The following is a 57,671-nucleotide window of genomic DNA, read 5'->3' as shown; positions in this document are numbered from 1 at the left end:
CCGCCCCAGATGATGACGGCGAGCGGTTGGATGAGTTCCCTTCCGACCACGCCGCCGAGGAGCACGAGCGGCAACAGCGCCAGCCCCGTCATTAGGGCCGACATCAGAACGGGAATCAACCGGTCCCGCGCGCCTCGGACCACGAGCGCGGATCCGTATGTCTCCCTGCCCTCAGACCCCAAGCTTCGGGCGTGCCATATCAGGAGGATGGAACCACGCACAGCGATGCCCAGGACGGCGGAGAAGGCAGGAAGCGAGATCAAGGAGTTGATTCCGCCCGTCATTTGGGCGGCGAGCACCCCGCCCGAGAGCGCCGCAATCAGGCCCAGGAAGACCGCGGCACCTAGCCGCCAGCTTCCCAGCGCCGTCTGGAGAAGCACGAGGATTCCGGCCGCAGCGACCGCCGCCAGCAGCCACAGCCACCGGGCGCTATTTTGTTGCTCTGCGTACTGGGTGAGGATTTCCGCATGGTACGAGAGCGGGAACTGCAGTTGCTGCAGGCCCTTCTCGATGTCCTGCTGCACGTCGTTGAGCGCGCGCCCCTGAATCTCAGCCTTCACATCGATCCGGCGCGAGGTGTCATCGTGCAGAATGACCGCCTCGTTCCCGACCATGTTGACTCGGGCAACGTCGCCGAGGCGTACGTGCCCGCCACTTGGGGTGTCGATCAGGAGCTCGCGGACGCTGGTGAGGCTGTTCCTGGTGGACGGGGTGCCTTTGACGATCACCGAGAAGACTTTTTGTTGCTGGTAGATGTTGCCGACTTCGATTCCCTGCAGCAGGGCAGCGGCCGCGCGCCTGACATCGCCTGGGATAACGCCCGCCTTCTGGGCCGCGGCAAGGTCAACCTGGACCTCGACGATTGGTTGTTGGGCGGGCGCATCGACATGGGGATTGACGACGCCGCCGGTCCGAGCCAGGATTTGCCGCACCTCCTCTGCCTTCTGGCGGAGCGTGGCCATATCCAGGCCGTAAACCCGGACCGTGAACCCGGGGTCGGCGGCCTCATGGATCTGGTCGATCTTCTCCTGCGGGTACGTGGATACTTTGCCGGTCAACCCTGGGTACCCAGCTACAACGCGCTGGACAGCGGCTGCCGTGTCGCGGTAGGAGGCCTCCGCGGAAACGGTCACCCAGAGCTCTCCCGCGCTGATGTCACCCACCTGGTCCGAGGTGATGGCGCGCCCGACATGTCCTCCCACATTGGCCACGCCGGGAAGTGCCCGGAGTTCTTGCGCGGCCGCATCAGTGATCCGGCTCATTTCCTGGTCTGATGTGCCGGCGATCGTACTCCACTGCACCACGAGGGTCTTGTCCGGCAGGACGGGCACCGTCGGATGGCCAGTGGCCAGCTGGGGCGCGAGCGCAAGTCCGGCGAGGGCGATGGCCGCGGCGCCCGCGAAAACCCACCGTGCCTTTCCTTCCACCCGGGACAAGGCACGGCCGTATCGGCTCTGAACCCGCCTTAGCGCGCGGCGGTATCCGCTGTGGACCCGGCCCAGTGGGCGTCCTTCCCTTGCGGTGGTCCGACCGACGGGCAGGACGAAGACCAACGCGGTGGTTATGGTCAGCGCAACGATCATCGCGACAGCCAGGGTGAGCAGGTAGGAAAGGAGTAACGGTCCGAAAAGCGCTCCGTCCTCGCCAGGCACGAAGAACACGGGCAGCACAGACAACGCCATGATCAGCAGAGAGTAGAGAATCGGCGTTCGCACTGCCCGCAGGGACGCCGTCACCAAGGTGTCGCTCGAGTCAGCGACGCCGGACCTGGTGCCAGCCCTGGCAGCGCGGACTGCGCCATAGAGGTCTTCGGCGACGTCACCAACGATGACGGCCAAGGCCAGGATCATTCCGGCCAGGACCATGGTGTTCATCCCGGTGCCTCTCAGATACAGCACCAAGGCTGCCGCCGTCAGGGAGGCCGGAATCGTAACCAGGCTGATGACCGCGGTGCGCCAGGAGCGGAGGAACGCGCCAAACATCGTGACTATCAGCAGCAGCGAGACAAGCAGTGCGACACCAAGCGTGCCGACCTCTTCTTGGATGAACGCTGCTTGTCGGTAGACGGTCGTATCGATCGTGACGCCGGACAGCCCCGGCTGGAGGGCATGGAGCGCATCATCGATGCCCCGGGTCACGTCCCCCGTGTTCGTCTCCGGGAACTTCTCGATGACCAGGAGCAGTTCGGCATCCTTGCCGGACAGTGCATCCCCGATCAGCGGCTGGTGGTCGGTCACGACGTGGGCGACATCGCCCAACACCAGTTTTCCGGCGGGCCCCTCTAGGCTGATTTGGCCCAGATCCTGCGGCGTGGTGATCGGCAGGACGTGCTGCACTCCGAGCCGCTGGTGGTCGGTCTCCAGAAAGCCGCCGGTGCCGGGCGTGGATGCCTCAAGGTAACTCAAGGGCGACACCCACACGGCGTTGCCGGTGGTAGTAATGACCTCGTCCAGTGTCACGCCCTTGGCCTCAAGTTGCTCAGGATCGACCAGGACCTGCAGTTGCTGGTCGCGGAGTCCCCAAATAGCCACGTTCGCGACGCCGGGCACCGCGAGGAGGCCAGGCTTCATGGTCCAGCGGGCCAGAACAGACATGTCAATGGCCGACATCTCTTTGGAGGTCAGTCGAATCATCATGACCCGGCTCGTCGATGAGAGCGGCTGCATCAGGACGGGCGCGGCAGAAACGTTCGGCAACGCGCGTGCCTGGGTCAGACGTTCAGACACAAGCTGGCGGGCCCGAAAAAGGTCGGTCCCCGGCTTGAACACCATCTGGATCGATGACAGGCCCGGGACGGATTTGGAATGAATGGCTTCCACCCAGGCCACACCGTTCAACAGGTCCGCCTCCATCGGGGAAGTGATCAGCTGTTCAACTTCCGCTGCGGAGAGCCCCAGGGCGTCAGTCTGGATTTCAACCTGTGGAGGGGCGAATTCCGGGAAGGCATCAACTGCCATGCCCGGCAGGCTCGTGAAGCCGAAACCAAGGATGCCCACCGCCAATGCCAGGACCAGAAACCGGAACTGGATGACCCACCGGAGGATCATGCTCATCATGGCCGGTAGCCCGGTTCTTGGGGTGTGAGGGAGAAGCCATAGCGGGGAGAAGACACTCCAGAATCAATTTCCGGTAAGTGCCCGTTGGAAATGTAAGATCCCCGGTACCTGTCCACCACGCGGCTCCTTGGAGCAGTGCCAAAGCGCCCCCAGACGTGTACGTCCATCATGATCCCCGGGCAAACCCCGGGTCAACGATCTGTGTAAGGATTCTCAGGATAACAACAGGGGAATTTCCTTCTTTTCACAAGTGATAGTGGTATGCGCGCGCTAGCCGCCGGAGACTGGCGTCGCTATCTCGGCGTGGGGCGTTGTGCCGTAAACACTCGCACTGACCTGGTAGGCGTGCCCGTCCATTTCCAGTGCTTGCTGATTGATCTCACTCAGCTTGGAGCCTGCGAGCGCCTCCGCGGTGATGAGGTCCAACGACTCTTGGTCCGCACCGCCAACCGCTGTCACTTTCACCAAGCCCGTGCCCGCTGAATAGAGTTTTTGCTGGTGGCCCACAGACGGTTCCAGGGGATTGTATTCGTCAATGACCAACACATCGTCGTAGCACGCGGCGGGGACGCACACCCGTTCGTGCTGCTTGAAGACAGTTCCGCAATCCAGGAAGCCTACGTCGGGTGCGTGGGCCTGGACGTACCCGGGGGTACCGGTCACCGGCTGATCCTGCATGGCGATCCCTGCCTGGGCCTTGGAAATGCCGCTAATGAAAGTGCGGGGCGCGCCGGTGAAAGTGCCGTTCTCGTACTCTTCCGGGTACTCCCCGAAGAGCCAGACCGCTCCCTTCTCCGTCTGGGCAAAGAATGCCAGTTCGGATTCCACCAACTGCCCGTCGAAGTAGTCCCGGTCCCACATCACGAGGGTCTTCACGCCGTCTATCACCTTTGTCAGTCCGGTCACGGAGTGGACGACCGTGCGCTCGGAGGTGCCATCGGCGCTCTTGACCGTTCCCTTGGTCGTGTACTGCATGCCGGGCTTCAGCGGAAACCACTTGTTGTCTATCTTGGGCGTCGATTGGAAGGCGGAGCGGTCATAGTGGATGGCGGACCCTGCCCCGCAGAGCTCTGCGGTGTCCGAAGTCACGGTTGGGGTCACAGTTGGCGACCCCGACGCCGGCCCCGGCCCTGTCGGTGTCCCCTTTGACGTAGTCGGGGAGGGCGTATCGACTGGCCCGGAACACGACGCGACGGCGGACATTGCCAGAAACAGCGCGAGTGCGGAACCCAACGCTGTTAGTCGTTTACTTGTCTGGAACATCTCGGTGTCCTTTCACGTGTGGATTTGTTGCTTGGGCTAGTTCCCACGGATGGCGTTTCGAGGTCTGCGCTCTTTCGCGACAGGGAGTTGACGGATGCCCAGTCTGGAGCCTGCATCCCTGCGCATATACCGGGCGATGAGGTATTCATAACAGGCCGAAGAAAGGACGACCGTGGCAAGGGGCCAGAGCTCGCTGCCATGGAGAGTTAGCCGCCCGGCCCGGCTCTCTGCGGCAGACAGGACGTGGAAGCGGACCATGTATTTGCCTCACTGTTTTCATGCCGCACCACCCACGGTCCAACTTTTCTCAATTGTGCTCCGGCAGGCGCAGAAAAAGAACAGACCGCCCGTATCGTCTCATGGGCGGCCGTCGCCTGCCGCGGGTCCAGAGCTCAAGGTTAGCGCCAGCGAGGACTCCTTTTGGCACGCTGGGGGGCCGGCGGCGTCTGGGGTAGAGAGCCCCGAGCCCCGGGCTCCAGGGACCCTCCCGCCGTCGGCCCCGTCAAATGCCGGTCCCGGAGGTCCGGCTGGTCTGTCTCAAGCCGCGGATGTGTTCCTGTGTTAATTCAACAACTTTCTCCGCCCTGAGGCACGAGTGCCGCCTACTCGTTTTCCAGACACCATCGGCCCGACACGCGGGCGGCCTACCCAAGTTAAACATTAGGAGAAGCCATCCCTCGAATGTTATGCGTGGGCCTCATCCGAGGCGCTCAGCGCCAAGGCGTTGTCCAACTCCTTATCCACCCGTGCCAGCTCGGCAAGAAGGCGGGTCAGCAGCTCGGTACTGGATTGGCCACCGTCCTTGCGTCCAAGATCCTCCAGTTCCTGGCACAGAGATGCAACACCGGTGGCCCCGATATTGGCCGCGGCGCCCTTGAGTGTGTGGGCTGCATGTTCGAGTGCGTCTCCGCCGCCATCATCCAACGCATGGCGAAGCGCAGCCATGCTGGCGGGGATGCCGCGCCGGAAGGCGCCCGCAGCTGCGGGCAAGAGCCCACGACCGTCCGCCGGACCCAGTTCGCGAAGAACCGCGAGGCGTCCCGGATCAACAGCCGGGGCTTCAGCTTCGGGACTAACCCCGTGGGGGACCCACCGCTTCAGGGCTTCATCCAGCGCGGCCAGATCGACGGGTTTGCTGAGGTAGTCATCCATGCCTGCCGAGAGGCAGCGCTCACGGTCTTCGTCCTGGGCGCCGGCGGTCATGGCGATGATGGGCAGGCGCGCGGAGCGGTTCCCCTGCGCCCGAATGCTCCTGGTCGCTTCGAAACCGTCCATGACCGGCATATGGCAATCCATGAGCACAGCCGCATAGGAGTGGGCGGCGATGGCGGAGACAGCCTCGGCACCGTTGGCAGCCACCTCGGCTTGGTAGCCCAGTTTGGTAACCATTTCGCAGGCGACGAGCTGGTTCACTTCGTTGTCCTCCACCACCAGGATCCGGCCCAGGGAAGGCCTGTCCGGCGTTGGGGGCCGTGCCGGTGCGGACGCGGGGTCGGTCGCTGCGTTGCCAGCCACCAGCCGCATAAGTCGGTCGTAGAGTTCCGACCCGCGTACGGGTTTCGTGAGCCATTCGCCGATTCCGGCATCAGTCATGTCGGTCTTGGACACCTGGGACGCGGACGTCAGCATCATGAGCCGGATGCCACGCAGCGCGGGGTCGCCGGTGAGCTCGTGGGCAAGCTCGAGGCCATCCATGTCCGGCATGCACATGTCGAGCACGGCAACGTCGAAGGGTTGTCCGGTGGCGGCCGCCGTCCGGGACCGGTCGAGGGCCGTTCGCGCGTCGGCTACCGCATCCGGCCGCAGTCCCCACGTGTTCAATTGCGATTCCAACACGAACCTATTGGTGGCATTGTCGTCGACCACCAGCACACGCAACCCTGCCAACAGGCCCGGGACCGGAGGGGCAGGAACCCGTTCAGGATCCTTAGCCACCGGCAGGCGGATGGCGAACCAGAACCTGCTGCCTTCACCAGGGGTGCTGGTCAATCCAATCTCCCCGCCCATAGCTTCAGTCAGACGCCGGCATATCGCCAGCCCCAGCCCCGTTCCGCCGTATCGGCGCGTGGTGGAGGCATCGGCCTGGGAAAAAGAATCGAACAGGCGCAGATGATCCGTGGCCTCGATACCGATACCGGTATCACTTACCTCGAACCGCACCAGCGCGGTTCCCGCGTCCTGGTCGACGACGTTCACCCGGATGGCGACTTCGCCGGACGCGGTGAATTTTACGGCGTTCGAAGCCAGATTCAGCAGGATCTGCCGGATCCGGCCAGCATCGCCGGCTAGCTGGGCAGGAACATCGGGGTGGCAATACGCGATGAGTTCCAGACCCTTGCCCTGTGCCGCTTCGGCCAGGAGCCCGGCAACTTCCTCCATCAGATACTGCGGGTCAAAGGAGGTGATGTCCAGGTCAATTTTCCCGGCCTCCAGCTTCGAGAAATCCAGGATGTCGTTAATCAGGGTCAGCAAGGCTCCGGCAGCGGTTTGAACCCCTTCGGCGTATTTGCGCTGTGCTTCATCCAGCGGCGTGTCCAGCAACAGCGTCGTCAGGCCTATGACTCCGTTCATGGGGGTACGGATCTCATGGCTCATCGTCGCGAGGAACTCGGACTTCAACCTGCTCGATTCCAGGGCCGCCTCCCGGGCAGCCAGCAGCTCGGCTTCAGCGGCCCGCCGCGCGGTAATGTCCTGCCCGATGGTCGCAATTCCGATGACCCCGTGTTCGCCGCGGATCGGGGAGACCGTCAAGGACACTGGCACGATGGACCCATTCTTGCGGACCCGGTCTGTCTCGAAGCTACGGGCCTGCCCACCATCCAGGACGGCGGCCAGCACCTCGTCCTCGGCCTGGAGGTGGTCCGGAATGAGGAGCCGGACGTCCCGGCCAATCGCTTCAGCGGCGGCGTACCCGTAGAGCTTCTCGGCCCCAGGGTTCCAACTGGTGATAAGGCCCTCCGGAGTCATGCCAATGATCGCGTCAGCCGAGGACTCAACGATGGCGGCCAAGCCCTCCAGTTGGGCGAGCGCCTCCCGGGCCTGGTCCTGTGCGCGTTGGCGGGAAGTGACGTCGCGGAAACTCCAGACCCGTCCGACGATCTCATCTCCGACGAGTTGGGGCCGGGAGTAGCGCTCAAATGTCCGCCCGTCACGGAATTCCAACATATCCAGGCTCTCCGCTCCCGGATCGGCGTACAGCTCCTGGACCTTGCCTATGAAGCCGTCGGGATCCATGAGTTGATCCAGGACGAAAGCCAACAACCGGCCGTCGTCGTGGGACTCCAGAAGATCCGCAGGGATGCCCCACAACTCGGCGAACCGTTCGTTAGAACCAGCAATGGTACCGTCCGCCGCGACGACCAGAATGCCATCCGCGGTGGATTCCAGGGTGGCACTGAGCAGAGAGAGGGCGTCACGGAGTTCCGCGTCAACGCGGATGCGGTCACTTACTTCGCGGATGGAGGCGACGAGATGCATGCCGGGTCCGACCCCGAGGGGAGCGAAGCTGACCTCAATGGGAAACTCGCTGCCGTCACGGTGACGGCCGAACAGTTTCAGGTCTGTCCCCGCCCGGTGTATTCCCGGATCACTGGCAAAGAGGTCCCGGATGGCGCCGCCCTGGCCCTGGAACCGCGCCGGAAGCAGCATCGCATAATGCCTGCCCAGCAGCTCGCTACGCGAATAGCCGAAGAGTTGCTCCGTGTAGGCGTTGCCGAATGTGATCTGTCCGTCCTCGTCGATCACGAGCAAAGCGTCGGGCACTGCCTCAACGAGGCCCCTGTAAGAACCGACGCTTTCCAGCGGCTGCATCTCGTTTGTCATTTCGGCCCCCAGAGCTGAATAGATGACAAGCCCGCCCACATCCGCGGACGCCTGGGTGTGACCGGTGTGGCCCTCCCCACGGACAGGTTATCCGGGAACCGACCCGAAAGCACGACAAAATTGCCATGTACTTCCAACGCCGTCATGAGCCGCCATCGCGTCGCGGTTCGGAGCGTCCGGGGGGGCGGAGGATCCGCTTCGTCGGCGCTCTCTACCCCCATCGCTGCCGCTTCGGGAAGGGGACCCTGTCCAGGTCGTTTGCGGCGACGACGGCGGCCGCGCCGGACCGCGCCCGGGCCTGACCCTCAAGCATGCTGACATCGGTGTAGCGTGAGGAAAAGTGGGTAAGGATGAGCATGCCCGCTTCAGCCGTGGCAGCCACCGCCCCCGCCTGCCCGGCGGTGAGGTGGCGGTACTGCGCGGCGAGGTCGCCGTCGTCGTCGCTGAAAGTGGACTCAGCCACGAGCAGGTCGACCCCCGCGGCGAGTTCCTCCGCACCGGCACATGGGGCCGTGTCCATCACGAAGGCGAAGCTCTGTCCGGGCCTCGGCGCGCTCACGTCCTCCAAGCGCACGCCGCCCAGAATCCCGTCCCGCTGCAGGACGCTGACGTCCGGTCCGGTAATCCCGGCCGCCGCCAGCCTCTCCGGCAGGAGGCTCCGACCGTCGGGCTCGACAACCCTATAGCCGTATGTCTCGATTCGATGAAACAGCGGGCGCACCTCCACCCCGGCGGCGACGGGCCCGGCGCTCCCGTGCGGATGAAGCCGAAGGTCGATTCCGGGAGACGCAACGGCGACAAGCGCGCGGATCATGTCTTCGCCGGACGCGGGGTAGTGCAAGTGGATTGGATGCTCCACGCGGTCCAAAGCCATACGCGAAAGGACGCCGGGCAACCCGAAACAGTGGTCGCCGTGGACGTGTGTAACACAGATGCGCGTGATCTGGCTGGCCGAGACGCCAGCTTGGATCATCTGCCGCTGGGTACCTTCTCCCGGGTCGAAGAGCAGGCCCTCGCCATCCCAATGGAGCACATATCCGTTGTGGTTGCGGGTCCTGGTCGGGACCTGGGAGGCGGTGCCGAGAACCACGAATTCACGCATGGAACTGAGTGTCTCACTACTTGGCGGCTACACCCATCCTCGCGGGCTCCTTGCCGGAAGACAGTCTTGGGAGGAAGATATGCGGCAAACTCAGGAGGCCTTTCGTGACCCAGCTTGGCAAATTTGAGAAGTACCTGGTCGAGGAATTCTTTGACGACTATCGTGCCGGAGACATGTCCCAGGACGCGTTCATTCGTCGGGTGGCCTTCATTACCGGGAGCATGGCCGCCGCTTCGTCAACAATGCTGCAGCTCGGTTGCACACAGGAGGAAGTCCCGCATAGCACCGACCCCATGCCGAACTCCAAGGCTTCGTCGGCCCAGCTGCCAAGGGCCGGGAACCCGGGGGACGCAACGGCCGGCGTGGCCAATGCCGGGCCAGTACCGGGGGCGAAGAGTCCGCTTTCCGTACCTGAGGGCGCGTCCGCCCTGGTGACGGCGACCGTCCGGTTCCCCTCCGATGGTACCGAGATCAGCGCCTACCTCGCCAGACCGGAGGAAGCCGGTGCGGGGCCGGCGGTGCTCGTCTGCCATGAGAACCGCGGACTTACCCCGCATATCCAGGACGTGGCGCGCCGTTTTGCCAAGGCAGGATACGTCGCCTTGGCACCGGATCTCCTGAGCCGGGAGAGAGGCACGCGGAGCGTGGATGCCGATGCCGTCCCTGGAGCGCTGACACGGGCAGGCGTTGGGCGTCATGTTTCCGACTTTTCCGCGGGTTTCGACTACCTCCGATCATGGGTTTCGTGGACGGGGAGCGGATCGCGATGAACGGCTATTGCTTTGGCGGCGGCATCACCTGGCAGGCAGCGACTGACATACCAAGGCTGAAAGCCACAGCGGCCTTCTATGGACCCGCACCTGACCTGGACAAGGTGCCATCGATCAAACCAGCAGTTTTTGGCGTCTATGCCGAACTCGACCAGCGCATCACCGGCGCGATGCCGGCACTTCGGGATGCACTGGCAGCCACTGATGTTCGCCACAAGCTCAGTGTTTATCCCGGCGTCGACCACGCATTCCACAACGACACCAGCGAGCGCTACAACCAAGCCCAGGCCACTGCCGCTTGGCAGGACACGCTTTCGTGGTTTGAAGAGTACGTCTGACCGGACACTATTGCGAAAGAATGTTCGCATGAGTGACGCAGCCAGCTTCATCGACGAAGCTTTACGCCGTGAAGGCTCGTGGATCCGTGCGGAGCAGGCGCAGGCGCGGTTGGGAAACAGGCTAAGTCACTATGGGTCCTCGACCGGGGCGATCCGAGGGACGATTCGCGACACGCTCCGCCGCTACCCGCAACTCGGGCATGACGAGGTCACTGCCTTGAGCTCGGAATTGTGGGAGGTTCCCGTTTTCGAGCGACGGCTTTCGGCAGTTGTCCTGCTGCAGTCCAACGTCCTTCTGCTGACGAATACCGATTTGACGCGCCTTGAGGGCTTTATCCGTGAAGGAAGGATGCGCGATCTGGTCGATCCGCTCGCGGTTGACGTGATTGGACCTTTGATTGCCAGGTTGAAAGGGCAAGCTAAGACCCGGGCCGGAAGCGTGCTGGATCGCTGGGTGCGGGAACGTGACGAGTGGCTCTGCCGCGCCGCCCTCATGTCGCCAATACGGGCCCTATGCGCCGGAGGAGGCGACTGGGACGCGTTTGTGGGCCATGCCCAGCTGGCGCTCGACGCCGCTAGGGAGACCGGCGGTGAAGCGGACATAGTCAGGGAGGCGGTTTCCGCCGTGCTGAGTGAGGTTGCCAAACGCAGGCCTGACCTGCAATTCCCGTCGTCAGTCGCTTGACCCGGCTTGCGGTGTCCGCGCCGATAGCGCCCGCAAGCCCGAACCAACTCGAACCAACCCCGTCAATTCCTTGGGAAGCTGGTGTCGTAGCGATACATGAAGGCCGCCACCGCGTCCCGGTTGACGGGTGTGCCAGGCCGAAAGGTCCTGGTTCCGTTGGTTTCGGTCCAACCTTTGGAGATTCCTGTGGACGAGAGCCACGTGATTTCCTTATAGAACGGGGCCTGGGGCGATACGTCGGCGAAGGGCGAAACGGCCGGGGCTGTGAAGGCAGGACTGTGTGCGAAGCGGTACAAGAAGGCTGCCGTGGCATCACGGTTCACGGCCTGGAGCGGGCGGTAGGTCCTGGTCCCGTTTCCTTCATCCCAACCGGTGGAGATGCCCTGGGCCGCCAGCCATGAGATCTCTTTGTAGAACGCAGTTTGAGGTGTCGTGTCGCTGAAAGGCGAAACGGCTGGGGGAATGAACGCGGGACTGCCGGCGAGTCTGTACATGAAGGCTGCCATGGCGTCCCGGTTCGCGGCCTGCAGCGGGCGGTAGGTCTTAGTCCCGTTTCCTTCGTCCCAGCCGGTGGAGATGCCCTGCGCCGCCATCCAGTTGATCTCAGTAAAGAACGGGTAACCGACGGGAACGTCAATGAACGGACTCGATGCAGGGGGTGGCGGTGGCGGTGGCGGCGGCGTCGATTGTCCCAGCGCCTGGGCCACGGTTTTGACCGACGTGGTTCCGTTGGCGGTCCGGGCGGCCAGCCAAGTAACAAACGTGTCAAAGAGCGTCGGGCTGATGGTCAGCGTGGGATCAGTTCCGATCGCGATGTGGTGGAACGTCAGCTGAAGCCACCCGCCAGTGCTTTCGGCATTGGTGACCAGATCCTGCAGATTCTGAAGGGTCCAGGTGCTGTCGACTTCATCCGGAGCCTTGGTGACCAGGGGGTTTGCCGGAGGAAGGGTCTCGGCGAACGGGCAGCTTGGGCAGCTGGCGGGTGATCGGATGTCGCCCAGACCCCGTCCGCTTGCAAATCCGCAGTTCTTGACCTCAGTCTGGACGGTCGCGTTTTCCGCGGCAAAGGGATAGGCGAAGTTGCTCACCTGGAATCCCCAGCTTTCCAGTGTCGATTTGCCGTTGCAGATTTCCGCGCTTGCGGCCGCGGCGGTGAGAGTGGTCAGATCCGGGTGGGTGACGGTATGGCCGCCGATTTCATTGCCGTCGCCGGCGATGGTTTGCAGATTTGCTTGGGTCAAGTAGCTGGGCGTGCCGATCCAGCTGGTAGTGATGAAGAAGGTTCCCACCAGCCCGTGGGCCTTGAGCACCTGCTCTGCAGCGAGTTGATTGTCGTTGCCGTCGTCGAAGGTCAGGCTCACGATGGTCGGGGCTGCGGCATGGGCGGGAACGGCGATTCCGCCGAGGGTCCCCGCGGTGAGCAACAGGACGCCCATAATGGACATCAACTGCTTGTTCTTGTTTGGGTTGTTCAGGCGGCGGGACTCGCCTGTCCGCAGGCCCTGCTTCTTGTGATACTTCTGTAACCAGCGCATGGCTCCTCCAAGAGACGGAGGACCCCCAGGCGCGTATGAATGTAGGGTACGCCTTCAATCCCGCGGGTTGAACAGAAGAGGCAGGCAAAAGCCGAATTCACAGCTTGCGTTCAGGTTCTAGGGTGCTCGACGGCGGCCGCTGCGTACCAGAGGCGGGTCGCGGCGTCGTCGAGCATCTCAGTCGTCGAGCTTCTCAGGGAGTGCGTTCTGGTGGTACCAGGGCAATGTTGCAAGCGGCGCTAGCAACATTGGGTATCCCACATCGCAAGCTAGATGCCCACCGGCAAGCTGTTCCCACGGCAGCCCAACACTCGTAATCTGATCCTGGGAGGTGGTTCCTGTGGAAGCAGCCCAGGGAGATCGGATCATCATTCATGGCAGGACTGTCGGCGCGTCCGACCGACACGGAGAGATTATCGAAGTCCGCGGTGCCAATGGTGCGCCGCCGTACTTCGTGCGCTTTGACGACGGACACGAGACCATTCTGTACCCGGGGGGAGACTTCACCGTCGACCACACAGGACGGGCGACCTAACCCCGGACCGGCCGCCTTCGCGGGTGAGATAAGGTAAGACTTACCTGCCGAGGAGACCGGGGGAGGGCAACGCGTGGAGCAGATCCTTGACCTGCCCTTCGAGGTGGCCCTCGTGTCGCTTTTCGCTGTGGTGATGGTCCGGGTCAACGCGACGTATTGGATCGGCCGTGGCGCGGCGGCGGGATGGGACCGCGCGCGTTTAGCCGGCGCCTTGCATCGCCCCAAAGCAGCCAAAGCGCAGGTTCTGATACAGCGCTTTGGCCCCTACGCCGTCGTACTGACTTTCCTGACTATCGGACTCCAGACTGCCGTCAACCTGGCCGCGGGGGCCGCGAGGATGCCGCTCAAGAGGTACCTCCCTGCGGCTATGGCGGGTTCCGCGATCTGGGCCTTCGTGTACGCCACCATTGGGCTTGCGGCAATCGAAGCGTGGCTCGCCGTCATGGCGGCCTCACCTTTGGGCGCGGTTCTCCTGGTCCTCGCCCTTGCCGGGGTTGCTGTCTTCCTGGTCATCTGGCGTCGACGTCGGACGCCTGTGGCGCCAGAAGATACAGTGGTCTGAGTTCCACTACCGGACAGGCGAAAGGGCAGGCGTTGAGTATTGAGCTTCCGGACCTCGCGGAAGGCGACTTCTACTACGAATCGCTCGGAGATGGGCGGTTTCGCTCAACTATTCACGCCCAGGGCGCGTGGAATCCGCATGAGCAACACATGGCGCCCGCGTCGGGGATCTTGGCTGATGCCCTGCTCCGCCATGAGCCTCGCGACGACGTCCGGATGGCCCGCCTCAGCTACGAAATCCTGGGACTGATCCCGGGCGGCGAGTTCGAAATCACCACCAGCACGCTCCGCCCCGGCAGAACGATTGAACTGATCCAGGCGGAGCTCTCGGCGGCAGGCCGCGTGGCTATCCGGGCCACCGCCTGGAGGATGGCGACCAGCGACACGAGTGCCGTCGCCGCCATCGAAGACGTCGCAATGCCGGCCCCGGACGAATGCAAGCCATGGGACGGTGCCAGTGTGTGGCCGGGCGGCTACATCCGATCTTTGGAAATGCGGATAGCCGAAGGACACCGGGCAGGCTCCGGCAAAGTCTGGATCCGCACGGAGCATCCGCTCACCGATGCGGCGGATAGCCGCGATCTCGCGAGGCTCGTCGGACTCGTTGACACTGCCAACGGCATTGCCGCCCGCGTTTCGCCCGGGAAGAACAGCTACATCTTCCCGAACCTTGACCTCCAGATCCACATGTACCGGGAGCCTGCGGGGGAATGGCTTGGCTTGGACAACATGGTCTCCTTTGGCAATGACGGCATCGGCCTCACGTCCACGGTGCTCCACGACATCAGCGGCCCCTTCGGCCGCGCCGAACAGATCCTCACACTGAGGAAGGGTTGATGGAGCCCAACGGAGCGCAGCGCACGCTGACTGTGGTGCGACAGGAAGAATCGCTCGGCGTCGCTGATGACCTGGATTTTGGGATCGAGCTCCTGAACCGGGCCCGCAGAGGGCTGCTGGGGCCAACGCTCCGCCTGTACCGGCCCCGCCCCACGGTCGCTTTCGGGCAACGCGACGCCAAACTGCCGGGATTCCAGGCCGCGTCCTCGGCGTGCCGGGACCTGGGGTTCGAACCTCTGATCCGCAAGGCGGGAGGAAGGGCTGCGGCCTACCATCGGGGCACCTTGGTGATCGACCACGTCGAGCCGCACGCCGACGCCATTGCCGGAGCCAAGGCCCGTTTTTCATTCTTTGGCGAGTTGCTGGCGGGTGCTCTCCGTCGCGTAGGGGTGCAGGCCGCCGTCGGGGAGATTCCCGGTGAGTACTGCCCGGGTGAGTTCAGTGTCCACGGCCTGGACCCGGATTTTCCGGCACACCAGATCAAGCTGATCGGCACCGCCCAAAGGGTGGTCTCCGGCGGATGGCTGTTCAGTTCGGTGATCGTGGTCGAGAACTCGGCTCCCATCCGGGAAGTCCTCACGGCCAGCTATGAAGCGCTCGGCCTGGAGTGGGATCCCGGCACCGCGGGGGCTGCCAACGATCTCTTGCCGCAGCTGGACGTCCCCACCGTGGAAGCCGCCGTCGTCGAAGCCTACGCCGACTATGCGGAACTGCTCGACGGCGATTTCCAGGCGCTGCTACCTGCGACGAGCACCAGCCTGCCGTTGTAGACGGATACTGCCAGGACTACGCTTGAGGCCACAACTATGTGGTCCCCGGGCGGTGGCTTCCGACCCGATGTTGAACGTGCCGCCCTCCTGAAGTGAGGTGGTAAGCAATGGACAAGAAACGATCCGTTGTCCACGATTCCGACGCGGACCTCACCGTCGGTCCGCCCAAACGATCGGCCGCGGGTCTGCCCAGCCTGGTTGAATCGTTGCCGCATTCGCTGAGCCAGATGGGCCCGTCCCGCATGTGGAAGTCCCTTCGCGCCATGAACCAGAAGGATGGCTTCGACTGCATGAGCTGCGCCTGGCCCGATCCTCCGGAGCGGAAACTGGCCGAGTTCTGTGAAAACGGTGCGAAGGCAGTCGGGTGGGAGGCGGATCCGCTTAAAGTTCCGGCCACTTTCTGGGACGAGAACGACGTCGAATCCCTCGCCCAGCGCTCGGAGTACTGGCTTGGACAGCAGGGCCGGCTGGTGGAACCCGTCTACAAGCCCGCTGGTTCGAGCCACTACCGCCCCATCAGCTGGGACAACGCGTTCCGGATTGTGGCCCGTGAACTGAACGCGCTTGATTCACCGGACGAAGCGACTTTCTACACGAGCGGACGGACCAGCAACGAAGCCGCGTTTGTCTACCAGCTCTTTGTGCGCGCCTTCGGGACCAACAACCTGCCGGACTGCTCCAACATGTGCCACGAATCCACCGGGCTGGCCCTCGGGGAGACACTCGGCGTCGGCAAGTCCGCAGTCACCTACACGGATTTCGCCAAGGCGGATTTGATCATCATCATGGGCCAGAACCCCGGGACCTGCCACCCCAGGATGCTCACGGCCTTGGAAGAGGCCAAGCTCGCAGGTGCCAGCATTGTCGCCGTGAACCCGCTCCCGGAAGCCGGGCTCATCAACTTCAAGAACCCCCAACGTCCCCGCGGCCTGGCGGGCAAAGGAACGGACCTGGCAGACCAGTTCCTCCAAATCCGCCTCGCAGGGGACATGGCGTTGCTTCAAGCCGTGTCCAAGCGTGTCCTGGAAGCAGAGGAAGCTGCCCCGGGGGCAGTGCTGGACCACGCGTTCATCGAGGAACACTGCCGAGGGCTGGAAGAGTTCAAAGCACACCTTGAATCCTTGGACGAACAGGACGTCCTCGCCGCAACGGGCCTGCGGACCCAGGAAATCGACGAACTCGCGTCCCGCTACCTGCGTGCCGAAAAAGTCATCGTTACCTGGGCCATGGGCCTGACCCAGCACAAGAAGGCCGTGGCAACCATCAAGGAGATCGTCAATCTGCTCTTGCTCCGCGGGAACATCGGCAAACCCGGCGCCGGCCCGTCGCCGATCCGCGGCCACAGCAACGTCCAAGGCGACCGCACCATGGGCATTTGGGAGAAGATGCCCGAACCGTTCCTCAACGCCCTGCAGCAGGAATTCGGATTCGACCCGCCGCGGCACCCGGGCGTCGACTCCGTCGATAGCATCCGCGGAATGCGGGACGGCCGGATCAAGGTGCTGGTCGCCCTCGGTGGAAACCTCGTGCACGCCATGTCGGACACCACCGCGGCTGAGGCCGCTGTCCGGAAGACCAGGTTGTCCGTCCAGATTTCCACGAAACTCAACCGTTCCCACGCCGTGGTGGGCGAACAAGCAATGATTTTGCCGACGATGGGCCGCACGGAAATAGACCGCCAGACGGGCGGCGAGCAGTTCGTCACCGTCGAAGACACCGTCTGCGCGGTTCACCGTTCGGCGGGAAGGCTGGAGCCGATTTCCGATAAGGTCCTGTCCGAAGTGGCGATCGTATGCCGCATGGCACTCGCCGTGCTCGGTGACAAGGTCCCGGTTGACTGGCCAGGTTTTGAGGCGAACTACGATGCCGTGCGCGATCACATCTCCCACGTGGTTCCGGGCTTCGAAAACTTCAACCAGAAGGCCCGGAGCCGCGACGGTTTCGTCCTACCCCACGGTCCCAGGGACGAACGGAAGTTCCCCACCGCCACAGGCAAGGCAATGTTCACCGTCAATGATCTGGAGACCATCCACGTCCCGCCGGGGCGCCTACTTCTTCAGACAGTCCGCTCCCACGACCAATTCAATACGACCACCTACAGCATGAATGACCGCTACCGGGGCGTGAAGAAGGGCCGCCTGGTGCTTTTTGCCCACCACGATGACCTAGCCGATCTGGGCCTCGCCGACGGCGGCTACGTTGACGTTCACAGCGAAGCCGACGACGGCGTGGACAGGGTCCTACGCCAGCTGCGTTTGATCGCGTACCCCACAGCCCGTGGATGCGTGACGGCCTACTACCCGGAAGCCAATGTCCTGGTACCCCTCGATTCGACGGCGGAAGGCAGCAACACTCCCGCGTCCAAGTCCGTGGTGGTGCGCCTGGAACCGGCCGCACCACCGGACTTTGGCTAGTGCCCCCGGGCGATCCATTCCTCCAAGTGGGGCGCCTCGGCGCCAACAGTGGTGGAGTCGCCGTGGCCTGTCAGGACCAGCGTGTCTTCCGGCAGCGTCAGGATCTTAGAGCGGATGGAGCCGATGATCGTAGGGAAATCGCTGTAGGAACGCCCGGTGGCACCCGGTCCGCCCTGGAACAGCGTGTCGCCACTGAACAGTACTCCGGAATGATCGGTTCCTTCGCTCTCCAAGTGGAAGGACACCGAACCGGGGGAGTGACCCGGTGTGTGGATGGCGCTGAGCCGGGTACCGGCGACCTCGAAGATCTCGCCGTCGGTGATGCCGGCGTCGGGATCGGCATCAGGGTAAACCGCCTCCCAGAGCATCCAGTCGTCACGGTGCAAGTGGATCGGCGCACGGACGATGTCCCGGAAAGCTCCAGCGGATCGGATGTGGTCGTCGTGGCCATGCGTGAGGAGGATCGCTTTGACGGTGCGGTCACCGATCGCCTCCGTGATGGCCGCCGGCTGGTGCGCGGGATCGATCACGATGCACTCGGAATCGTCTCCAACGATCCACACGTTGTTGTCCACATCCCAGGTGCCGCCGTCCAGCGAGAACGTGCCGGACGTGACTACGCGCTCAACGCGGACAGTGTTGGTTTCAGGGGCCAGGGTTTCATCCGTCACAGTTCAACCACCGATCGAAGGACGGAACCCGAGTGCATCTTGTCGAATGCGTCCTCGATATCGGCAATGCCGATCCGCTCCGTGACAAAGGCGTCGAGATCGAGCTTGCCCTGACGGTAGAGGCTGACGAGCATGGGGAAATCGCGGGAAGGCAAGCAGTCGCCGTACCACGAGGACTTCAGGGAACCGCCCCGGCCGAAGACGTCCAGCAACGGGAGCTCGAGAGTCATTTCCGGCGTCGGGACACCGACCAGCACTACCGTGCCGGCGAGGTCGCGGGCATAGAAGGCTTGCTTGTACGTTTCGGGGCGGCCGACGGCGTCGATCACCACGTCTGCGCCAAAACCGCCGGTGAGTTCGCGGATCTGCTCAACGGGATCTCCCTGGGAGGAGTCCACTACATGCGTGGCGCCGAGTTCGCGTGCGCGGTCCAGCTTTTTGGCATCAATATCGACGGCGATGATGGTGGTGGCGCCGGCCAGGGCGGCGCCCGCGATGGCGGCTACGCCAACACCCCCGCAGCCGATAACGGCCACGGAGTCGCCACGCTTCACGCCTCCCGTGTTGATCGCCGCACCGAGCCCGGCCATCACACCGCAGCCAAGCAGTCCGACGGCGGCAGCATCGGCGTCGGGGTCAACCTTCGTGCATTGCCCCGCGGCGACGAGCGTCTTCTCCGCGAAGGCGCCGATGCCGAGCGCGGGGGAGAGGACGGTGCCGTCCTCGAGGGTCATCTTTTGTGTGGCGTTGTGCGTGTTGAAACAGTACTGGGCCTGGCCCCGGTTGCAGGCGCGGCAATTGCCGCAGACTGCCCGCCAGTTCAGGATCACGCGGTCTCCGGGAACGATGTCCGTGACGTCCGGGCCGACGGCGCTCACAACTCCGGTTGCTTCATGCCCCAGAAGGAAGGGGAAATCGTCGCTGATTCCGCCCAGCTTGTAATGCAGGTCTGTGTGGCACACGCCGCTGGTCAGGATGTCTACCAAGGCTTCGCCGGGGCCCGGCTCCGGGACGAGGATTGTTTCCAGGGTGACGGGTGCACCCTTCGAGCGGACGATTGCCCCTTTGACTGCGTGGACCATGGATAACTCCCCTTTGAGGTTCGTGGACCGCGGACGTGTTGCCCGGGTCTGATCTCAAACTGTCTATCACATGGGCAGGACCAGTGACTAGGGTTGTTGCGCTTTGAGCGGCATGTTGCGCAATGCGCTACGAAATCCGAAGGACGGCGGAAGGTTACCCTCGCGAACTGGCAGCAGATGACCGTCCCCGTCGATTTTGGGGGAATCTGTTGCCAGTTCGCGCAAATGAAGGGGCGAATCAGGCGGCGAGACGCTTCTCGACTTCGGCTGCCGAGGGGTTGGTGGCAGCAGTGCCATCCGGGAAGAGGACCGTGGGGACCGTCTGGTTGCCGCCGTTCAACTTCTCCACGAGTTCGGCAGTGCCCTCAACCTCTTCGATGTTGACCTCGTTGTAGCCGATGCCCTTGGCATCCAGCTGCTTCTTGAGGCGGTTGCAATAGCCGCACCAAGTGGTCGAGAACATGGTGATGGTGCCGGATTCGGGGGTGAAGTCCACGGATTTCTCCTGTCGTCTGTGTTGGAACTACTCGCGTCAACGGTAACCCGACGGGTCCTGTTCCTCCGTTTGCGTGTGTCACATGACACTCGCGTAGTAGCTGAGGCTTTCGGTTACGGCGTTACGTACTCGAACCTGAGCGGCAGCGAACCCGTTGCAGGCAGCCTTAAGAGACGTCCCATGAATGAGCGGTCAGCGGTGAGGCCTAGACCGGCCTCAGACGGTGACTTTACCGCCGTCGTCGACCGTCCACGTCGGGTTGTAGGCAATTTCCCACCGGAAACCATCAGGGTCCGCGAAGTAGCCTGTGTAGCCGCCCCAGGGTTGTGCCTTCGGGGGAACGACGACGACGGCACCCGCGGCTTGGGCTTCCGACATGGTCCGGTCCACGTCCTCGGGGCTGGAGACGTTGTGGCTCAGCGTGATCGATGGGATGCCCGACGGCGGATCGACGGCAGCTTCCCCCTGCATCTGTTCCACATTCCAGAGGGACAACATCAGTCCATGGTTGACCTGGAGGAAGAGGACGTCGCCGGGAAACTCGGCGTGGACCGGCCAGCCAAGGCCGTCGACATAGAAACGGCGCGACGCATCGACGTCGCGCACGCCCAATGAGATGAAATCGACGCGCGGTTCCATGGGACCGTAAGTGTCCGGTCCTAAAGCGACTCTTCGACGGCGACGCCGGACTGGAACTCGCGGCCGTCAGCTTCGCTGAACGCAGTCATCACATGTCCCTTGCCAAGGCCGTTGATTGCCGAGAGAGGGAAATGGCCCGTGATGGTGTTCCCCGAGTGCTCAACACCCTTGAGGTCGTAGTTCTCTTCGGCGCTTTGGTCGTGGTTAAAGGAGAAGAAGGCAATCGCCTCCCCGTTCATGAACTCGATACCCAGTCTTCGTTGAGAGGAATAGTCCGGAGTCGCCGCGACCAGGCCCACAACAAAGGCGCCGGAACCAGGGATGTTGCCCTCGATCTCGAACTTCGCCACGAGCGTGGCTTCCGTGGCGGTAATGCTGGCCTGCTTCAGAAGTGCCTCATGGATGCTCATGGCTCAATCCTGCTCTGTGCGACTCCCGCCGTCCACCCCTGATTCGGGTTTTGTCAGAGCTTTGCCGTCGGCCGGTTCTGATCTGGCCTACGGCCAAAATCCTCCCTGACCAGCCGGGAGACTTGCTGATTCAGGTACCGGCAGTGCCTCCCTTGCAGGCTGGAAGGCCAGGACCCTATCGATTCAGCCTGACCAGGCGCAGGCCGATGCCTATTGCGAACATGAGGACCCCCAGTCCAGCCGATAGCGGAGGGAGCGTAGCCACCAGAATCACGCAGGCCAAGGCCCCGAACACTTGGAGTGCTTTGGGATAGCGGCGGTCTGCGGCCGGCTGGGTGAACGCGGCAATGTTGGCAACCAAATAGTAGATGAGGACGCCGAACGAGGAGAAGCCGATCGCATTGCGCACATCGGCGACGGCGACAATCAGGCAGATCACTGCGGCCAGCGCGACTTCCGCCCTATGCGGGACGCGATAGCGCGGATGGACGGCGGCGAGCCAATGCGGCAGATCATGGTGCCGGGCCATGGCCAGGGTGGTCCGACCCAATCCGGCGATGAGTGCCAGCAAGGCGCCCAGGGAGGCGACGGCGGCTCCCACGCGGACCACGGGGACGGCCCAAGACAAGGTCCCGTTTCCGACAGCGGCGTCGAGCGGTGTTGGTGTGCCTGCCACGCCGTCCGGACCGAGGGCCGCAAGAAGGGTCATCGCAATGACAGCGTAGAGGATGACTGTGATGCCCAACGCGATCCCGATTGCGCGCGGGATCGAGCGTAGGGGGTCGCGGACTTCCTCCCCCATGGTCGCGATCCTCGCGTAGCCGGCGAACGCGAAGAACAGCAACCCTGCGGATTGGAGGATCCCGTACCAGCCATGTGCCAGCAAACCGTCCCCGGAGATGTTGGCTGGCGAGGGAGCAGAGCCGCCCCAGCAGGCTGCCACGGCAATGGCGAGAGCCGCCAGCACTCCGAGAACCAGGATGCGGGTCAGGACGGCCGTGCGCGTCACCCCGTGATAGTTCACGGCGGCGAGGACGACGACGGCGGCGATCGCCACGGGCCGTTCCCACCCCGCTGGGGCGGCATAGGCAGCGAAGGTCATTGCCATGGCCGCGGCACTGGCGGTTTTACCGATCACGAAGCCCCATCCGGCGAGGTATCCGGACCATGGTCCGAGCCGTTCGCGACCGTAAATGTAGGTTCCGCCCGATGTGGGATATGCGGCGGCGAGCTGGGCGGAAGACGTCGCGTTGCAGAATGCCACGGCGGCCGCGACGACTAGCCCGATCAGCAGTCCTGATCCTGCGGCGGACGCGGCCGGGGTGAAGGCTGCGAACACGCCGGCGCCAATCATGGAGCCCAGCCCGATCACCACCGCGTCAAAGGTACCCAGCCGACGGGCCAGGGCCGGGGTGTTGCTCATGGGGGTTCTCCTTCAGCGCTCAGACCCAGCCTAAGTCCGGGGGGTCCTCTCCGAAGTGCGTGGCGTGTTCGGGGCTGCCTGGAGCGCCTAGGACTTCCCTGTGATTGTCAGGACGATGAGGACACAGTTGAGGCCGACAATGAGTGCCGCGCTGGTCCACCCTGCAATCTTCAATGCCGTTGAATCCGTGTGGATGCCCATGACCTCGCGCTTTCCCGTGAGCCGGATCAACGGAATCAAGGCGAAAGGAATGCCGAAGCTGAGCAGGACCTGGCTCAAGACGAGTGCCAAGGTGGGTTCTATTCCTGCTCCGAGAATGATCAAGGCCGGGATCAATGTGACCACACGGCGGATCAGGAGTGGCACACGGATCTTGAGGAGGCCGCCCATGACCGTTGCTCCTGCGTAGCATCCAACGGACGTTGAGGCCAGGCCCGAGGCCAGCAGGCCGACGCCGAAGGCTACGCCGATAATTGGACCAAGTGCCGAAGTGACTGCGGCATGTGCCCCTGCGATGGTGTCCGTACCTTCGACTCCCCGCAGGCTGGAGGCGGCCAGAAGGAGCATGGCAATGTTCACAACCCCGGCCAGCATCAATGCGCCTGCGACATCCACCCGGGTTGCCCTGATGAGTTTTGTCCGCACCGCCGGATCTTCCGAGAAGCCGTGCCTGTCACGGGCTAGGGCCGAATGCAGGTAGATGGCGTGCGGCATGACGGTGGCGCCGAGCATGCTTGCAGCGAGGAGAACGGTGTCCGTGCCTTCGAAACGCGGCACCAATCCTGCCAAGACGCCTCCGGTCTCCGGCGGACTGACGAAAAGCCCCGAAACGAAACCGACCGCGATGACTGCCAAAAGCATCATGATGGCATATTCGAAGGATTTTTGGCCCCGCGATGATTGCAGCGCCAGGAGCATCATGGATGCCAGCCCGATAATGATCCCGCCCATGAGGAGCGGCAGTCCAAAGAGGAGGTTGAGGGCGACGGCTCCACCGATGACTTCAGCCATGTCTGTGGCCCCGGCAACGACTTCTGCCTGGACCCAATACAGCCTGCGGCGGTGTGTTCCCAATCGCTTTCCGAGAAGTTCGGGAAGGCTGTGGCCCGTGGCGAGGCCGAGTTTCGCCGACTGGTATTGCACCAGGACAGCCATGATGTTTGCCGCAACCAAGACCCAGACGAGCAAATAGCCGTAGTTCGCCCCTGCGGTCAGATTTGCCGCGACGTTTCCCGGATCCACGTAGGCGATCGCCGCGACGAAAGCCGGCCCCAACAAAAGGAGCCGGGACCGCCACCGGGGCTTGCTCTCCGGTTGCACCGCAATAGTGGTAGCCATGGGTTCCTCAACATCGGGGATACGAACATGTTGAGGATACCGTTAAGTTAGGCATACCGAAAAGTAGTTTTTAGGGGTGGCTTGATAAATGCTCTCTGCCCAGCAGGGTGAGTTCAGGTGTGGGTAGGTTCTTCGACCAAAGCGGTGGCGATGCTGTCAGCATCCTCCAGTGCGGCGAGGTACCGCTCGGCATCCAAGGCGGCGGCGCAGCCTGTGCCCGCGGCCGTGATGGCTTGGCGGTAGCGGTGGTCTACTGCGTCACCGCACGCGAAGACTCCGGAGAGATTGGTCACGGTGGTAGGGGACTCAACCTTGATGTAGCCCTCGGCGTCGAGATCTAACTGACCGGCAACAAGGTCCGTCCGTGGGACATGTCCAATGGCGACGAATATGCCCGTTGCTGCATGTTCGCGCGTTTTACCGGTGCGTGTGTCTGTCAGGGTCACGCCCGTGACCTTGGCGTCACCGTGGATGGCGGTGATGGCCGAGTTCCACGCGAAGCGGATTTTCGGATTGTCTTTGGCCCGCTGGGCCATGATCCGTGAGGCTCGGAGCTCCTCCCTGCGGACCACCACCGTGACAGTCTTCGCGAACCGGGTCAGGAACGTTGCTTCTTCCATGGCCGAGTCGCCGCCGCCCACTACGACAATCTCCTGCTCGCGGAAGAAGAAGCCATCGCAGGTGGCACACCAAGAGACGCCGTGCCCGCTGAGCTTCTTCTCCTCCGGTAAGCCGAGTTCCTTGTAGGCGGAGCCGGTCGCGAGGATCACGGCCGGTGCCTTGGGGGTATCGCCTGTCCCGGTGACCACCCGCTTGAGGTGCCCGGCCAGCTCGACTTCAGTGACGTCGTCGAACACTATCTTGGCGCCGAACCGCTCGGCCTGCTCCTGCAGTCCTTCCATCAGTTCGGGGCCTTGGACGCCGGCGGGGAAGCCGGGGAAATTCTCCACCTCGGTCGTGTTCATCAGCGCGCCGCCGGCGGTGACTGATCCGGCCAGCACCAAGGGGTTCAATCCGGCGCGAGCCGCGTAAATTGCCGCGGTGTAACCGGCAGGGCCGGATCCGATGATGATCAGCTGCTCTTTGCTCATAGACAAGTGCAACAAGGACGAGGACTTCAATCAAGGGCTCGCCAATCCAAAGTGCATAATGGGTGAATGTTTAGCGAAGCTGGAGCCGTCCTGGTCCGGCCCATGAGTCCTGAAGATTGGCCCGAGGTCCGTGCGATTTTTGCCGAGGGTATTGAGACCGGGCAGGCCACCTTTGAAGCAGCTGTTCCCGAGTGGGAACAATTCAATGCGAGCCGCCTCCCGGATCACCGCTTCGTTGCCGAAGTCTCCGGTCACGTGTTGGGGTGGACGGCCGTTTCCGCGGTGTCGGCGCGCCAGGCTTATGCCGGCGTCGTCGAACACTCCGTCTATGTGGCCGAGTCTGCGCGCGGACGGGGCGTCGGAAGCCTGCTCTTGCAGGCGCTGGCCGCGTCCACGGAAGAAAATGGTATCTGGACCATCCAATCCAGCATTTTCCCCGAAAACCAGGCGAGCATCCGCCTTCACCAAGCGAACGGCTTCACTATCGTTGGCCGACGCGAACGCATTGCACGCATGAGTGCCGGTCCGCTGGCTGGCCAGTGGCGCGACACCCTTCTGTTGGAGCGCCGCTCACGGAAGGTCTGAAGTGCTTCCTGGCTGACTCTGGCTCGCGCTACCCCAGGCGTTCCTGGTGTGCGCGGGTGACAAAGCGCTCCACCCGTCGGTCGGGAACGAGCCAGATCAGCGCTACCACAGTGTACGCAGCGACTGCCAGCAGGGGCCCAGCGAAGCAGAGGCCAAGACCTGTAAGATAGATGAGGGGGGACGTCTTCCCCTTCCAGTCCCGGCCTACCGCCTGGGCGAGCGCACCTTGCCGCCCTTGCTGACGAATCAATGCCTGCTGCAGGACGTAGTAGGCAATCGCAGCGCAGAGGAGGTTGAACCCGTAGGCCAGCACAGGGACCTCCGCAAAGCCCGATTCATCCATCCAGCGCGTGCTGAACGGGAAGAGCGAGAGCCAGAACAAAAGGTGAAGATTTGCCCATAGGATAGCGCCGTTGACCCGGTTGGCCAGCTGGATCATGTGATGGTGGTTGTTCCAGTAGATCCCCACGTAGACGAAGCTGAGCAGGTAGCTGAGGAATGTCGGGATGACGCTGAGAAGGCCATTCCACGTCGGTTCCGGAGGAACGCGCAGTTCAAGCACCATGATGGTGATGATGATGGCTAGGACGCCGTCGCTGAATGCCTCAAGCCGGTTCTTGTTCATAGTGTTGCCTTCATGGGGACATCATCGTTGGTGCGGAGTCTTGCCGCCAAGGGAGCCACGCCGACAGCAGAACGTCCCCGCGGGACGCAAGCCCGCGGCCGGAGCCACTGTGCAAGCGCCCCGCAGGGACTTTTGGTGGTGTACTCCACTCGTTCCCGTCTAGCCCAGTGTGGACGTATCGATGACGAAGCGGTACCGCACGTCGGACGCGAGCACGCGCTCGTAGGCGTCGTTGATCTTGTCTGCCGGAATGACCTCGATTTCGGCACCAAGTCCATGTTCGGCGCAGAAGTCGAGCATTTCCTGGGTCTCACGGATGCCGCCGATCGCAGATCCGGCGAAGGATCGCCGTCCGGTGATGAGCGAGAACACGTTGACAGGGAGCGGCTCTGCCGGTGCGCCCACGTTTACCAGGGCGCCGTCGAGGCTCAGTAACTGAAGGTAGGAGCTGATGTCGATCGGGGCGCTGACGGTGTTGATGATCAGGTCGAAAGTTCCCGCGAGCTCTTCAAACGTCACAGGGTCGCTCGTGGCGAAGTAGTGGTCTGCGCCCAAGCGCAGGCCGTCTTCCATCTTCTTCAGCGACTGGGACAGCACCGTGACTTCGGCGCCCATGGCGTGCGCCAGCTTGACGGCCATATGGCCTAGCCCGCCGAGTCCGACGACGGCGACCCTCTTACCGGGAGCGGCACCCCAGTGCCGAAGCGGCGAATAGGTGGTGATGCCTGCGCACAGCAGGGGAGCGGCGGCGTCGAGCGCTATTCCTTCGGGGATCCGTACGACGAAGTCCTCGGCCACGACGACGTGGGTGGAGTATCCGCCCTGGGTGATGGTGCCATCGCGGTCGACGGCGCCGTAGGTCCCGGTCATGCCTTTCAGGCAATACTGCTCCTCGCCCTTGCGGCAGTTTTCGCATTCGCCGCAGGAGTTGACCATGCAGCCCACGCCTACCCTGTCGCCGACTTTATGCCGGGTGACTTCGGGGCCGATTTCAGTGACAATTCCGGCGATTTCGTGGCCGGGGGCTAGCGGGTAGGACTGTGGTCCCCAGTCGCCGCGGACTGTGTGGATGTCTGAATGGCAGATGCCTGCGTACTTGATCTCGATCAGCACGTCGTGGGCGCCGACATCGCGGCGCTCAAGGGTGGTCGGGATGAGGGCTTCGCTCGCGGACGGGGCGGCGTAAGCGTTCACGGTAAGCATGTTTCTCCTGTTGGTGGACGGAGGATTGGCACTATCCATCCAACAGGAGATTTCCGAGGTGAGGGAGTCCCTGCTGGTAGGGGTACTGGCAGGGCCTCCCTCACCGGACCAGTTAGCTGGCGCCGAGGAAAATCGGGTTGGTCAACGCTGCCATGGGGCCGAGCGGGAGGTTCGTTCCCATCTCGGTACCGCTGCCCGAGGTGCCGTCGGGTCTTTGGATGCCGGACCTCGACGCGCACGTACGCCGCGAGCTGCGGGGTAGTGAGCCACGTGCTCGTTCCCTGGCCCCCTGCGGGAAGCGTGACCTGCTGGGTTTGCCCTTCATCCGTGATGAAGCGAACGACACCGTTCGGCACGCCGGCGATCTTCGCCGTCACCGTGACGGGAGCGTCTGCCGCGACGTTGAGACGATCACCGACCGTCGCGCTCTTGCCTCCGGATGTCACCGTGAAGTCCACCGAGACGTCAGCCGACTCGGCGATCCAGTTCCGGCCGTTGCGGATGCCGTCCAGCAGGGCATCGCGGGACAAAGACGTGGCGTTGACCACGTTGTGGGGGAAGCCGATGACCTGCGGGAAGCTGTGGGCGTCGCTGTTGCCCATGGCTGGGAGCCAGCGGCCACCTGTCCTCGCGGAGTGGGCAAGCATCGAATCCCACGTGTTGACAGAGGACTCGTCGTCCACGGTCCATGGGCCCGTCCACACTTCAACCGCATCGGCGTCGTCATACCCGAACTTCCAGCGGCAGGCCACGTACGGGCAGTACGGGTGCGCCGGGACAACAATCCCGCCGGAGGCGTGGATCCGCTGGGCTTCCTTCTCGAATCCCTTGTCGCGGGCCCGGTAGCGCCAGTCGATCCACTCGCCGGGTTCCAAGCCGAGCGCGAGGTAGTGGCCGTTGCGCGTGGTGACTTCCTCACCCGTGAGGATGAGCAGGTCGTTGCCCGCGAGCGGTCCCCAGACGCCGTGCGACGCCGGGGTGTTGTGGTCCGTCGAGATCATGAAGTCGAGACGCGCGGCGCGGGCGCCCGCTGCCACCTCTTCGGGGGTGCGCTTTCCATCGGAGTAGACCGTGTGCAGGTGCGCATCGCCGCGGTACCAGGCTGCGCCGCGGCCGGCGATCTGCTGCGGCGGGTACTGGGCTTGAAAGGCGTCCCGTCCGGTCCATACTCGAGCGTGACGTTCACGGTGTAGTCAAGGCCCTGTTCGGCCACCTGGTACGGTCCGAGGACAACGTTCCAGCTTCCCTTTCCTACGGGTCCAGGCAGGTAACCGGGTGTCGTCTCGCCGGCGCTGATGCTGAATTCGGTGCGGAAACCGCCCGACCAGCCGCGGAAGCCCTTGCCGGCGAGGTCAGTTCCCTTCTCATCGAAGATTCCGATGTCGCAGGCGTTCCCGAGAAGTCCAGAGGGCACTTGGGGCTTGCTGTAGGTGTAGGATACGCTGATTTTATTGACGCCCGCGGGCACCTCGATCGGCAAATACACGAAGTCTGCGGCACCCGGGTCCAGATGGCCGGTGATCGTCTTGGTCTTGCTGGTCCCGGTAGCGGCTGCCGCGAACGAAACCGGCGCGAGAGTCAAAGCTGCGCCCGTCAGTGCGGCGGCCAGAAAGCCGCGCCGGGTAGAGGAGAAAGAGACATTGTCGCCCGAGTGGGCTTTGCATGGTGAAGTCACTCCCTCGATGTTGCCGACAGCTACTGAACAGTAAGCGACGGAACCAAGAACGCCGCATGAAACCACCAGTCCGGGCAAGTGGTGTCCAGTCAGTGGGCTGGTCCTGATTTGGCCCTTGCCACGCACGATGCCCGGGCTTACTGTTCTTGGCATGCACCTACGGCTGGGGCGACGGCGCGGACCTTTCCTACGGACCGAAAAGGACGGTGTTTTAGATGTGCGATATTCCGGGTTTGATCAGTCGCCTGGAGGCCCAGGACCTCGCTAGATTGCGGGAGCTCGGCAGCGAACAGCCTTTGGAACCACAGCTGATAGCTGCCATAGACTCCGCGGCTGGCGGCCCAGGGGAAGGCCGTGGTTATTACGTGGTCAATGGTTCCCTGTACCCGGTCGAAGCCAGGGACTACCACCTCCGGGAAGACGTGGCGGAAGCTGTCTTCGCAGCGGACGACTCTTCCGTAGACGTTACGGCCTGACCAGCACGGATACTGTTACTCCAGCCGAGGGCACCGGTCCACGCCGGGAAGCCCAGGTGGACCGGTGCACTTGACTAGAGGGTTCCCAGGAGTTCGTTCATTTCCTTGATCTCGGCCTCCTGTGCCGAGACGATGTCCTTGCCCAGTTTCAGTGCGTCAGTGTTCTTGCCGTCATTGCTTTCCTTCTGTGCCATGACCACGGCCCCCTGGTGATGGGCGATCATCTGGGTCAGGAACAGTCTGGCTGCTTCGAGGCCTTGGGAAGCCATGAGCGTCTTCATGTCATCGTCACCCATCATTCCGTCCATCATGTGTTCGCCGGACATCTCAGCGGGCTCGTTCCAGTCTTTGAGCCAGCCCCTCATCTTCTCGATCTCCGGTCCTTGGGCTGCTTTGATCCTCCCAGCGAGTGCATTCACCGGTGCCGGGATATCCTTCTTCGCGAGCACCATGTCGCTCATCTGAACGGCCTGGGCATGGTGGGGGATCATCATCCGGGCGAACGCCGCGTCCACAGCATTGTGCTCTCCGGTAATGCCCACCGCCGAACCGGACGACGACGCCGGCACGCTTCCGTGGTTCATTCCTGGCATGTTGCTACTTCCGCTTCCGGCAGAGCAGCCAGCTAGGCCGATGGCGGTGGCAAGGGCAGCGGCCGTCATGGTCAAGGTTTTCTTCATGGTTTTGGGGTCCTTCAATCAATCAGCCGCACAGAGGTCCGGCTGGGTGGAACGCGCGCGGCAGGTCCACGTGGGTGGCGCGTCAGGGTGAAGTCGTGTGCAACAGGCCGAGCGGCTCGATGCGGCTGCGCGTTTTACGTGCGGCTGATGCAGAGATCGCCCGGGGAAGGACTACCCGGACGGTGCGAATAGCCGGCTATAGGAGCGCCTGCCTCGGCGGTGCCCTCATTTGCGTATGGCGGAACGCCAGGTAAAGGTGCCGCGAGCGAGTTATGGCTCGGGGCAGGCACACAGACGGCGCTCATGGCCGACATCGTGGTACAGGCGCCCGAGCTTGTGCAATGCGATGCGGGCAGCTGAGCGGATTGCCGAATGGATGCGCCTGCCGGCGGCGATGGATCGCCGGGTAGCACAGCGTGGCCACCGTGGGTGCCGGGTTCCTGGGCGTTGATCCCAATAGCGATGGGGTCGTGCATGCTGTGGCTGCCGCCCATCACGTGCATCCCGAGGATTCCAGCGATGATCGACAAGAGCGCGGCAAGCAGGCCAATACGGCCGAGGAAGGCGGTGGCGCGGCCCCGTAGGGGGTCGGTCATTGTCTTCCTCCTTCTACGGTTGGTGCCCGGCTCTCAGGCTGTACCGGACGTTGTATTCGTCATCTTATTTTCGCCGTACCACCGGTTCAACGAGCGCAGTCGCCGTTCAGTTTCACCCCGCCGCCATAGTCCGTCTTGTCACAGTCGTCCTCTGCGGCTGCGCGGCTTTTGCCGCGGCGGCTTCGCGGGCAAGGAATGCTCCAAGCTCGCCGATCGTGCTCATCAACGGCGCCGGGAAGACCACAGTGGTGTTCTTGTCCACGCCAATCTCCACCATGGACTGCAGGTTGCGCAACTGCAGGGCCAAAGGGTGGGCCATCATGGTGTCGGAGGCCTGGCCCAGCGCCGCGGCGGCCAGGGACTCGCCTTCGGCGGCGATGATCTTTGCGCGCTTTTCACGCTCGGCCTCGGCTTGGCGGGCCATGGCGCGCTTCATGCTGTCCGGCAGCTGGATGTCCTTGAGTTCCACCAGGGTCACCTCGACACCCCATTCCAAGGTCAGTCCATCCAGGATCTGACGGATGTTGGCATTGATGACATCCGTTTCTGCGAGTGTCTCGTCGAGCGTGTGCTGACCCACCACCTTGCGCAGCGTTGTCTGTGCGATTTGGTCAATCGCGGAGTAGACATTTTCGATGGCAAGGACGGACTTGATGGCGTCCACCACCCGGAAGTAGGCAACAGCGGAAATGTCCAGGCTCACGTTGTCCCGCGTGATGATGCCCTGTGACTGGATGGGCATGGTGACGATCCGCAGCGAGACTTTCCTGAGCCGGTCGACGAACGGAATAATGATCACAAGCCCGGGGGTCCTGAGGCCCTGGATCCTGCCGAGTCTCAACAGGACGCCACGCTCGTACTGGGTGACGATGTGGATGGCCATCGAAAACCAGATGACCAACAAGACAATGAGCACAATGAGAAGAGTGATGGAGTCCGCCGTCATTTGCCTTCGGCTCCGTTCCTGAGCGCTGATGTATTCATGGCGGTGATACTTCGGGGAGTCGCAGTGCAGCTGAAACGGGAGCCGAGATGCCGCCGGAATGAAAGGAACGCCCCGTCCGGGACATTCCTTTCACTTTCTTGGGCTAGACCCTTTCGCGGGTCCGGTCGATAACCGGTTCCGGATCGTTGGTGAACTCACGGTGGCGGCGTGGGAAGGCCCAGAACATGAAGTCCTTTACGTCGACCTTGGGCTCAGGACGTTCCTCGGGTTCCTTCGTTTCATCTTTCCTGGTGTCCCGACCGAATTCCTTGTAGTACCCGTAGCACATCACTGACCTCCTTCTAGCGATTGCCCTTTAATCGTCCTCCCGATTCGGCAAGCAGTCCACCTTTCTGGCTCGGTACCGCATGTATGCACAATGGAGGGGTGAATTCCCCTCTCGTCCCGCGGAACGCCGCGCTCGCATGCCGCCTCTTTGACCTGGACGCGATCGGGGCAGGACTCGTTTTCACGGACTCGTTGGGGGCGCTCGCCGAAGCGCTCGGCGCAAGCGGAGCGGCCGGAACCGCCGTCGTGCAAGCGCCTCCAGGGACCGGAAAGACCACGCTCGTTCCGCCCCTGCTTGCCAACATCGCGACTGGCTCCGTCAACGGGAAAGAACACCCCCGAGTGGTGGTGACCCAACCACGACGGGTCGCCGCTCGCTCGGCCGCACGACGCCTCGCCGCCCTCGACGGTAGCAGCCTGGGGGACCGCGTCGGATACACGGTTCGCGGAGAAAACAAGACAAGTCCGGGGACCCTCATCGAATTCGTCACCCCGGGAATCCTCCTGCGGCGGCTGCTCGGGGATCCAGGGATTGAGGGCATCAATGCTGTGATCCTCGACGAGGTCCACGAACGCGGCCTGGAGACAGACCTGCTGCTCGGAATGCTCATCGAGGTCCGTGAGTTGCGCGAAGACCTCACACTTGTGGCGATGTCGGCAACCTTGGACGCGCCACGGTTCGCCGAGCTGATTGGGGGCGCCCCTGCCGGTGGAGACGCATTCGGAGAGCACGACGGCGGCGGGCCGGCTCCCGTCGTCGACTGCCCTTCGGCGCTGCACCCCTTGAAGGTGGACTGGGCGCCAGCGGCTGTGCCGCGCTTCGATGCTCGCGGAGTCGCCCGCGCTTTCCTGGACTATGTGGCGGACACGGCGGCAGCGTCGTACGCCGAAGCGCTCGCAACTGATCCGGGCATCGACGCCCTCGTGTTCGTCCCGGGTGCCTGGGAGGTTTCCTACGTCGCGTCACGTCTGCGCGGCCTCCTTGCTGCGGACCTATCGGACGCGGAGGTGCTGGAGCTTCACGGACAGGCAAGCCCGGCAGAACAAGACCGGGCAGTCTCCGGGCGGGAACCCGGCGGACCACCCCGAATCATCGTTTCGACAGCATTGGCGGAGTCCTCCCTGACAGTTCCGGGAGTGCGGCTGGTCGTCGACGCAGGGCTATCCCGCGAGTTGCGGCGCGACTCCACCCGCGGCATGTCCGGCTTGGTCACTGTCTCCTGCTCGCGCGCGTCCGCCGATCAGCGTGCCGGACGTGCGGCCCGCCAGGGGCCAGGACGCGTGGTCCGCTGCTACGAGCAAAAAGCGTATGGTGGCGCACCTGCCCACCCCACACCGGAAATCGCGGCCGCGGACCTGACGGGCGCCGCACTAGTCCTGGCCTGTTGGGGATCGCCAGGTGGCCGGGGCCTGGCCCTTCCAGACGCGCCGCCCCAAGCAGCGATGGATGATGCGGTGGAAGTGCTCCGGGAACTCGGCGCGATTTCCCCGGACGGACTCGCCACGGACGTGGGAAAGACCCTCGCAAGGATTCCCGCCGATCCGCGCCTGGCCCGCGCACTGCTCGATGGCGCCCCTATCGTCGGGCACCGCGCGGCGGCGGAGGCCGTTGCCCTCGTTGCTGGAGACCATCGTGCCCCTGCAGCTGATCTGGCGCGCCTCTTGGCCTCCCTACGGTCAGGCAAGGACCCCGCGGCCGGACGTTGGGCAGAGGATGTCCGACGCTTGGACGCGATCGCACGCCAGGAGAGCTCCGGCGTCGTACTTTCCCTGCCCGCACCGCCGAGTCTGTCTTCCCGGGCGCGCCCTGCGGAAGCGCTCGGGTTCGTCGTCGCGCTCGCGTTCCCGGACCGAGTGGCGCGCCGCGTTCCGGGCGCAGGCCCTGAGCGCTACCTGTTGACTTCCGGGACCCGCGCCGGGCTACCGGCGGGCAGTCCGTTGGCCGGCCAGGATTGGCTCGCAGTGGCCGAAGTGTCCCGCGGGGAGGGCCGGGATGCGGCAGGGACCGGCGCCGTCATCCGCTCCGCCGCGCCCCTCATGGCGGATTCGGCCGAAGCTGCCGCCAGCCATCTCCTGAGCGACACCGTGGAAGCAGAATTCACTCAGGGCCGAGTCACGGCGCGGCAGGAACGGCGACTGGGGGCGATCGCGCTTTCGTCGACACCAGTGCGGCCTTCCGTGGAAGACGGTCGCGCTGCCGTAGCCCGCGCCCTGGCGAAGGACGGCTTGGGGACTATCGGATGGTCGACGGCGGCGGACACCCTGCGCCGACGCCTGGCCCTGCTGCACCGGGAATTGGGTGCGCCTTGGCCGGACGTTTCCGAGCAGGCGTTGCTGGACCAGCTGGACAAGTGGCTGGCGCCGGAGCTCGAAGCGTTGGCCGGAGGGGCTGCGACGAGCGGGATTGGCCTGGCCGAGCCGTTAACGCGGTTGTTCCCGTGGCCCGAGGCGGCCCATCTTGGTGACTTAGTGCCGGAATGGCTTGAGGTGCCGAGCGGTTCGAAGGTGAGAATCGACTATCCGGACGTGGCGGACGACGGCGGCCGGCCGGTTGTGGCGGTCAAACTACAGGAATGCTTCGGCTGGGCCGAGACGCCCCGCTTGATTGGCGGGCGGATACCGGTGCTGTTCCACCTGCTTTCCCCGGGAAGGCGACCGCTGGCTGTGACCGATGACCTGGCTTCCTTTTGGAACGGCCCTTATGCCCAGGTCCGCTCGGAGATGCGCGGACGCTATCCGAAGCATCCTTGGCCCGAAGACCCTTGGACGGCGCCAGCAACGGCCAAGACCAAACGCAGGATGTGACTTCGGCTCCCCGCCCGTTCCAGCAGACTGAAAGGCGCTCACAGGCTTCTTCTTTAGGATGCCACTGTGATGAACATGGAATTGCGTCCCGCTGACCTGGCCAACGACTGGTGGCAGGCCGTCCTGCGGGGATTCACCACGGCAGAGGTCCCGAACCTGGCGACCCCTGTTGTGCTGGGCATCCTGGCCGCTGCCGTCATACTGAGTATCCCGCGGGCCACGTGGCGGTGGTTTGGCCTTTATGTGACCTTCGTGCATGAACTGGGACACGCGTTCGCTGCCCTCATGACAGGTCGCATTGTTCACGGCCTCAAGCTTGGGCTCGACCATTCCGGACAACTCCTCAGCAGCGGGCGCGGCAAGTTTGGAGCGACCTGGTCCGGGTTTTGGGGATATCCGAGTCCCGCTGTGGTGGGTGTGGCGCTCATCTGGTCTGTGTCGGCTGGGCGGTCAGGAGCGGCCATGTCCATTGGGGCGTTGGTGCTGCTGGCCGCGCTGATCTTCCTGCGGAACTTCACCGGAATCTTCGTTGCGCTCCTTAGCGCCGCGATTGCCCAACTGCTTGTCATGTTCGCCAATGCCTCGACGGTCAGCCACGTGGTGTTGGGACTCGGCATAGCCTTGGAAGTCGGCGCGGTGCGGGACTGGTTCAAGGTTGCATCGGTCCACACCCGGCGCCGGGACCGGCTGGCGTCCTCCGACGCCTACATCCTGGCCCGTTCAACCGGGGTGCCGTCCTCGCTGTGGCTCGTGGCGTTCGCGGTAGTCATTGCCGCAAGCGCAGCCTTTTCCGTGCGCGTGGTGTGGGGCATGCTCTCCTAGCGCGTGCGGGGTTTCGGCGCCGTGAGTTGGCTTTCCTCTTGCCGTCCGCCGGTCCAGGGTGTGGAATCGGTTAGCAAGGGACGCGGGGGATTCGGCTTCTACTCCAGGAGGTGCTCATGTCGGTGAAAGGCTCAGGCAGTGCGACGAAGGCGGCGAACCGGACCAACCCCGATCTTCGGCGCGCAGACGCTTCTTCGGCTCCAGCCGATCGGCCCGAAAACATCCGCAACGTTGTCTTGATTGGCCGCTCGGGCGCCGGAAAGACGATGCTGCTCGAGTCGCTTCTCTATGCCGCCGGCGTCGTATCCCGCATGGGTTCGATCGTCGAAGGCACCACCGTGAGTGACTCGGAAGCTACAGCTGTCCACCAGCAACGATCCATCGGACTCTCGGCAGCGCCCCTGGTGTTCGACGACGTCAAAGTGAACCTCCTCGATACCCCGGGCTACGCCGATTTCATGGGCGAGCTGCGTGCGGGACTGCGTGCGGCGGATGCCGCGTTGTTCGTCGTGTCGGCCGTTGACGGCGTCGACGCAGGGACCACCGCTCTGTGGAGCGAATGCGAGCGGGTCGGCATGCCCCGGGCAGTGGTGATCAGCCGGCTTGATCATCCACGGGCGAACTACGATGCCGTCCTCGCCGAATGCCGCAGATCCTTCGGTGATTCGGTCCTGCCTCTTCACTTGCCGGTCCGCAAAGGTGACACCGTCTCGGGATTGCTCGGGCTTCTTTCGGGCTCAGTGTCGGAGTACACCTCAGGGGATCCGCGCCCCGCAGTGCGTCCCGCGACGGCAGAGGAACTAGGTGGCTCGGACGGTTCCCGCGGTGAGCTTATCGAGGGCATCATCTCCGAGAGCGAGGACGAGACGTTGATGGACCGGTACCTCGGCGGCGAGGAGGTCCCCCTCAGTACCCTCGTGGAGGACTTGGAGACCGCAATCGTCCGTGGAACGTTCTTCCCGGTGCTGGCAACGTCCTCAGTGACCGGTGTCGGCACGGCAGAGCTGCTGGAGGTTCTGACCCGGGCATTTCCGTCGCCGACTGAACGGAGCCTGCCTTCGGTTACTGACTTGGGTGGGACACCCATGGAACCTCTGACGTGCGATCCGTATGGCCCTCTCCTTGGCGAAGTGGTACGGACCACCGTTGACTCGTTCCTGGGGCGCGTGTGCCTTGTCCGGCTTTTCTCGGGGACGCTTCGCGAGGACTCCGCCGTGCACGTGGGCGGGCACGGCCTGGCCGAACGGGGCCATCCAGACCACGACAGCGACGAACGGATCACCCATCTTTACTCCCCGTTGGGGTCCAGCCTCCGGCCGGTGCCGTTCGCGGTGGCCGGGGACATTTGTGCGCTGGCGAAGGTAGCGAGCGCCGAGACGGGAGACACCGTTTCCGCTCGGGAGGCTCCGTTGCTCGTGGAGACCTGGGACATGCCGGAACCTCTCATGCCTGTGGCAATCGAAGCGGCCTCGCATGGCGACGAGGACGCATTGTCCAAGAGCCTGGCCAAGGTCGCGGCAGGTGATCCGACCCTGAGGGTGGAGCGCAACGCTGAAACCCATCAGCTGGTCTTGTGGTGCATGGGAGAAGCGCACGCGGAGGCAGTCCTGGACCGCTTGCGGGAGCAGGGGGTGAAGCTGCAAACGGTCGACGTCATCACCCCGCTCAGGGAGACCTTCGCCGCCCAGGCTGCCGGCCATGGCCGCTATGTCAAGCAATCGGGTGGCCACGGACAATACGCGATTTGCGATATTGAAGTGGAACCCCTTGAACGCGGGGCGGGTTTCGAATTCGTCGACAGGATTGTCGGCGGAGTCATCCCCGGGACTTATGTCGTTTCGGTCGAGAAAGGCGTCCGGGCCCAGATGAACAAAGGGGTGCGCGCAGGCTTCCCGGTGGTCGACATCAGGGTGACCCTGGTGGGCGGCAAGACGCACAGTGTCGATTCCTCGGACGCGGCTTTCCAGGCCGCAGGCGCGTTGGCATTGCGGGAGGCCGCTGCGGCAAGCAGCATTCAACTCCTGGAACCGATTTCGGCCGTCACCGTCCTTGTTGCAGACGAACACGTAGGCGCCGTCATGAGCGATTTGTCTTCCCGCCGTGGACGAGTCACCGGAACCACGTCCGTGGCCGGAGAAAGTACTGAAATCAGCGCCGAGGTCCCGGAACAGGAATTGCTGCGCTACGCGATCGTGCTGCGCGGTTTGACCGCCGGCAGCGGTCGTTTCCGGCGCGAGTACCTGCGGCACGAGCCGTTGCCGCCTGGCATTGCCGTCGCCGCGCCGAAGGGCTAGTAGACGGCGAAGGCTTGGCAACAGGCGGCCCGTTCAACCATTCCCGCGAAGGAATGCCGACACCGGGGCCGCCAATGAGGCACCGACATCCGCCGCGCTCTTTTTGACTCCCACGCGATTGAAGGAATGGTCGCCGCCGTCCCACCATTCGATGGTGGCGGTCGGGCCAATCCGGGACGCCACGCCTTCCAGCAGCTCGGGCGTCGCGAAGGTATCCCGGGTGCCCTGCAGGAAGAGCATCGGCATGGTGAGCCCATAGAGGTGCTCGTCACGGAGCTTCTCCGGCTTCCCCGGCGGGTGTAGGGGGTAGCCGAGATAGACGAGTCCAGCCGCGGGCATTCCCTCAGCGACTGCCATCGATGCCATGCGGCCACCGAAGGACTTGCCGGCCGCCCACAGCGGCTCACCCTCCGAACGGGACGCCGCCACCTCCATGACGGCCCGCCATGCCGCGATCGCCGCGGGCGGCCGGTCGGGGAATCTCTTACCGGCTTCGCGGTAAGGGAAGTTGAAGCGCAACGTGGCGACGCCGTCGTCGTTCAATGCGCGCGCGAGGCCGCCCAGGAAGGGATGCTCCATGCCCGCTCCGGCGCCGTGGGCGAGCGCGAGCGTCGCGAACGGTTTGTCAGGCCGGCCGTAGATGCCGGAGATCGGTGCGCCATCGACGTCGATGGTGATACGGGATTCGGAGACTGACATGCTCACTCGAAACGGGAGGGATCGCCGGTGCCGCGCCGGACGACTTCCGCTGTGCCGCTGGAGAAGTCCACCACCGTTGTGGGCTCCGCTCCGGTGTCCCCGGAGTCGATCACGGCATCCACCAAATTGTCCAAGCGCTCCTTGATTTCCCAACCTTGGGTCAATGGCTCCTCCTCGCCGGGCAGCAACAAGGTGCTGGAGAGGAGTGGCTCACCCAGTTCGGCCAGCAAGGCCTGGACGAAGTTATGGTCTGGAATGCGCACGCCCACCGTCTTCTTCTTGGGGTGCAGGAGGCGGCGCGGCACTTCCTTGGTACCAGGCAGGATGAACGTGTAGCTCCCTGGCGTGACGGCTTTGATGCTTCGGAACACATCGTTGTCGATCATGACGAACTGGCCGAGCTGGGCGAAGTCCTTGCAGACCAAGGTGAAATGGTGTTTGCCGTCGAGCTGCCGGATCGAGCGTATCCGGTCGAGGGCTTCCCTGTTTCCAATTTGCGCGCCGAGTGCGTAGCAGGAATCAGTGGGGTAGGCGATCAGCCCGCCGGACTGGAGGATATTCACCACCTGGGCAATTGCGCGTGGTTGGGGGTCCTGCGGGTGAACATCGAAGAATCTTGCCATGCCACGAGCTTACGGGCAGGCCGTACTTCAGGACAGGACATCCTTGCTCGTGAACTTGCCATAGGCCAAGGCCCCCGCCGCAAGTATGTAGCCCGCTTGCAGCAGGGCATTGTCCCCGAAGCTTGCCCATGAGATGGGCTGGCGCAGGAGATCCGCGAAGCCCAACCAGTAATGGCTGAACAACCACGGATGCAGCCACTCCAGTTGCGGGAGGTTGTCTGCCACTTGCGACACGACGGACAGCACAATGGTTGCTGCCATGGCTCCGACAGGCACGTCCGTAAAGGTGGAAATTGCCAGCCCGATCGCGGACAGTCCTAGCAGCGAGACGGCAATGTAGGCAGCAATCAGCAAGGATCGCAGCACGGATTCGCCGACGCCGATAGTGTCGCCCGAGAGCAGCGTGACGGGGCCCACGGGGAAGAGTACGACGCCGGCCAGCGCACCGGCAGCGGCCACCGTCAGGGTCGCTGCCAAGCAGAACACGGCGGCGGCCGTGTATTTGATCAGCAAGAGGCGGACGCGCCCAGCGGGCGCGACGAGCAAGTACCTGAGCGTACCCAGGTTCGCTTCTCCGGCAATCGTGTCGCCTGCCACCACCCCGATGGTGAGGGGCAGGAACAAGGGTACGGAGACGATCAACGCCGTCACGCCAACGAACAGCCCGTTCTGGGTGATCCGGTCCAGGAAGGGTGGCCCCCGGCCCGGAGCCACGGGATGCGAGCTCAGTTTGACAGCCGCTGCAATGAGGAGGGGAATGGCGGCGAGCGCCAGCAACATGGCCCAGGTGCGGAGCCGCCTGAACAACACCGAGAGCTCCGAGGCCATGAGGGACCACGAGTTTGATGGCCCGACCCTGGGCGGTCCGGTCAAGGGTCCGGTTCCCTGTTCAGCCAGCAATGTCGAAGCCCTCTCCGGTGAGGGAGACGAAGCGCTCCTCCAGGCTGGCGTTCTCCACCCCAAAGCCCCGGACCCTGACGCCGTCCGCGACGAGGGCCGCGACGATCGCCTCGGGAGCCACATCGTGCCCCGGCGAACCGGTACTGACCAGGCTCTGGCCATCCGAGCCGTGTGAAGCAGCTGACAGCTCCGACTGCAAGCCCAGCCGGGACAAGACGCGCACAGCTGCTTCGATATCAGGGGTGTGGAGCCGGATGGTGGCCGTCCCTGCGGCCCGGAGTTCATGGAGGGTTCCTTGAGCGACGAGCTTGCCCACGCTCATGACGCCAACGTGGGTGCACATCTGCTCCACTTCGGCGAGGAGGTGGCTGGAAACAAACACCGTGGTGCCTCCGGCGGCGAGGGAGCGCACGAGGCTCCGCACTTCCCTGGTGCCTTGTGGATCCAAGCCGTTGGTGGGTTCATCCAAGACGAGCAGTTCCCTCGGACGCAGGAGGGCATGTGCAATGCCCAAGCGCTGCTTCATCCCGAGGGAGTAGGCGCGGACCTTCTTGCCCGCCGCGTGGGACAACCCCACCCGCTCAAGGGCTTCGTCGACCCGTGCAGCCCGGGTCGACGGGGAGGCATGCAGGTCGGCGCTGTCCAGTCGCCGAAGGTTCGCGGCACCGGACAGGAACGGGTAGAAAGCCGGCCCCTCCACCAAGGAGCCGACGTGAGGTAGAACGGCTGCCAGTTGGCGTGGCATTTCGCCGCCTAGAACCCGGATGTGGCCGTTCGTGGCGGCTGCCAAGCCAAGCAGCAACCGGATGGTGGTGGTCTTCCCGGAGCCGTTGGGGCCGAGGAAGCCGAAAACTGAGCCGCGGGGAACTGCCAGATCGATTCCGTCGACGGCGGCCCGGTGGCGGAAACGCTTACTGAGTCCCCGTGTTTCTATCGCCAGATCGGCTGGCGGGGATACCTCCGTCACTGTGTGGCGGCTGCAGCTTGCAGCCGCTCAAGTGGCACCATTCCCGCGAAGACGCGGCCGTCGTCGAGCATCAGGACCGTCACCAGGCTGGTAGTCAGCGCGCGGCCGCCGGGCACTGCCTGGGTGAGCTGGGCCATCAACGGAGTAGTCCGGACATCAGCGGGCACCGTGCCTGCAGGCAATCCGATCACTGCGTCCCAGCCAGTGCCAATGATCGTGGGCCGGCCAGTTTCCTTTTTCGCGGGGGATGTCGGGCCGGTCTTACCCGGCAGGGCATGCAGTTGCGGAGCTGCCTTCTGCTCCACAGCGGCACCGCGGGGTGGAGTGAAACTGAACAGACCGGCGTCGGGCGCGGACAGGTTCACGTCAGTGAAGGCGAGCGAAAAGGCCGCTGCGGCCTGGCCCCGTGCCTGCACATCGACGCCGAGCGGCAGACCGGACGCGGAATCAACGGCAATCGTCACGGAGTCGACCAGCGTTCCGGTACTGCGTGGCTTGATCACCAACTGGTAGGCCGTGCGGCCGGCCACCGTGGTTCCATCGCCCACCGTCACTTCCGTACTGGGCTCGACGGCGGCGAGGAAGTGTTGCGCGACGACGTCAGGTGTGGCCATTCCTGGGGTTGGTGTCGCACGCGGGGCCAGGCTGCCCGTCCTGGGCGGCGTAGGCAACGTCACATGCGCCGCGCTGTTGTCGGCCGAGTTGTAGAGCCAGAGATCGTTGCCATTGCGGACGAGTTCGCGCTCGGCGAGCATGTCCATCACCTGGAACCTGGCCTTGGAGGGGCCGTCCAGGTAGACCCTGGCCGTGTGCGAACCGCTCAAGAGTTCGATCACGGAAGCCGGGCCCTGAGTTGCGGCAGGTCCGGTGGTGGGGAGCTGGGGGAGTCCCAGCTCGGAATTTTGTTGAAGCGTACCGGACAAGGCTCGGACTTCGGAGCGCCCGATCATGGCGATGACTTCCGCGGCCGTCTTGTGCGGCAGGCTCGTCGCAGCTCCCGCCTGGTAAGAACCAGCCAGAGCTGCCGCAGCAAGGGCTACCGGAACCATCGCGGCCGGCAACCAACGCAACCAGGTGCGAGTCATGGCAACCTCGCGAACCATCCGCCATCGGGGAAGTTCATGTTTCCAGACTACTCCTGGTGCCCGGGGTGATCACGGGGTTCCAGCGCTCAGGCCGTCCCGGCTACGCTTCCAACGTCGCCTGGACGAATTCCGCGCTCGGCTTGGAATAGGCGGTTCCTATGTGCTGAAACACAGCGATCCCTTCCAATCCGGGCCAATCCTCAGGCAGGAATTCGGCCGGCAGGCCTGGGTCCAGATACGGGATGATCCGCCAGCGGTCGATGCAGCGGACATAACTGGCGAAGGTTTCGGCCGAGGCTTCCGGAGAAGCCCCCATCGTCGGGCGAGTCCCATCGGAACCCGCAGCCGGGCTCGTGACCGAACTACCGCCGTCGGCCGCGGAACCATGGTGCCGGATGAAGTCTCGATGCAGTTCCGCCACTGCGTCCAGATCCCACCATGCGGAGGCGGCATCGCGGAGGCTGCCGCCAACCAAGGGAGCGTCCGTGACGAACACCGTGGCCATGCCCCGCACCTCAAGGTCCTCCAAGATCTCCTCCACTTCCTCGCGCAGGGAATCCGGGCAGATCCACAGCCCCGCTGCCACCGTGCCGCAGCCAATCCAGTGGAGCCTGCGCCGCAATTGGTGCCGCTTTTCCCGCTCGGTTTCCGGTATGGAAAAGGACACAAGGCACCAACGGTCCCCGGACGACATGAGCCGGGGGTGGTAGATCCGGCGGTCGCCGCGGGCAAGCATGGCCGCGGCGCCGTCGGTGATGGCGAAGCCGGGAACACCCTGACACGGCCGGGGGAGCACGATGTCCTTCTTTTTCAACCGAGACAAGGCCGTTCGGGTCACAGCTGCGGTGACTCCGAGGGCCTCCATGAGGGCGATGATGTGCCTGGTGGACATCCATCCACCGGCATCGCGCAAGTACAGGCCGATCACCGTGCGTAGCAGCGACGTGGTGCTCCCTGGCCGGGAGTCCATGTCGTCAAGGACAGCACTCACAAGAGCTCGGCGAGGGCGTCCCGGATGGCGATCATACCCAGCTCAACTTCGGCATAGCTGGTGCTCAGCGGCGAGAGGCCGATGCGCAGTCCGTGCGGCGGACGGAAGTCCGGGATGACTCCCCGCTCCCAGAGTTTCTGGGTGACCTCGCCGAAGAGGGGATGGTCCACGGTGATGTGCGAGCCACGCTCTGCGGTGTTGCGCGGGCTGACGATCTCAGCGCCGAGGGGGACCAGCATGTCCTCGGCCAAAGCAACTGCGTATTCGGTGAGCTTGATGGACTTCTCCCGCACGGCGTCCATCCCGACGGACGCAATGAGCTCCACCATGTCCTTGAGCGGCTGCATGGCGAGAACCGGCGGTGTGCCGGTGATGAAGCGGCGGATCCCCTCGGCTGGCTTGTAGCTTTCTGTCATGCCGAAAGGGTTGTCGGCGCCCATCCAACCCCAAATGGGCTGCTGCAAGCGGTCCTGCTGCGCAGCGTTGACATACGCGAACGCGGGGGAACCCGGCCCGCCATTGAGGTACTTGTACGTGCAACCGACTGCGAGGTCAACGCCCCAAGCATCCAGTTCGAGGGGTACTGAGCCTACTGAGTGGCACAGATCCCAGAGCATGAGGGCGCCGGCGTCCTTCACCAACGTGGTGATCGCCTCGGCGTCTGCAAGGAAGCCGGAACGGTACGCTACATGGCTGAGGACGACCACGGCGGTCCGCTCGCTGAGCAGTCCCTCAAGGTCCGTGGTCCGGACGCCGCTTGCCGGGTTGGAGGCGACCCACTTGATGGTGGCGCCCTTTTCCGCCGCGATGCCCTCGATGATGAAACGGTCGGTGGGGAAGTTGTCGCGGTCAACCACGATCTCATCGCGGCCCGGCTGTGCATCCACCGCGGCCCGGATGAGCTTGTAAAGCATGACGGAGGTGGAATCTCCGACCGTGACCTGGCCGGCGGCTGCACCCAGCGTGACGGCGCCGATCCGGTCGCCGACCCTCGTGGGCTCGTCCATCCACTGTTCGTCCCAGCCTCGGATGAGGCGGCTGCCCCACGCGTCCTGGACGAATGAAGCCAGCTTCGCCGAAGTGGCCTTGAGCGGGCGGCCGAGCGAGTTGCCGTCGAGATAGGCGGCGAGCTGACCGGCGTCGGGGGTGTAGAAAGCCTCGCGCTGCTCGGCGAGGGGATCTACGGCGTCGAGTTCGGCCGACGTCGGCCGTTGCGTTTGCTGCACGCTATTCATGTCTCTCCTGAAGAAAACTGATGGGGTTGCTGGAAGTGCCGGTTTGCCTTGAATTGCTGTTCAGTTGCCGATCTCGGTGCGGACGGCGTAAAGCTCTGGGAAGAATGTCAGGTCAAGTGCCCGCTTGAGGAAGTCGACGCCCGATGAGCCGCCCGTACCCACCTTGAATCCGATGGTCCGTTGCACCGTGCGCAAGTGGCGGAAACGCCAGGCATGGAAATTGTCTTCGATGTCCACGAGGTCTTCGCATGCCTCATAGAAACCCCACGGGGTGGCTTCCGATTCGTAGATCTCCTGGAAGACGGGGACAAGGTCCTTGTGGAACGTCCACGGTTCGCTTGTGTCACGTTCCAGGATGTCGGCGGGAACTGCGTAGCCCGCCCGCGCCAGTACTGCGAGGAAGGCATCGTAGAGCGTCGGCTCCTCCACGAGGGCGTTGAGCTGGCTGTGCGCGGCCGGATCGCTCTCAAAGACGCGGAGCATGTCGCGGTTCTTGTTGCCCAGGAGGAACTCGACGCCGCGGTACTGGTGGGACTGGAAGCCAGAGGAACTGCCCAGGAAGCGCCGGAATTCGGAGTACTCACGAGGAGTGAGTGTGCCCAGGACCGACCACTGCTCAGTCATGGTCCGCTGGATCGCTTTGACCCGTGCGATGCATTTGAGGGCCTTGGCAAGGTTGTCCACATCAAGGAGCCGGCGTGCCTCAAGGAGTTCATGGAGGATGAGCTTGAGCCATAGTTCGCTGGTTTGGTGCTGGATGATGAACAACATTTCGTCATGGTGTTCTGGGGTGCTCAATGGGTGCTGGGCTGTCAGCAGGCGGTCAAGGTCCAGGTACCCGCCGTAGGACATGGCTTGGCTGAAGTCGGTACGGACCGAATCTTCGAGGTGCCTGATGCTTTGGGCGGAGTGGCCGGCGGAGTGGCCGGTGCGGTTTTCCATGCCTTGAGCGTATCAGTTTTGTGACGGACGTCAAGATAGTGAATCGTCTTGAGCGTTCCTTGATTCAGACCGCCGCGCCGCCGCTCCTTTGCCCTACGCTGGGCTTATCGCCAAGTCCGGGAGGGGGCTCTGTGGGCATTGTTACCCTGTATCTTGACGTCGACGGCGTCGTGAACCCCTTTGGTCCCCTGGGCTTCACCGATTGGGGTACTGAATGGAAAATCGCCGACGCCGGAATACTGGACGTCGTTTACGCCGCCGAGTTGGTTGACGAGCTCAATGAGCTGGCCGCACATCCTGCAGCGAGGTTTGTCTGGCTGACCACGTGGCAGCAGCTCGCCCCGGAGTTCCTGTGTCCGGCAATCGGTCTCCACGGTGAACATTGGCCCGTCTTGACCAGCGACGGTTGGGACGAGACTGCGGATTGGTGGAAGTTGGACGTTTTGCAAAAGGACGTCCAAGAGTCCGGAGCCGAACGCTTCGTGTGGATGGATGATCAGTTGGCCCAAGAGGCTGCAGCCCGCTCTTGGGCGGAATTCCTTGGTGACCGGGTGCTTTGGATCTCACCGGACCCGCGGCGTGGCTTGTCCCGGAGCGATATCGCGGCCGTCCGGCAATTCCTCGGCTGAATCGATGTTTGGCCATGCTGGCAATGGCACGTAGGATTCTTAAGGTTTCACGCCCGCCATAGTTAATTCCGCCAGTACAGTCAGATGAACGGTTGTTGAACTGTGCTGTGCAAGGCAGGCCCCGGGGAAGTGGAACTGCGCATCGTCGACTCTGCAGATTGGGCACTAGGTGGAAATCACCTTCATGGTCGCGCTTGTCATAGCGCTGGCCTTATTTTTTGACTTCACTAACGGGTTCCACGACACAGCGAACGCAATGGCCACCCCGATTGCTACCGGCGCTATCAAGCCCAAGACGGCTGTTGCCCTGGCCGCGGTCCTCAACCTCGTGGGCGCGTTCCTGTCGACCGAAGTGGCGAAGACCATTTCCGGAGGCCTTATCCGCGAAGGCACGGACGGGATCCACATCACGCCGGAGATCATCTTCGCCGGGCTCATGGGGGCCGTTCTGTGGAACATGTTCACTTGGCTCAAGGGGCTGCCGTCCAGTTCTTCGCACGCGCTTTTTGGCGGGCTCATCGGTGCGGCGATCGTCGGCATTGGATTCCACGCAGTCAACTTCGATACGGTGCTCCAGAAGGTCATTCTTCCGGCCATCTTCTCGCCACTGCTCGCCGGCGCCGTGGCCTATCTTTGCACCAGGCTCGCCTACGCCCTGACATCCCGTCATGACCCCGAAACCGGTGACAAGCTGACCCAGAAGCGCGGCGGATTCCGTACGGGCCAGATCTTCACCTCCAGCCTCGTCGCGTTGGCCCACGGCACCAACGACGCGCAGAAGACCATGGGCATCATCACCCTCGTCCTGATCGCCGCTGGAACCCAGCCGGCGGGCAGCGGCCCGCAGCTCTGGGTCATCGGGGCCTGCGCACTTGCCATCGCCATCGGAACCTACGCCGGTGGCTGGCGCATCATCCGGACCATGGGCTCCGGGCTGACCGAGGTCAAGCCTGCCCAGGGCTTCTCCGCCGAGGCCAGCACAGCCTCGGCCATCCTCGCTTCCTCCCACCTCGGCTTCGCGCTGTCCACCACCCAGGTTGCCTCGGGCTCGGTCATTGGCTCGGGACTGGGACGTAAGGGCACCACTGTGCGTTGGGGCACGGTGGGGCGCATCGCCACCGGATGGCTCTTCACCCTCCCGGCCGCTGCCATCGTTGGCGCCCTGACTGCGTTCCTCATTGGCACCGGCACTGTCGGCGTGGTCATCGCGGCAGTCGTGGGCACCGCCGTCGTCGTCTACATGTTCATTTACTCGAGGAAGTCGCACGTGGGCCACCACAACGCCGTCGAAGTCGAGGAAGCCGGCACCGCTGTCCGCTTCCGCAAGAAGAACGCCAGAAAACAAAGTCCGAGCAAGAGCATGAGTAAGGACATCCGGGCATGAAGTGGTTGGATCTTGTGCAGGTGGCCGGGGCAACCCTCGTGGCGGCCGTACTCTTGGTAGTGCTGTATTCGCTCGGCGTTCGCCTCACGGCTATCGCGGGCGACGCCCGGCGGAAGTCACCGGCAATGGTCTGGTCCCTTGCCTATCTGTGTTTCGCGGCATGCGGCATCGCCGTGCTTTTCGGGATCTATCTGATCGTCCCGTACTTCAGCAAATAGCATCACCCGCCGGCTCTGGCAGTCAACTCCATTCGGGAGAATAATCGGCTGTGTAGCTGCGTAAGCTGATTGGTCCCTTGGCAGGGGCCGATACGCCGCCTTCGGCGGGTGGGGGCTGAAATGAACTACGGGACCCGGAACCGAATCCTCGGACTACTGCTCCTTCCTGCTATTTTTGCCATGGGCGGTTGCGCCGGTCCTTCACAAGATTCGGCCCCCGCGCAAGGCTCCGCCGCTTCCGGGGGATCCGGCGCCCCCGTGTCCGCCTCCTCTGCGTCGACTGCCGTCGTCGAACCCACCCTTGTGCCGGGAGGTCCTGCGGGTCCGGACGTTCCGCCGCCAGCGGCGGCTCCTGTGGTGCGGTGGGTTCCGATCGGGCCGATCGGTCCAAATGATCCCCAGGAAGGGCGGATGTATCTCTACGCCCAGGGGAAAGACTGCGACAGGCTGCGCGACGGCGTCGACGGCACCACCTTCAAGGACGTGTGGCGGGCTGCTGCCGCCGTCTGTGATGCGCTGCGCGTCAACACGGGCCAGTCGTGGCAAGCCGCGGCAACGGCCACTGCGGCAGTGCCGGAAGTTCCCGCAAACCGATGCCTCGAGTTGGCCATCGTCGTTGTAATGCGGGGCGTGGTGGACTACCACGCGAGCAACCCCACCTCGGCAGTTCCCCTTCAGCCAGGAGCCGGGGAATCGTGCCCCCGCCATCTGAGCGGCCTCACGGTGGTGGACGAAAACCTCAATCCTGTTCCCGGCCTGCAACGTCCGGGCGGACCTCGCACGGGTGGGACCTGGGTGCGCCTGGATGGTTACTACGTCCGGGTGAGCTCGTTGAAGATCGACGGCATCGATTCCGGAGTCGAGACCCGAAGCGCCGGCGACTATTCGCCGGTCTATTTCAAGACGCCGGCGGCCACAGCCAACAATTCCTTCACAGTCACCATCTCTGACACTCTGGACGTGGTCGGCGCAGCCCAGTTCTTCTACGACGACTCAGGTGGATCGTCGGGCAGCCCTACCGCGGGGCCGTCGTCGACAGGCGGACCGCCTCAACCATCGCGAAGCGGCGCGGCTTTGCCGTGAGCGAAGAATCCGCCAAGAAGGAAGCCAACAACCAGGAAATGGTTCTGGTCGAGTCCCGCTGGCAGCGCACGCTGGACGTGCTCTCGGTGATCGGCCCGCCGCTGACCGTAGCCACGGCGTTGCTGGTCTATTTCGGTTGGGCGCGCACGGATGCGCAGGCAAAATCCATGGGGCTGGACGTGAGCCTCTTTGGCTACACCGTCCAGGACTTCATCTTGCGCAGCATCCAGTCCCTGTTCCGCCCTCTTGCCTGGTTGGCCCTTGTCGGACTCCTATGGCTCATGGCGGACCGCGGCGTGGACAAACTGTTGGCAGACCAGCGCCTCCGGCCCGCCATTCGAAGGACAGCGACGGCACTGCTGGTGCTCGGCTTCCTTTTCGCCGCCGTCATGTGGGTCCTGACGATTTCGCAGCCGGAGCGGATCCTCCTCTATGTGCCGTACATGATCGCAGGCGGGCTGTTGCTGGGAGCCTGGGGCATGAGCCTGCGCCGCCGGGCTGCTGCGGGCTCGGGGCGCAGCCTCACCGTGACACCCCGCGCACTGGAACGTTCTTTCATCTTTGTGCTTGTCACGCTCCTGTTGTTCTGGGGCACGTCGGACTATGCCCAGGCACTAGGGCGCGGCGCCGCCGTCGAATATCAGGAACGCTCCCAACTCTTGCCCACCGCCGTCGTTTACAGCAAGGAACGGCTGGCGGTTACCGCCCCCAATGTCCACGAAGAAACCGCCGGGACGGCGGCCGAGCCGTTGTACCGGTACACGGGGCTCCGGCTGCTTGTGGTGAGCGGCGGACGGATCTTCCTGCTCAACGACGGCTGGACGCTGAAGGAAGGCCGCGTGGTGGTGTTGCGCGATGATTCGAGCGTGCGCGTGGAGTATGGGAACCCATCGGCCGAATGAGTAGGGTAAGGCCATGTCGGATTTCCAGTATTACGTGGCGTCCTCGCTTGACGGATATATCGCCACCAACGAAGACGATCTCGGCTGGCTGCTCCAGTTCGAAGAGGCCGAGGGCGTCACCGAGAGCTACGAAGACTTCATGGCCGGCATCGGCTGCATTGTGATGGGCGGCCAGACCTATCGCTGGCTCATGGAACACGAACCGGGCAAATGGCCCTATCCGGGTGTTCCATGCTGGATCTTCACCCACCGCGAATACGCCGCGCCACCGGGTGCGGACGTCACGTTCGCGCGTGGGGAAGTCCGGGAGTTCGCACCGGACCTGCTTGCCGACGCCGGCGACAAGAACGTGTGGCTGGTCGGCGGCGGAAACCTGGTTGCCCAATTCGCCAAGGAGGGATTGCTGGACGAGATGATTGTCACGCTTATCCCGGTCGCTTTGGGCTCCGGTAAGCGGTTGCTTCCCGTGGAGAGCACGACGGCGCCGCTTGAGCTGGTCTCGTCCCGCACCCTGGGTGGAGCGGCGGTGGAGCTGCGCTACCGGTTCCCAGCACGTGCGCGGTGACCCGGGGCTGCTAACGGGCGTGCTGACCCCGGCCGGCGTTGAGTCAGTGGTGCCTGTTCTCCCGGATCATGTTGGTGATCCGGGCCGTTGACAGCCGTCGTCCGTGTTCATCGGTCATGACAATTTCGTGAGTGGCGAGCGTGCCGCCAAGGTGGATGGCCGTGCACGTGCCAGTGACCAGACCGTTTGCTACGGATCGATGGTGGGTGGCACCTACCTCTATCCCCACCACATGGCGTCCGGCTCCCGCGTGCAGGGCTGCCGAGAAGGAGCCCAAGGTCTCGGCGAGAACCACATGGGCTCCGCCATGGAGGATCCCCGCCACTTGCGTGTTCCCTTCCACCGGCATGGTGGCGACGGTACGTTCAGGGCTCATTTCAAGAAATTTGATGCCCATCTTCGTCACGAGCGATCCCACGCCGTAGCGGGAGAGCCAACCGTGCAACTCCTGTGGAACGCCGGCTGCATTGAGTTCGTCGGTGAACGGGCCCGGCGTGAAATTGTCCATCATGGCAACTAGGCTGGCACCTGTGAGCGAAACAACCAAACCGGACCCAGTTCCCACCGACACCCCAGCGACTACGGCTACAGTCACCGCAACGGCGCCAAATCCTGCAGCAACCACTACCGGCACGGTGGCAGGTGGCAAGCCGAGGCTCCTGGTCCTCGATGGTCACTCGATGGCATTCCGGGCGTTCTATGCTCTTCCAGCAGAGAACTTCGCCACCTCCTCGGGCCAGCACACCAACGCCGTGCATGGCTTCACCTCGATGTTGATCAACCTCATCAAGGATCAGAAGCCCACCCACGTCGCGGTGGCCTTCGATGTCTCGGACGACACGACCTTCCGCAAGGCGGAGTACAGCGAATACAAGGCTGGCCGCAATGAGACGCCGTCGGAATTCCGCGGGCAGATCGATCTCATCGATCAAGTCATGGAAGCGTGGGGCATCAAGACCATCAAGATGCCCGGCTACGAGGCTGACGACATCCTCGCCACACTCGCGGCACGGGGCGAGGCCGCAGGCTACGAAGTCCTCCTGGTCTCAGGGGACCGTGACGCTTTCCAGCTCATCACGGACAACGTGTTCGTCCTGTACCCGAAACAGGGTGTTTCCAATATTCCTCGCATGGACGCGGCAGCCATCGAAGAAAAGTATTTCGTTCCCCCGTCCCGCTACTCCGATCTCGCCGCGCTGGTAGGGGAGTCCGCCGACAACCTCGCGGGCGTTCCCGGTGTCGGCCCCAAGACCGCAGCCAAGTGGATCAACCTCTACGGCGGCCTGGAAGGGATCCTGGAGAACCTGGATTCCATCGGCGGCAAAGTCGGTGGAGCCCTCCGGGAAAACATCGACGCCGTCAAGCGCAATCGCCGCCTCAACCAGCTCCTAAGCGACCTTGAGCTCCCTGTGACGCTCGCGGAACTTGAGGAACCGCGTCCAAATCGCCAGGAGATCGAGACACTCTTCGACACCCTCGAGTTCAGGACCCTCCGCCCCCGGCTGTTCGCACTCTATGGCGACGACACGGTCGGGGCAGCCCCGGAGACCATCGACCCCCCTCACTACAAAGTCCTCGAAGACGCCGCCGCGCTGGAGGAGTTCTTCGCCGCCGGTGCGGGGAGCCGCGCCGCCGTCGCGGTGCAACTGGTCCCGGGCCGGATTGGCGACGACGCTGATGCCCTCGCGATCGTGCGCCCCAACGACGCCGCTTACATCGAGCTTTCGTCGCTGGATGCCGCGGCCGAGACAGTTCTGGCCACGTGGCTTCGCGACCCCGAAGAAGCCAAGGTCATGCACGAGTTCAAGGACGCGCTGAAGGCCTTGCATAACCGCGGACTGGGCCTGGAAGGCGTGGTGGATGACACCTCCATTTCCGGTTACCTGATTCAGCCGGACCGTCGCAGCTACGAACTCGCCGAGCTCGCCCAGCACCATTTGAGGATTACCGTCACCACGGCCGCAACACAAAGCGGCCAGCTGGAACTCGAACTGGGTGACGGACCGGACGGTGCCGCGGCTACCGCGCTCGTCCAGCAGGCCGCCGTCGTACACGCGCTGAGCAAGCACTTCGAAAGCGAGCTCGCCGAGCGCAAAGCTGAAGCACTCCTGACCACGCTCGAACTGCCGGTCGCCCGGGTTCTGGCACAGATGGAACTCTCGGGCATATCGATCTCGATGGACCGCCTGAATGAACAGCTCGCGGACCTCGCCAAGGTGATCGACAATGCCCAGGATCAGGCGTTTGCCGCGATCGGCCACGAAGTCAATCTTGGCTCGCCGAAGCAGCTTCAGACCGTACTCTTCGAAGAACTTGGCTTGCCTAAAACCAAGAAGATCAAGTCCGGGTACACCACCGATGCCGCCTCGTTGAAGGCCCTCCTGGAGAAGACCGGCCACGAGTTCCTTGTGCAACTCATGGCCCACCGGGAATCCTCCAAACTGGCCCAGATGCTGGAGACGCTCAAGAAATCGGTGGCGGAGGACGGTCGCATCCACACGACATACGCGCAAAACGTCGCGGCCACGGGACGCATCTCCTCGAACAACCCCAATCTCCAGAACATCCCGGTGCGCAGTGAGGAAGGCAGGCGCGTCCGCGGAATCTTCGTCGTCAGCGAAGGCTACGAGTGCCTGTTGTCGGCCGACTATTCACAGATCGAAATGCGCATCATGGCGCACCTCTCGGGCGATGAGGGACTCATCCAGGCCTACAAGGACGGTGAGGACCTGCACCGCTACGTGGGCTCGCACATCTTCAACGTCGCACCCGAAAACGTCACCAGTGCCATGCGCTCCAAGGTCAAGGCCATGTCCTACGGCTTGGCCTATGGGTTGACCTCGTTCGGCCTGTCCAAGCAACTGGAAATCTCGGTGGACGAAGCCCGGACCCTCATGAAGGACTACTTCGACCGCTTCGGCGCCGTGCGCGACTACCTGCGTGGCGTAGTGGAACAGGCCAGGATCGATGGCTACACGGCCACGATCGAAGGGCGCCGCCGCTATCTTCCGGACCTGACCAGCACGGACCGCCAGCACCGGGAGATCGCCGAACGCATTGCACTGAACTCCCCAATCCAGGGTTCGGCCGCGGACCTCATGAAGCGGGCCATGCTCGGCGTTTCCGCCGAGTTGACCAGCCACGGGCTGAAGTCCCGGATGCTGCTGCAGGTCCATGACGAACTCGTGCTCGAGGTAGCACACGGCGAACGCGAAGCGGTCGAAAAGCTCGTGACCGAACAAATGGGGACGGCAGCCCAGCTCTCGGTGCCGCTGGACGTGCAGCTCGGCGTCGGCTCCAGTTGGTACGACGCCGGACACTAGCAGCAGGCTCGCCGGCCTGGGTGCAGGCTTGCACGGGGCGCGCCGCCGATATGGTGGCGTGCCCCCATGCTGTCTGGCTAGGCTCGGGACGTGGCTGATCCCAAGGAAACAAACGAAAAATACAATGTCAAGCGCTTTCGTTCCGTCGACAAGGAGAACCCGGACTACGGACAAGCACGTGATTGGCTCCAAGCCGTTGGCTTCGGATTCCACGACGAGCAACGAAGCGATGAGCTCATCGACAAGATTCTTGCGATGTACCAAGCGGACAACCGGGAGCTGACCGGCGTTTACGTCAACGACGCGCCACCGTTGCACGCGCTCAACCCGGGCTTTCCGGTGGCAACATTCGGAACGCTGGAAAACAAGCTGAATATTGGCTTTGGGCAAGAACTGCGGACGCGCCAGATCACCGCTGTCACCGTCCGCGGAACGCATCGGCGCCACGGCCTCTTGCGGGGGATGATGACCGCAGATCTGGCCGCGGCCAAGGATGATGGATTCGCCATGGCAGCCCTGACGGCTTCCGAGGCATCCATTTACGGTCGCTTTGGGTTTGGTGTCGCAACCTTTGAGCGGAGCATCAAGGTGGACACCGGTCCAAAGTTCCGCGTCCGTCACGAACCCGTGGGCCGGGTGGAAATCGCGGACCCCAGGGTCCTCCTTGAACTGGCGCCTGAGGTTTTCGAACGCGTTCACCGCCGTACGCCGGGGTCCATCGTGCGGCAGGACGCCTACCGCCATCACGTGTCCGGGGCCATGAAACGTGACGGCAGCGAGGACAAGGCCATCAAATGGGCGCTCCATTACGCACCGGACGGCACCATTGACGGCTACGTGTCCTACAAGTTCACCGGCTGGGACACGAAGCCATACACCGTGGAAATCGTGGACCTTGTGGCCGCGACGGACTCCGGGTACCTGGAACTGTGGCAATTCCTGGGAAGCATTGATCTCGTAGAGCAGGTCTCCTGGGCTGACGCGCCGGTGGAAGACCCCCTGGCATGGGCGCTCGTGGACGGGCGCTGCGTCACGTCATCCGACTACCGGGACATGTTGTGGTTGCGCGTCCTCGATGTCTCCGCAGCCTTGTCAGCCCGCCGCTACGGCGCCGATGGCCGTTTGGTGCTGGAAATCCGCGATACGCTCGGTTTTGCGGAAGGCATTTGGGAATTGGCGTCCGACGGCGGCGTCGTCACCGTCAGCGACGCCCGCGGTGGGAGCCAAGGCCTGAGCCCGGACGTGAGCATGGACGTCACGGATCTGGGGTCTGTCTATTTGGGTGCCGTCAGTCCTGTAACCTTGGCTTCGGCAGGCCGGATCCGCGAGCACACGCCAGGCGCAACATTGGCTGGCCAGCAGATGTTCGCCGTCGAACGTCCAGCCCACTGCCTGACGCATTTCTAGGCAAAAAACGTCACCCGCCTGATCGACAACAGAAGAAGGATTCCATGGGGGAATTCCCAGCTGGTGGTAATCCCGCCGGCCCATCGGCCTTGCCCGGCCGGCGGTCATTGTTGCTGGCTGCAGCCGGTCTAACGGCGGCCGGGCTGGCTGCCTGCGCCCAACAACCCGATGCCACACCAGCTGCCCGTCCGGACCAGGCTTCAACACCGGTCGTGGAGCCCGCCGGCCACCATCCGGTCGTGCCCGAAACGCGGCCGGTTCCGCCGTCGAAGTCGCAGATCGTAGCTGAATTCTCCGGACGCAAGCCCGTTGAATGGGGGCTCGGAGTCGCTGGTGTGGTCACGAAGACGGCCTCCACTCATGCGGTCTTGACTTTTGATGCTTGCGGAGGCCCCCGGGGAACAGAATGCGATCACCGCCTGCTTAAGACGCTGCGGAGGCTCAACGTTCCTGCCACGTTGTTCGTGAACGGACGCTGGATCAAAGCCAACCCCGGACTGGCCGCCGAACTCGCGGCCGACCCTTTGTTCGAGTTGGCCAACCACGGCTTCCGGCACCAACCACTGTCCGTCAGCGGGCGTTCCGCCTACGGCATCGCGGGCACGTCCAACGTGGGTGAGGTGTACGACGAAATCATGGGCAACCAGGACGTCATGGAGCAGCTTTTTGGTAAAGCCCCCCGCTTCTTCCGGGCAGGGACGGCCTACTATGACGACGTCGCCGCGGCGATCACTCACGCCGTCGGACTAGTGCCGGTGAACTTCACTGTGAACGGCGACGGCGGTGCGACCTTCCCCGCGCCGGTCGTCGCTTCGGAGGTGGGCAAGATCGGAGCAGGACAGATCGTGATCTCACACTTCAATCAACCTGCCGGCGGCACCGCGGAGGGCTATGAACGTGCTTTGCCACGCTTAGTGGACCGAGGCGTGACGTTCGCGCGGCTCGGTGACACGCTGCCGCTTTGACCCTCCTTGAGGCGAACGACTAGAATAAACGGGCGCGTACTACGTGCGCGTAAATTTACAATCCACAATTCAGGATGACCCGGCGTTTTGCCGTGTCCTGCGGACCGGGAACGGAAAGCGGGCGGTTTGCCTGACCGATACTCTATCCACAACGGAGCCCCTACTACATGACCATCACCTCCACCGAGAAGCCAGGTACCCCCGTAGTCGCGATCAACGACATCGGTACCGCTGAGGACTTCCTCGCAGCTGTCGACGCCACCATCAAATACTTCAACGACGGAGACCTCGTCGAAGGTATCGTCGTCAAGGTCGACCGCGACGAAGTTCTGCTCGACATCGGTTACAAGACCGAAGGTGTCATCCCTTCCCGCGAGCTTTCCATCAAGCACGACGTTGACCCCGGGGACGTCGTCTCCGTTGGCGATCAGGTCGAAGCCCTGGTGCTCACCAAGGAAGACAAAGAAGGCCGTCTGATCCTCTCCAAGAAGCGTGCTCAGTACGAGCGTGCCTGGGGCGACATCGAGAAGGTCAAGGAAGAAGACGGTGTTGTCACCGGTACCGTCATCGAGGTTGTCAAGGGTGGCCTTATCCTCGACATCGGTCTGCGCGGCTTCCTGCCCGCATCCCTCGTCGAGATGCGCCGCGTCCGCGACCTCGCTCCGTACATCGGTCAGCAGATCGAAGCCAAGATCATCGAGCTGGACAAGAACCGCAACAACGTTGTTCTTTCCCGCCGTGCATGGCTCGAGCAGACCCAGTCCGAGGTCCGCTCCACATTCCTTAACAAGCTGGAAAAGGGCCAGGTTCGTCCCGGCGTCGTTTCCTCCATCGTCAACTTCGGTGCATTCGTGGACCTGGGCGGCGTAGATGGTCTGGTTCACGTTTCCGAGCTGTCCTGGAAGCACATCGACCACCCGTCCGAGGTTGTCGAGGTTGGCCAGGAAGTCACCGTCGAGGTTCTCGAAGTGGATCTGGACCGCGAGCGCGTGTCCCTGTCCCTCAAGGCCACGCAGGAAGACCCGTGGCAGACCTTCGCCCGCACCCACGCCCTCGGCCAGGTTGTTCCGGGTAAGGTCACCAAGCTGGTTCCGTTCGGTGCGTTCGTTCGCGTCGAGGACGGCATCGAGGGTCTGGTTCACATCTCCGAGCTGGCTGTCCGCCACGTTGAGCTTGCTGAGCAGGTCGTCTCCGTTGGCGACGAGCTCTTCGTCAAGGTCATCGACATCGACCTTGAGCGTCGCCGCATCTCCCTCTCCCTCAAGCAGGCTAACGAGGGCGTTGACGCTGACAGCACCGAGTTCGACCCGGCTCTGTACGGTATGGCCGCTGAGTACGACGAAGAGGGCAACTACAAGTACCCCGAGGGCTTCGACCCCGAGTCGAACGAATGGCTCGAGGGCTACGAGACGCAGCGCGCCGCTTGGGAGCAGCAGTACGCTGACGCCCAGGCACGTTGGGAAGCTCACAAGAAGCAGGTTTCCCAGCACGCTGCTGACGACGCCGCTGCTGCCGCTTCCGGCGAGAGCGACTCCGGCACCACCAGCTACTCTTCCGAGCCGGCTGCTACTGAGTCCAACGCGGGCACCCTGGCATCCGACGAGGCCCTCGCCGCTCTGCGCGAGAAGCTGACCGGCAACTAATTGCCACTGGCCCGGGTTTCCGGGCTGGAATGAAAGCGGCTCCTGCGATTCATTTACGAATCGCAGGAGCCGCTTTTTCTTTAACTCCAGAGTCCCCGTCGCCCACGTTCCGAGGGGACATGTCCGGTTTTCTTGCCAGGTCTCCGTGGGACATGCGCATCCTTGGCAGCGAGGGCTGGGCATATAGCTGTTATGTCCATCGGTGACAGCCAGGGGAGGGCATGTCCCGTGGCCCGCG

General features: G+C 63.6%; 53 protein-coding genes (1 of these 53 only partly in view). 23 read left to right on the top strand and 30 right to left on the bottom strand.

From position 1 onward, the window contains the following. From HNP00_RS02410 to HNP00_RS02395, 4 genes are all read right to left on the bottom strand, one after another. Positions 1 to 3,056 carry the 5' portion of an efflux RND transporter permease subunit gene (locus HNP00_RS02410; RefSeq protein WP_260404713.1) on the bottom strand. 133 nt of this gene lie to the left of the window's left edge, so the window shows 3,056 of its 3,189 coding nt (coding positions 1-3,056); it begins with the start codon at positions 3,054 to 3,056; its stop codon lies off the left edge, out of view. Between the two features lie 270 nt (positions 3,057 to 3,326). After that, entirely contained in the window at positions 3,327 to 4,145 is an 819-nt protein-coding gene (locus tag HNP00_RS02405) for a hypothetical protein (RefSeq protein WP_221451057.1), read from the bottom strand. Between the two features lie 858 nt (positions 4,146 to 5,003). Beyond that, on the bottom strand, positions 5,004 to 8,141 hold the full coding sequence (locus HNP00_RS02400) for a PAS domain S-box protein (protein ID WP_184735487.1): 3,138 nt from the start codon (positions 8,139 to 8,141) through the stop codon (positions 5,004 to 5,006). Between the two features lie 211 nt (positions 8,142 to 8,352). Further along, the gene (locus HNP00_RS02395; RefSeq protein ID WP_184735485.1) at positions 8,353 to 9,243 is read right to left on the bottom strand and encodes a ribonuclease Z; all 891 of its coding nucleotides are present in this window, start codon (positions 9,241 to 9,243) and stop codon (positions 8,353 to 8,355) included. A 104-nt stretch (positions 9,244 to 9,347) separates the two neighbouring features. On the opposite strand from HNP00_RS02395, the gene HNP00_RS23110 reads away from it, so the two are divergent. The 3 genes from HNP00_RS23110 to HNP00_RS02385 are packed head-to-tail and all read left to right on the top strand — an operon-like array spanning position 9,348 to position 11,036. Beyond that, complete coding sequence (locus tag HNP00_RS23110; protein ID WP_311770473.1) at positions 9,348 to 10,013, top strand: dienelactone hydrolase family protein; 666 nt, start codon at positions 9,348 to 9,350, stop codon at positions 10,011 to 10,013. Continuing rightward, positions 9,980 to 10,351: a dienelactone hydrolase family protein gene (locus HNP00_RS23105; RefSeq protein ID WP_260404712.1), complete on the top strand. Its 372-nt coding sequence runs from the start codon at positions 9,980 to 9,982 to the stop codon at positions 10,349 to 10,351. Before HNP00_RS23110 ends, HNP00_RS23105 begins: the two co-directional genes overlap by 34 nt. A 28-nt stretch (positions 10,352 to 10,379) precedes the next feature. After that, the gene (locus HNP00_RS02385; RefSeq protein ID WP_184735483.1) at positions 10,380 to 11,036 is read left to right on the top strand and encodes a DNA alkylation repair protein; all 657 of its coding nucleotides are present in this window, start codon (positions 10,380 to 10,382) and stop codon (positions 11,034 to 11,036) included. A gap of 62 nt (positions 11,037 to 11,098) precedes the next feature. Here HNP00_RS02385 and HNP00_RS23610 read toward each other — a convergent pair whose 3' ends face one another. Then, entirely contained in the window at positions 11,099 to 12,571 is a 1,473-nt protein-coding gene (locus HNP00_RS23610) for a polysaccharide deacetylase family protein (RefSeq protein WP_184735481.1), read from the bottom strand. Positions 12,572 to 12,911: 340 nt separating this feature from the next. Between HNP00_RS23610 and HNP00_RS02375 the strand changes: the two genes are divergently transcribed. The 5 genes from HNP00_RS02375 (at position 12,912) to HNP00_RS02355 (ending at position 17,688) form a co-directional block, all read left to right on the top strand. Continuing rightward, the gene (locus HNP00_RS02375; RefSeq protein ID WP_184735479.1) at positions 12,912 to 13,106 is read left to right on the top strand and encodes a DUF1918 domain-containing protein; all 195 of its coding nucleotides are present in this window, start codon (positions 12,912 to 12,914) and stop codon (positions 13,104 to 13,106) included. Between the two features lie 73 nt (positions 13,107 to 13,179). Beyond that, positions 13,180 to 13,668: a VTT domain-containing protein gene (locus HNP00_RS02370; protein WP_184735477.1), complete on the top strand. Its 489-nt coding sequence runs from the start codon at positions 13,180 to 13,182 to the stop codon at positions 13,666 to 13,668. A 32-nt stretch (positions 13,669 to 13,700) separates the two neighbouring features. Continuing rightward, entirely contained in the window at positions 13,701 to 14,504 is an 804-nt protein-coding gene (locus HNP00_RS02365) for a thioesterase family protein (protein ID WP_184735474.1), read from the top strand. Beyond that, a complete protein-coding gene (locus HNP00_RS02360; RefSeq protein ID WP_184735472.1) occupies positions 14,504 to 15,274 on the top strand; it encodes a lipoyl protein ligase domain-containing protein in 771 nt (256 codons plus the stop codon). Before HNP00_RS02365 ends, HNP00_RS02360 begins: the two co-directional genes overlap by 1 nt. Positions 15,275 to 15,381: 107 nt before the next feature. Beyond that, on the top strand, positions 15,382 to 17,688 hold the full coding sequence (locus HNP00_RS02355; RefSeq protein WP_184735469.1) for an FdhF/YdeP family oxidoreductase: 2,307 nt from the start codon (positions 15,382 to 15,384) through the stop codon (positions 17,686 to 17,688). Here HNP00_RS02355 and HNP00_RS02350 read toward each other — a convergent pair. The 8 genes from HNP00_RS02350 to trxB form a co-directional block, all read right to left on the bottom strand. Next, positions 17,685 to 18,359 carry an MBL fold metallo-hydrolase gene (locus HNP00_RS02350; protein WP_311770472.1) on the bottom strand — a complete coding sequence of 225 codons (675 nt, stop codon included), beginning with the start codon at positions 18,357 to 18,359 and terminating at the stop codon, positions 17,685 to 17,687. The two genes, HNP00_RS02355 and HNP00_RS02350, sit on opposite strands and share 4 nt — an antisense overlap. Further along, positions 18,356 to 19,441: an S-(hydroxymethyl)mycothiol dehydrogenase gene (locus HNP00_RS02345; protein WP_184735467.1), complete on the bottom strand. Its 1,086-nt coding sequence runs from the start codon at positions 19,439 to 19,441 to the stop codon at positions 18,356 to 18,358. The genes HNP00_RS02350 and HNP00_RS02345 overlap by 4 nt, the downstream gene beginning before the upstream one ends. A 238-nt stretch (positions 19,442 to 19,679) precedes the next feature. Next, positions 19,680 to 19,937: a mycoredoxin gene (locus HNP00_RS02340; RefSeq protein ID WP_184735465.1), complete on the bottom strand. Its 258-nt coding sequence runs from the start codon at positions 19,935 to 19,937 to the stop codon at positions 19,680 to 19,682. A gap of 216 nt (positions 19,938 to 20,153) precedes the next feature. Further along, positions 20,154 to 20,576 carry a VOC family protein gene (locus tag HNP00_RS02335; protein ID WP_184735463.1) on the bottom strand — a complete coding sequence of 141 codons (423 nt, stop codon included), beginning with the start codon at positions 20,574 to 20,576 and terminating at the stop codon, positions 20,154 to 20,156. 20 nt (positions 20,577 to 20,596) lie between these two features. After that, entirely contained in the window at positions 20,597 to 20,986 is a 390-nt protein-coding gene (locus HNP00_RS02330) for a hypothetical protein (RefSeq protein ID WP_184735461.1), read from the bottom strand. A 175-nt stretch (positions 20,987 to 21,161) separates the two neighbouring features. Next, complete coding sequence (locus tag HNP00_RS02325; protein ID WP_184735459.1) at positions 21,162 to 22,409, bottom strand: APC family permease; 1,248 nt, start codon at positions 22,407 to 22,409, stop codon at positions 21,162 to 21,164. An 87-nt stretch (positions 22,410 to 22,496) separates the two neighbouring features. Next, positions 22,497 to 23,747, bottom strand: a complete 1,251-nt coding sequence (locus HNP00_RS02320; RefSeq protein WP_184735457.1) for an Nramp family divalent metal transporter — start codon at positions 23,745 to 23,747, stop codon at positions 22,497 to 22,499. 113 nt (positions 23,748 to 23,860) lie between these two features. Continuing rightward, positions 23,861 to 24,838, bottom strand: coding sequence for a thioredoxin-disulfide reductase (gene trxB / locus HNP00_RS02315; protein ID WP_184735456.1), 978 nt, complete (start codon positions 24,836 to 24,838; stop codon positions 23,861 to 23,863). A gap of 66 nt (positions 24,839 to 24,904) precedes the next feature. On the opposite strand from trxB, the gene HNP00_RS02310 reads away from it, so the two are divergent. Beyond that, on the top strand, positions 24,905 to 25,423 hold the full coding sequence (locus HNP00_RS02310; protein WP_260404711.1) for a GNAT family N-acetyltransferase: 519 nt from the start codon (positions 24,905 to 24,907) through the stop codon (positions 25,421 to 25,423). Positions 25,424 to 25,451: 28 nt separating this feature from the next. Here the strand turns inward: HNP00_RS02310 and HNP00_RS02305 are convergent, their stop codons facing one another. From HNP00_RS02305 to HNP00_RS22885, 4 genes are all read right to left on the bottom strand, one after another. Beyond that, positions 25,452 to 26,048: a TMEM175 family protein gene (locus HNP00_RS02305; RefSeq protein WP_184735454.1), complete on the bottom strand. Its 597-nt coding sequence runs from the start codon at positions 26,046 to 26,048 to the stop codon at positions 25,452 to 25,454. A gap of 159 nt (positions 26,049 to 26,207) precedes the next feature. Continuing rightward, positions 26,208 to 27,251, bottom strand: coding sequence for an NAD(P)-dependent alcohol dehydrogenase (locus HNP00_RS02300; protein WP_184735452.1), 1,044 nt, complete (start codon positions 27,249 to 27,251; stop codon positions 26,208 to 26,210). Beyond that, entirely contained in the window at positions 27,239 to 28,330 is a 1,092-nt protein-coding gene (locus tag HNP00_RS22890; RefSeq protein WP_221451120.1) for a CehA/McbA family metallohydrolase, read from the bottom strand. Before HNP00_RS22890 ends, HNP00_RS02300 begins: the two co-directional genes overlap by 13 nt. Then, positions 28,249 to 29,079, bottom strand: coding sequence for a hypothetical protein (locus HNP00_RS22885; protein ID WP_221451056.1), 831 nt, complete (start codon positions 29,077 to 29,079; stop codon positions 28,249 to 28,251). The genes HNP00_RS22890 and HNP00_RS22885 overlap by 82 nt, the downstream gene beginning before the upstream one ends. Before the next feature lie 62 nt (positions 29,080 to 29,141). Here HNP00_RS22885 and HNP00_RS02290 point away from each other — a divergent pair, with 62 nt between their 5' ends. Further along, on the top strand, positions 29,142 to 29,402 hold the full coding sequence (locus tag HNP00_RS02290) for a hypothetical protein (RefSeq protein ID WP_184735450.1): 261 nt from the start codon (positions 29,142 to 29,144) through the stop codon (positions 29,400 to 29,402). Between the two features lie 74 nt (positions 29,403 to 29,476). Here the strand turns inward: HNP00_RS02290 and HNP00_RS02285 are convergent, their stop codons facing one another. From HNP00_RS02285 to HNP00_RS02270, 4 genes are all read right to left on the bottom strand, one after another. Continuing rightward, positions 29,477 to 30,082, bottom strand: a complete 606-nt coding sequence (locus HNP00_RS02285; protein ID WP_184735448.1) for a DUF305 domain-containing protein — start codon at positions 30,080 to 30,082, stop codon at positions 29,477 to 29,479. Between the two features lie 134 nt (positions 30,083 to 30,216). Continuing rightward, positions 30,217 to 30,678 carry a hypothetical protein gene (locus HNP00_RS02280; protein WP_184735446.1) on the bottom strand — a complete coding sequence of 154 codons (462 nt, stop codon included), beginning with the start codon at positions 30,676 to 30,678 and terminating at the stop codon, positions 30,217 to 30,219. 112 nt (positions 30,679 to 30,790) lie between these two features. Continuing rightward, positions 30,791 to 31,624, bottom strand: coding sequence for a slipin family protein (locus HNP00_RS02275; protein WP_184735444.1), 834 nt, complete (start codon positions 31,622 to 31,624; stop codon positions 30,791 to 30,793). 142 nt (positions 31,625 to 31,766) lie between these two features. Further along, complete coding sequence (locus tag HNP00_RS02270; protein ID WP_184735442.1) at positions 31,767 to 31,952, bottom strand: hypothetical protein; 186 nt, start codon at positions 31,950 to 31,952, stop codon at positions 31,767 to 31,769. 98 nt (positions 31,953 to 32,050) lie between these two features. Between HNP00_RS02270 and hrpB the strand changes: the two genes are divergently transcribed. The 3 genes from hrpB (at position 32,051) to HNP00_RS02255 (ending at position 37,872) form a co-directional block, all read left to right on the top strand. After that, positions 32,051 to 34,756 (top strand): ATP-dependent helicase HrpB, encoded by a 2,706-nt coding sequence (gene hrpB, locus HNP00_RS02265; RefSeq protein ID WP_311770471.1) that lies wholly within the window; start codon positions 32,051 to 32,053, stop codon positions 34,754 to 34,756. Between the two features lie 69 nt (positions 34,757 to 34,825). Further along, complete coding sequence (locus HNP00_RS02260) at positions 34,826 to 35,578, top strand: M50 family metallopeptidase (RefSeq protein ID WP_260404733.1); 753 nt, start codon at positions 34,826 to 34,828, stop codon at positions 35,576 to 35,578. Positions 35,579 to 35,694: 116 nt separating this feature from the next. Next, on the top strand, positions 35,695 to 37,872 hold the full coding sequence (locus HNP00_RS02255; protein ID WP_184735438.1) for an elongation factor G-like protein EF-G2: 2,178 nt from the start codon (positions 35,695 to 35,697) through the stop codon (positions 37,870 to 37,872). Positions 37,873 to 37,905: 33 nt separating this feature from the next. On the opposite strand, the gene HNP00_RS02250 is transcribed toward HNP00_RS02255, so the two are convergent. From HNP00_RS02250 to kynA, 8 genes are all read right to left on the bottom strand, one after another. Then, on the bottom strand, positions 37,906 to 38,571 hold the full coding sequence (locus HNP00_RS02250; protein ID WP_184735435.1) for an alpha/beta family hydrolase: 666 nt from the start codon (positions 38,569 to 38,571) through the stop codon (positions 37,906 to 37,908). A 2-nt stretch (positions 38,572 to 38,573) separates the two neighbouring features. Continuing rightward, on the bottom strand, positions 38,574 to 39,194 hold the full coding sequence (locus HNP00_RS02245) for an L-threonylcarbamoyladenylate synthase (protein WP_184735433.1): 621 nt from the start codon (positions 39,192 to 39,194) through the stop codon (positions 38,574 to 38,576). A gap of 27 nt (positions 39,195 to 39,221) precedes the next feature. Beyond that, a complete protein-coding gene (locus HNP00_RS02240; protein WP_184735656.1) occupies positions 39,222 to 40,022 on the bottom strand; it encodes an ABC transporter permease in 801 nt (266 codons plus the stop codon). Between the two features lie 61 nt (positions 40,023 to 40,083). After that, positions 40,084 to 41,061, bottom strand: a complete 978-nt coding sequence (locus tag HNP00_RS02235; RefSeq protein ID WP_311770470.1) for an ABC transporter ATP-binding protein — start codon at positions 41,059 to 41,061, stop codon at positions 40,084 to 40,086. Then, positions 41,058 to 42,146 (bottom strand): DUF2092 domain-containing protein, encoded by a 1,089-nt coding sequence (locus HNP00_RS02230; protein WP_184735431.1) that lies wholly within the window; start codon positions 42,144 to 42,146, stop codon positions 41,058 to 41,060. The genes HNP00_RS02235 and HNP00_RS02230 overlap by 4 nt, the downstream gene beginning before the upstream one ends. Positions 42,147 to 42,246: 100 nt before the next feature. Further along, positions 42,247 to 43,137: a PaaX family transcriptional regulator C-terminal domain-containing protein gene (locus tag HNP00_RS02225; RefSeq protein ID WP_184735429.1), complete on the bottom strand. Its 891-nt coding sequence runs from the start codon at positions 43,135 to 43,137 to the stop codon at positions 42,247 to 42,249. After that, positions 43,134 to 44,372, bottom strand: a complete 1,239-nt coding sequence (locus HNP00_RS02220) for a kynureninase (RefSeq protein ID WP_184735427.1) — start codon at positions 44,370 to 44,372, stop codon at positions 43,134 to 43,136. The genes HNP00_RS02225 and HNP00_RS02220 overlap by 4 nt, the downstream gene beginning before the upstream one ends. Positions 44,373 to 44,432: 60 nt before the next feature. Then, entirely contained in the window at positions 44,433 to 45,314 is an 882-nt protein-coding gene (kynA, locus tag HNP00_RS02215) for a tryptophan 2,3-dioxygenase (RefSeq protein ID WP_184735425.1), read from the bottom strand. Between the two features lie 131 nt (positions 45,315 to 45,445). Here kynA and HNP00_RS02210 point away from each other — a divergent pair, with 131 nt between their 5' ends. The 6 genes from HNP00_RS02210 to HNP00_RS02185 all read left to right on the top strand — a co-directional run bounded on the left by HNP00_RS02210 (position 45,446) and on the right by HNP00_RS02185 (position 50,095). Beyond that, complete coding sequence (locus HNP00_RS02210) at positions 45,446 to 45,943, top strand: HAD domain-containing protein (protein ID WP_184735423.1); 498 nt, start codon at positions 45,446 to 45,448, stop codon at positions 45,941 to 45,943. 169 nt (positions 45,944 to 46,112) lie between these two features. Next, positions 46,113 to 47,327, top strand: a complete 1,215-nt coding sequence (locus HNP00_RS02205; protein ID WP_184735421.1) for an inorganic phosphate transporter — start codon at positions 46,113 to 46,115, stop codon at positions 47,325 to 47,327. After that, positions 47,324 to 47,545, top strand: coding sequence for a hypothetical protein (locus HNP00_RS02200; RefSeq protein WP_184735419.1), 222 nt, complete (start codon positions 47,324 to 47,326; stop codon positions 47,543 to 47,545). The genes HNP00_RS02205 and HNP00_RS02200 overlap by 4 nt, the downstream gene beginning before the upstream one ends. A gap of 120 nt (positions 47,546 to 47,665) precedes the next feature. Next, positions 47,666 to 48,628 carry a hypothetical protein gene (locus HNP00_RS02195; RefSeq protein ID WP_184735417.1) on the top strand — a complete coding sequence of 321 codons (963 nt, stop codon included), beginning with the start codon at positions 47,666 to 47,668 and terminating at the stop codon, positions 48,626 to 48,628. Continuing rightward, positions 48,625 to 49,530, top strand: a complete 906-nt coding sequence (locus HNP00_RS02190) for a hypothetical protein (protein WP_311770469.1) — start codon at positions 48,625 to 48,627, stop codon at positions 49,528 to 49,530. Before HNP00_RS02195 ends, HNP00_RS02190 begins: the two co-directional genes overlap by 4 nt. A 13-nt stretch (positions 49,531 to 49,543) precedes the next feature. Continuing rightward, a complete protein-coding gene (locus HNP00_RS02185; RefSeq protein ID WP_184735415.1) occupies positions 49,544 to 50,095 on the top strand; it encodes a dihydrofolate reductase family protein in 552 nt (183 codons plus the stop codon). Between the two features lie 43 nt (positions 50,096 to 50,138). Here HNP00_RS02185 and HNP00_RS02180 read toward each other — a convergent pair whose 3' ends face one another. After that, positions 50,139 to 50,606: a hotdog fold thioesterase gene (locus tag HNP00_RS02180; protein WP_184735413.1), complete on the bottom strand. Its 468-nt coding sequence runs from the start codon at positions 50,604 to 50,606 to the stop codon at positions 50,139 to 50,141. 169 nt (positions 50,607 to 50,775) lie between these two features. Here HNP00_RS02180 and polA point away from each other — a divergent pair, with 169 nt between their 5' ends. From polA to rpsA, 4 genes are all read left to right on the top strand, one after another. Next, entirely contained in the window at positions 50,776 to 53,418 is a 2,643-nt protein-coding gene (gene polA, locus HNP00_RS02175) for a DNA polymerase I (RefSeq protein ID WP_260404732.1), read from the top strand. 90 nt (positions 53,419 to 53,508) lie between these two features. Beyond that, a complete protein-coding gene (locus tag HNP00_RS02170; protein ID WP_184735409.1) occupies positions 53,509 to 54,825 on the top strand; it encodes a GNAT family N-acetyltransferase in 1,317 nt (438 codons plus the stop codon). Between the two features lie 44 nt (positions 54,826 to 54,869). Beyond that, on the top strand, positions 54,870 to 55,790 hold the full coding sequence (locus HNP00_RS02165) for a polysaccharide deacetylase family protein (protein WP_184735407.1): 921 nt from the start codon (positions 54,870 to 54,872) through the stop codon (positions 55,788 to 55,790). A 167-nt stretch (positions 55,791 to 55,957) separates the two neighbouring features. After that, entirely contained in the window at positions 55,958 to 57,433 is a 1,476-nt protein-coding gene (rpsA, locus tag HNP00_RS02160; RefSeq protein WP_184735405.1) for a 30S ribosomal protein S1, read from the top strand. Positions 57,434 to 57,671 lie beyond the last annotated feature (238 nt).

Source organism: Arthrobacter sp. AZCC_0090, from assembly GCF_014207375.1.
In the GTDB taxonomy this organism is placed as follows: Bacteria; Actinomycetota; Actinomycetes; order Actinomycetales; family Micrococcaceae; genus Arthrobacter.
Note: the sequence above shows the minus strand (reverse complement) of the source record. Positions and strands in the feature narration are given on the sequence as shown.

Coding starts and splice junctions, on each gene's coding strand:
- HNP00_RS02185 (WP_184735415.1), top strand. CDS start 49,544: ATGTCGGATTTCCAGTATTACGTGGCGTCCTCGCTTGACGGATATATC.
- HNP00_RS02385 (WP_184735483.1), top strand. CDS start 10,380: ATGAGTGACGCAGCCAGCTTCATCGACGAAGCTTTACGCCGTGAAGGC.
- HNP00_RS23610 (WP_184735481.1), bottom strand. CDS start 12,571: ATGCGCTGGTTACAGAAGTATCACAAGAAGCAGGGCCTGCGGACAGGC.
- HNP00_RS02220 (WP_184735427.1), bottom strand. CDS start 44,372: ATGAATAGCGTGCAGCAAACGCAACGGCCGACGTCGGCCGAACTCGAC.
- HNP00_RS02165 (WP_184735407.1), top strand. CDS start 54,870: ATGGGGGAATTCCCAGCTGGTGGTAATCCCGCCGGCCCATCGGCCTTG.
- HNP00_RS02245 (WP_184735433.1), bottom strand. CDS start 39,194: ATGGCAAGATTCTTCGATGTTCACCCGCAGGACCCCCAACCACGCGCA.
- HNP00_RS02275 (WP_184735444.1), bottom strand. CDS start 31,624: ATGACGGCGGACTCCATCACTCTTCTCATTGTGCTCATTGTCTTGTTG.
- HNP00_RS02325 (WP_184735459.1), bottom strand. CDS start 22,409: ATGAGCAACACCCCGGCCCTGGCCCGTCGGCTGGGTACCTTTGACGCG.
- kynA (WP_184735425.1), bottom strand. CDS start 45,314: ATGGAAAACCGCACCGGCCACTCCGCCGGCCACTCCGCCCAAAGCATC.
- HNP00_RS02270 (WP_184735442.1), bottom strand. CDS start 31,952: ATGTGCTACGGGTACTACAAGGAATTCGGTCGGGACACCAGGAAAGAT.
- HNP00_RS02280 (WP_184735446.1), bottom strand. CDS start 30,678: ATGACCGACCCCCTACGGGGCCGCGCCACCGCCTTCCTCGGCCGTATT.
- HNP00_RS02255 (WP_184735438.1), top strand. CDS start 35,695: ATGTCGGTGAAAGGCTCAGGCAGTGCGACGAAGGCGGCGAACCGGACC.
- HNP00_RS02400 (WP_184735487.1), bottom strand. CDS start 8,141: ATGACAAACGAGATGCAGCCGCTGGAAAGCGTCGGTTCTTACAGGGGC.
- HNP00_RS02360 (WP_184735472.1), top strand. CDS start 14,504: ATGGAGCCCAACGGAGCGCAGCGCACGCTGACTGTGGTGCGACAGGAA.
- HNP00_RS02335 (WP_184735463.1), bottom strand. CDS start 20,576: ATGGAACCGCGCGTCGATTTCATCTCATTGGGCGTGCGCGACGTCGAT.
- HNP00_RS02200 (WP_184735419.1), top strand. CDS start 47,324: ATGAAGTGGTTGGATCTTGTGCAGGTGGCCGGGGCAACCCTCGTGGCG.
- HNP00_RS02260 (WP_260404733.1), top strand. CDS start 34,826: ATGAACATGGAATTGCGTCCCGCTGACCTGGCCAACGACTGGTGGCAG.
- HNP00_RS02345 (WP_184735467.1), bottom strand. CDS start 19,441: ATGGTCCACGCAGTCAAAGGGGCAATCGTCCGCTCGAAGGGTGCACCC.
- HNP00_RS02355 (WP_184735469.1), top strand. CDS start 15,382: ATGGACAAGAAACGATCCGTTGTCCACGATTCCGACGCGGACCTCACC.
- HNP00_RS02285 (WP_184735448.1), bottom strand. CDS start 30,082: ATGAAGAAAACCTTGACCATGACGGCCGCTGCCCTTGCCACCGCCATC.
- HNP00_RS02195 (WP_184735417.1), top strand. CDS start 47,666: ATGAACTACGGGACCCGGAACCGAATCCTCGGACTACTGCTCCTTCCT.
- HNP00_RS02230 (WP_184735431.1), bottom strand. CDS start 42,146: ATGACTCGCACCTGGTTGCGTTGGTTGCCGGCCGCGATGGTTCCGGTA.
- HNP00_RS22885 (WP_221451056.1), bottom strand. CDS start 29,079: ATGCCAAGAACAGTAAGCCCGGGCATCGTGCGTGGCAAGGGCCAAATC.
- HNP00_RS02310 (WP_260404711.1), top strand. CDS start 24,905: ATGTTTAGCGAAGCTGGAGCCGTCCTGGTCCGGCCCATGAGTCCTGAA.
- HNP00_RS02300 (WP_184735452.1), bottom strand. CDS start 27,251: ATGCTTACCGTGAACGCTTACGCCGCCCCGTCCGCGAGCGAAGCCCTC.
- trxB (WP_184735456.1), bottom strand. CDS start 24,838: ATGAGCAAAGAGCAGCTGATCATCATCGGATCCGGCCCTGCCGGTTAC.
- HNP00_RS02290 (WP_184735450.1), top strand. CDS start 29,142: ATGTGCGATATTCCGGGTTTGATCAGTCGCCTGGAGGCCCAGGACCTC.
- rpsA (WP_184735405.1), top strand. CDS start 55,958: ATGACCATCACCTCCACCGAGAAGCCAGGTACCCCCGTAGTCGCGATC.
- HNP00_RS02180 (WP_184735413.1), bottom strand. CDS start 50,606: ATGATGGACAATTTCACGCCGGGCCCGTTCACCGACGAACTCAATGCA.
- HNP00_RS23105 (WP_260404712.1), top strand. CDS start 9,980: ATGGGTTTCGTGGACGGGGAGCGGATCGCGATGAACGGCTATTGCTTT.
- HNP00_RS02330 (WP_184735461.1), bottom strand. CDS start 20,986: ATGAGCATCCATGAGGCACTTCTGAAGCAGGCCAGCATTACCGCCACG.
- HNP00_RS02320 (WP_184735457.1), bottom strand. CDS start 23,747: ATGGCTACCACTATTGCGGTGCAACCGGAGAGCAAGCCCCGGTGGCGG.
- HNP00_RS02240 (WP_184735656.1), bottom strand. CDS start 40,022: ATGGCCTCGGAGCTCTCGGTGTTGTTCAGGCGGCTCCGCACCTGGGCC.
- HNP00_RS02305 (WP_184735454.1), bottom strand. CDS start 26,048: ATGAACAAGAACCGGCTTGAGGCATTCAGCGACGGCGTCCTAGCCATC.
- HNP00_RS02395 (WP_184735485.1), bottom strand. CDS start 9,243: ATGCGTGAATTCGTGGTTCTCGGCACCGCCTCCCAGGTCCCGACCAGG.
- polA (WP_260404732.1), top strand. CDS start 50,776: ATGGCATTCCGGGCGTTCTATGCTCTTCCAGCAGAGAACTTCGCCACC.
- HNP00_RS02250 (WP_184735435.1), bottom strand. CDS start 38,571: ATGTCAGTCTCCGAATCCCGTATCACCATCGACGTCGATGGCGCACCG.